At 51.5% G+C, this 57,671-nt stretch carries 56 protein-coding genes; 33 read left to right on the forward strand and 23 right to left on the reverse strand.

What is annotated here, in order from left to right:
- Window positions 1-379: 379 nt before the first annotated feature.
- Window positions 380-916: a gamma carbonic anhydrase family protein gene (locus Q399_RS0108810; protein ID WP_031567902.1), complete on the forward strand. Its 537-nt coding sequence runs from the start codon at window positions 380-382 to the stop codon at window positions 914-916.
- Between the two features lie 68 nt (window positions 917-984).
- On the opposite strand, the gene Q399_RS0108815 is transcribed toward Q399_RS0108810, so the two are convergent.
- Window positions 985-1,233 carry a hypothetical protein gene (locus tag Q399_RS0108815; protein WP_031567906.1) on the reverse strand — a complete coding sequence of 83 codons (249 nt, stop codon included), beginning with the start codon at window positions 1,231-1,233 and terminating at the stop codon, window positions 985-987.
- Window positions 1,230-2,045 (reverse strand): shikimate dehydrogenase, encoded by an 816-nt coding sequence (aroE, locus tag Q399_RS0108820; RefSeq protein WP_031567907.1) that lies wholly within the window; start codon window positions 2,043-2,045, stop codon window positions 1,230-1,232. The genes Q399_RS0108815 and aroE overlap by 4 nt, the downstream gene beginning before the upstream one ends.
- Window positions 2,046-2,060: 15 nt before the next feature.
- Here aroE and Q399_RS0108825 point away from each other — a divergent pair, with 15 nt between their 5' ends.
- Window positions 2,061-2,513, forward strand: a complete 453-nt coding sequence (locus Q399_RS0108825; protein WP_169739308.1) for a group II truncated hemoglobin — start codon at window positions 2,061-2,063, stop codon at window positions 2,511-2,513.
- A 6-nt stretch (window positions 2,514-2,519) separates the two neighbouring features.
- Here the strand turns inward: Q399_RS0108825 and hemF are convergent, their stop codons facing one another.
- On the reverse strand, window positions 2,520-3,437 hold the full coding sequence (gene hemF, locus Q399_RS0108830; protein WP_031567912.1) for an oxygen-dependent coproporphyrinogen oxidase: 918 nt from the start codon (window positions 3,435-3,437) through the stop codon (window positions 2,520-2,522).
- A 119-nt stretch (window positions 3,438-3,556) separates the two neighbouring features.
- Between hemF and purE the strand changes: the two genes are divergently transcribed.
- Together purE and Q399_RS0108840 are read left to right on the forward strand one after the other, a co-directional pair.
- Window positions 3,557-4,045: a 5-(carboxyamino)imidazole ribonucleotide mutase gene (gene purE / locus Q399_RS0108835; RefSeq protein WP_031567914.1), complete on the forward strand. Its 489-nt coding sequence runs from the start codon at window positions 3,557-3,559 to the stop codon at window positions 4,043-4,045.
- Window positions 4,045-5,199 carry a 5-(carboxyamino)imidazole ribonucleotide synthase gene (locus Q399_RS0108840; protein WP_031567916.1) on the forward strand — a complete coding sequence of 385 codons (1,155 nt, stop codon included), beginning with the start codon at window positions 4,045-4,047 and terminating at the stop codon, window positions 5,197-5,199. The genes purE and Q399_RS0108840 overlap by 1 nt, the downstream gene beginning before the upstream one ends.
- Window positions 5,200-5,269: 70 nt before the next feature.
- On the opposite strand, the gene Q399_RS0108845 is transcribed toward Q399_RS0108840, so the two are convergent.
- The 4 genes from Q399_RS0108845 to Q399_RS0108860 all read right to left on the reverse strand — a co-directional run bounded on the left by Q399_RS0108845 (window position 5,270) and on the right by Q399_RS0108860 (window position 8,706).
- Complete coding sequence (locus tag Q399_RS0108845; protein ID WP_031567918.1) at window positions 5,270-5,809, reverse strand: DNA topoisomerase family protein; 540 nt, start codon at window positions 5,807-5,809, stop codon at window positions 5,270-5,272.
- 115 nt (window positions 5,810-5,924) lie between these two features.
- Entirely contained in the window at window positions 5,925-6,398 is a 474-nt protein-coding gene (locus tag Q399_RS0108850) for a DUF494 family protein (protein ID WP_031567919.1), read from the reverse strand.
- A gap of 2 nt (window positions 6,399-6,400) precedes the next feature.
- Window positions 6,401-7,489, reverse strand: a complete 1,089-nt coding sequence (gene dprA, locus Q399_RS0108855) for a DNA-processing protein DprA (RefSeq protein ID WP_031567922.1) — start codon at window positions 7,487-7,489, stop codon at window positions 6,401-6,403.
- Between the two features lie 71 nt (window positions 7,490-7,560).
- Window positions 7,561-8,706, reverse strand: a complete 1,146-nt coding sequence (locus tag Q399_RS0108860; protein WP_031567925.1) for a LysM peptidoglycan-binding domain-containing protein — start codon at window positions 8,704-8,706, stop codon at window positions 7,561-7,563.
- 132 nt (window positions 8,707-8,838) lie between these two features.
- On the opposite strand from Q399_RS0108860, the gene def reads away from it, so the two are divergent.
- Genes def through trkA form a run of 4 tightly spaced genes read left to right on the forward strand, consistent with a single transcriptional unit; the run spans window position 8,839 to window position 12,990 of the window.
- Window positions 8,839-9,345 carry a peptide deformylase gene (gene def / locus Q399_RS0108865; protein WP_031567926.1) on the forward strand — a complete coding sequence of 169 codons (507 nt, stop codon included), beginning with the start codon at window positions 8,839-8,841 and terminating at the stop codon, window positions 9,343-9,345.
- A gap of 11 nt (window positions 9,346-9,356) precedes the next feature.
- Window positions 9,357-10,319, forward strand: a complete 963-nt coding sequence (gene fmt, locus Q399_RS0108870) for a methionyl-tRNA formyltransferase (protein WP_031567928.1) — start codon at window positions 9,357-9,359, stop codon at window positions 10,317-10,319.
- A complete protein-coding gene (rsmB, locus tag Q399_RS0108875; protein WP_031567930.1) occupies window positions 10,316-11,617 on the forward strand; it encodes a 16S rRNA (cytosine(967)-C(5))-methyltransferase RsmB in 1,302 nt (433 codons plus the stop codon). Before fmt ends, rsmB begins: the two co-directional genes overlap by 4 nt.
- Window positions 11,614-12,990 (forward strand): Trk system potassium transporter TrkA, encoded by a 1,377-nt coding sequence (gene trkA / locus Q399_RS0108880; protein ID WP_031567932.1) that lies wholly within the window; start codon window positions 11,614-11,616, stop codon window positions 12,988-12,990. Before rsmB ends, trkA begins: the two co-directional genes overlap by 4 nt.
- 138 nt (window positions 12,991-13,128) lie before the next feature.
- Here the strand turns inward: trkA and pepQ are convergent, their stop codons facing one another.
- Both pepQ and Q399_RS0108890 read right to left on the reverse strand, forming a co-directional pair.
- A complete protein-coding gene (gene pepQ / locus Q399_RS0108885) occupies window positions 13,129-14,451 on the reverse strand; it encodes a Xaa-Pro dipeptidase (RefSeq protein ID WP_031567933.1) in 1,323 nt (440 codons plus the stop codon).
- 49 nt (window positions 14,452-14,500) lie between these two features.
- Entirely contained in the window at window positions 14,501-16,417 is a 1,917-nt protein-coding gene (locus Q399_RS0108890; protein WP_031567936.1) for a transglycosylase SLT domain-containing protein, read from the reverse strand.
- A 176-nt stretch (window positions 16,418-16,593) separates the two neighbouring features.
- On the opposite strand from Q399_RS0108890, the gene fadB reads away from it, so the two are divergent.
- The 4 genes from fadB to Q399_RS0108910 all read left to right on the forward strand — a co-directional run bounded on the left by fadB (window position 16,594) and on the right by Q399_RS0108910 (window position 21,428).
- Window positions 16,594-18,747, forward strand: coding sequence for a fatty acid oxidation complex subunit alpha FadB (gene fadB / locus Q399_RS0108895; RefSeq protein WP_031567938.1), 2,154 nt, complete (start codon window positions 16,594-16,596; stop codon window positions 18,745-18,747).
- 17 nt (window positions 18,748-18,764) lie between these two features.
- On the forward strand, window positions 18,765-19,931 hold the full coding sequence (gene fadA, locus Q399_RS0108900; protein ID WP_031567941.1) for an acetyl-CoA C-acyltransferase FadA: 1,167 nt from the start codon (window positions 18,765-18,767) through the stop codon (window positions 19,929-19,931).
- 127 nt (window positions 19,932-20,058) lie between these two features.
- Window positions 20,059-20,316 carry a sulfurtransferase TusA gene (gene tusA, locus Q399_RS0108905; protein ID WP_031567943.1) on the forward strand — a complete coding sequence of 86 codons (258 nt, stop codon included), beginning with the start codon at window positions 20,059-20,061 and terminating at the stop codon, window positions 20,314-20,316.
- Window positions 20,317-20,375: 59 nt separating this feature from the next.
- On the forward strand, window positions 20,376-21,428 hold the full coding sequence (locus Q399_RS0108910; protein WP_031567945.1) for a GGDEF domain-containing protein: 1,053 nt from the start codon (window positions 20,376-20,378) through the stop codon (window positions 21,426-21,428).
- A 50-nt stretch (window positions 21,429-21,478) separates the two neighbouring features.
- On the opposite strand, the gene Q399_RS0108915 is transcribed toward Q399_RS0108910, so the two are convergent.
- The 7 genes from Q399_RS0108915 to Q399_RS0108945 all read right to left on the reverse strand — a co-directional run bounded on the left by Q399_RS0108915 (window position 21,479) and on the right by Q399_RS0108945 (window position 30,083).
- Entirely contained in the window at window positions 21,479-24,157 is a 2,679-nt protein-coding gene (locus Q399_RS0108915) for a M14 family zinc carboxypeptidase (RefSeq protein WP_031567948.1), read from the reverse strand.
- A gap of 127 nt (window positions 24,158-24,284) precedes the next feature.
- Window positions 24,285-24,659 (reverse strand): DUF6768 family protein, encoded by a 375-nt coding sequence (locus tag Q399_RS0108920; RefSeq protein ID WP_031567951.1) that lies wholly within the window; start codon window positions 24,657-24,659, stop codon window positions 24,285-24,287.
- Window positions 24,652-25,218 (reverse strand): RNA polymerase sigma factor, encoded by a 567-nt coding sequence (locus Q399_RS0108925; protein ID WP_031567954.1) that lies wholly within the window; start codon window positions 25,216-25,218, stop codon window positions 24,652-24,654. The genes Q399_RS0108920 and Q399_RS0108925 overlap by 8 nt, the downstream gene beginning before the upstream one ends.
- A gap of 122 nt (window positions 25,219-25,340) precedes the next feature.
- Window positions 25,341-27,395 (reverse strand): glycine--tRNA ligase subunit beta, encoded by a 2,055-nt coding sequence (gene glyS / locus Q399_RS0108930; protein WP_307690484.1) that lies wholly within the window; start codon window positions 27,393-27,395, stop codon window positions 25,341-25,343.
- A gap of 2 nt (window positions 27,396-27,397) precedes the next feature.
- On the reverse strand, window positions 27,398-28,312 hold the full coding sequence (gene glyQ / locus Q399_RS0108935; RefSeq protein WP_031567959.1) for a glycine--tRNA ligase subunit alpha: 915 nt from the start codon (window positions 28,310-28,312) through the stop codon (window positions 27,398-27,400).
- A gap of 191 nt (window positions 28,313-28,503) precedes the next feature.
- Entirely contained in the window at window positions 28,504-29,709 is a 1,206-nt protein-coding gene (locus Q399_RS0108940; protein ID WP_031567961.1) for a M56 family metallopeptidase, read from the reverse strand.
- Window positions 29,709-30,083, reverse strand: a complete 375-nt coding sequence (locus tag Q399_RS0108945; protein ID WP_031567963.1) for a BlaI/MecI/CopY family transcriptional regulator — start codon at window positions 30,081-30,083, stop codon at window positions 29,709-29,711. Before Q399_RS0108945 ends, Q399_RS0108940 begins: the two co-directional genes overlap by 1 nt.
- Before the next feature lie 253 nt (window positions 30,084-30,336).
- On the opposite strand from Q399_RS0108945, the gene Q399_RS0108950 reads away from it, so the two are divergent.
- Together Q399_RS0108950 and Q399_RS0108955 are read left to right on the forward strand one after the other, a co-directional pair.
- Window positions 30,337-30,678 (forward strand): DMT family transporter, encoded by a 342-nt coding sequence (locus tag Q399_RS0108950; RefSeq protein WP_031567966.1) that lies wholly within the window; start codon window positions 30,337-30,339, stop codon window positions 30,676-30,678.
- Between the two features lie 98 nt (window positions 30,679-30,776).
- Window positions 30,777-31,673: a type 2 periplasmic-binding domain-containing protein gene (locus Q399_RS0108955; protein WP_051685860.1), complete on the forward strand. Its 897-nt coding sequence runs from the start codon at window positions 30,777-30,779 to the stop codon at window positions 31,671-31,673.
- A 66-nt stretch (window positions 31,674-31,739) separates the two neighbouring features.
- Here the strand turns inward: Q399_RS0108955 and gyrB are convergent, their stop codons facing one another.
- From gyrB to dnaA, 4 genes are read right to left on the reverse strand one after another with little or no spacing between them, the layout of a single operon-like run.
- A complete protein-coding gene (gyrB, locus tag Q399_RS0108960; protein WP_031567971.1) occupies window positions 31,740-34,157 on the reverse strand; it encodes a DNA topoisomerase (ATP-hydrolyzing) subunit B in 2,418 nt (805 codons plus the stop codon).
- Window positions 34,141-35,253 carry a DNA replication/repair protein RecF gene (recF, locus tag Q399_RS0108965; protein ID WP_031567973.1) on the reverse strand — a complete coding sequence of 371 codons (1,113 nt, stop codon included), beginning with the start codon at window positions 35,251-35,253 and terminating at the stop codon, window positions 34,141-34,143. The genes gyrB and recF overlap by 17 nt, the downstream gene beginning before the upstream one ends.
- Before the next feature lie 3 nt (window positions 35,254-35,256).
- A complete protein-coding gene (gene dnaN, locus Q399_RS0108970) occupies window positions 35,257-36,360 on the reverse strand; it encodes a DNA polymerase III subunit beta (protein ID WP_031567975.1) in 1,104 nt (367 codons plus the stop codon).
- Between the two features lie 12 nt (window positions 36,361-36,372).
- Window positions 36,373-37,740 carry a chromosomal replication initiator protein DnaA gene (gene dnaA / locus Q399_RS0108975; protein WP_031567977.1) on the reverse strand — a complete coding sequence of 456 codons (1,368 nt, stop codon included), beginning with the start codon at window positions 37,738-37,740 and terminating at the stop codon, window positions 36,373-36,375.
- Between the two features lie 437 nt (window positions 37,741-38,177).
- Here dnaA and rpmH point away from each other — a divergent pair, with 437 nt between their 5' ends.
- The 5 genes from rpmH to mnmE all read left to right on the forward strand — a co-directional run bounded on the left by rpmH (window position 38,178) and on the right by mnmE (window position 42,006).
- Window positions 38,178-38,315, forward strand: a complete 138-nt coding sequence (gene rpmH, locus Q399_RS21880; protein ID WP_084164225.1) for a 50S ribosomal protein L34 — start codon at window positions 38,178-38,180, stop codon at window positions 38,313-38,315.
- Between the two features lie 20 nt (window positions 38,316-38,335).
- Complete coding sequence (gene rnpA, locus Q399_RS0108980) at window positions 38,336-38,707, forward strand: ribonuclease P protein component (RefSeq protein ID WP_031567979.1); 372 nt, start codon at window positions 38,336-38,338, stop codon at window positions 38,705-38,707.
- Window positions 38,659-38,916 (forward strand): membrane protein insertion efficiency factor YidD, encoded by a 258-nt coding sequence (yidD, locus tag Q399_RS21885; RefSeq protein WP_084164226.1) that lies wholly within the window; start codon window positions 38,659-38,661, stop codon window positions 38,914-38,916. Before rnpA ends, yidD begins: the two co-directional genes overlap by 49 nt.
- An 8-nt stretch (window positions 38,917-38,924) precedes the next feature.
- Window positions 38,925-40,565 carry a membrane protein insertase YidC gene (gene yidC, locus Q399_RS0108985; RefSeq protein WP_031567981.1) on the forward strand — a complete coding sequence of 547 codons (1,641 nt, stop codon included), beginning with the start codon at window positions 38,925-38,927 and terminating at the stop codon, window positions 40,563-40,565.
- A gap of 76 nt (window positions 40,566-40,641) precedes the next feature.
- Window positions 40,642-42,006 carry a tRNA uridine-5-carboxymethylaminomethyl(34) synthesis GTPase MnmE gene (gene mnmE / locus Q399_RS0108990; RefSeq protein ID WP_031567984.1) on the forward strand — a complete coding sequence of 455 codons (1,365 nt, stop codon included), beginning with the start codon at window positions 40,642-40,644 and terminating at the stop codon, window positions 42,004-42,006.
- Between the two features lie 49 nt (window positions 42,007-42,055).
- Here mnmE and Q399_RS0108995 read toward each other — a convergent pair whose 3' ends face one another.
- The 3 genes from Q399_RS0108995 to Q399_RS0109005 form a co-directional block, all read right to left on the reverse strand.
- A complete protein-coding gene (locus Q399_RS0108995; RefSeq protein ID WP_031567986.1) occupies window positions 42,056-42,547 on the reverse strand; it encodes a YbhB/YbcL family Raf kinase inhibitor-like protein in 492 nt (163 codons plus the stop codon).
- Between the two features lie 137 nt (window positions 42,548-42,684).
- Entirely contained in the window at window positions 42,685-43,128 is a 444-nt protein-coding gene (gene trxC, locus Q399_RS0109000; RefSeq protein WP_031567988.1) for a thioredoxin TrxC, read from the reverse strand.
- A 133-nt stretch (window positions 43,129-43,261) separates the two neighbouring features.
- Window positions 43,262-45,097 carry a DEAD/DEAH box helicase gene (locus tag Q399_RS0109005; RefSeq protein WP_031567991.1) on the reverse strand — a complete coding sequence of 612 codons (1,836 nt, stop codon included), beginning with the start codon at window positions 45,095-45,097 and terminating at the stop codon, window positions 43,262-43,264.
- A gap of 167 nt (window positions 45,098-45,264) precedes the next feature.
- Here Q399_RS0109005 and mioC point away from each other — a divergent pair, with 167 nt between their 5' ends.
- The 14 genes from mioC to Q399_RS0109075 all read left to right on the forward strand — a co-directional run bounded on the left by mioC (window position 45,265) and on the right by Q399_RS0109075 (window position 57,542).
- Window positions 45,265-45,726, forward strand: a complete 462-nt coding sequence (gene mioC, locus Q399_RS0109010) for an FMN-binding protein MioC (RefSeq protein WP_031567993.1) — start codon at window positions 45,265-45,267, stop codon at window positions 45,724-45,726.
- A 571-nt stretch (window positions 45,727-46,297) separates the two neighbouring features.
- The gene (mnmG, locus tag Q399_RS0109015; protein WP_031567995.1) at window positions 46,298-48,187 is read left to right on the forward strand and encodes a tRNA uridine-5-carboxymethylaminomethyl(34) synthesis enzyme MnmG; all 1,890 of its coding nucleotides are present in this window, start codon (window positions 46,298-46,300) and stop codon (window positions 48,185-48,187) included.
- A 13-nt stretch (window positions 48,188-48,200) separates the two neighbouring features.
- Window positions 48,201-48,818: a 16S rRNA (guanine(527)-N(7))-methyltransferase RsmG gene (rsmG, locus tag Q399_RS0109020; RefSeq protein WP_031567998.1), complete on the forward strand. Its 618-nt coding sequence runs from the start codon at window positions 48,201-48,203 to the stop codon at window positions 48,816-48,818.
- A gap of 19 nt (window positions 48,819-48,837) precedes the next feature.
- Window positions 48,838-49,632 carry a ParA family protein gene (locus Q399_RS0109025; protein WP_031568001.1) on the forward strand — a complete coding sequence of 265 codons (795 nt, stop codon included), beginning with the start codon at window positions 48,838-48,840 and terminating at the stop codon, window positions 49,630-49,632.
- Between the two features lie 20 nt (window positions 49,633-49,652).
- A complete protein-coding gene (locus Q399_RS0109030) occupies window positions 49,653-50,540 on the forward strand; it encodes a ParB/RepB/Spo0J family partition protein (RefSeq protein WP_031568004.1) in 888 nt (295 codons plus the stop codon).
- Between the two features lie 47 nt (window positions 50,541-50,587).
- Window positions 50,588-51,061 (forward strand): ATP synthase subunit I, encoded by a 474-nt coding sequence (locus Q399_RS21055; RefSeq protein ID WP_157836259.1) that lies wholly within the window; start codon window positions 50,588-50,590, stop codon window positions 51,059-51,061.
- 2 nt (window positions 51,062-51,063) lie between these two features.
- Window positions 51,064-51,855 carry a F0F1 ATP synthase subunit A gene (atpB, locus tag Q399_RS0109040; protein WP_031568006.1) on the forward strand — a complete coding sequence of 264 codons (792 nt, stop codon included), beginning with the start codon at window positions 51,064-51,066 and terminating at the stop codon, window positions 51,853-51,855.
- A gap of 51 nt (window positions 51,856-51,906) precedes the next feature.
- Window positions 51,907-52,140 (forward strand): F0F1 ATP synthase subunit C, encoded by a 234-nt coding sequence (gene atpE, locus Q399_RS0109045; protein WP_031568008.1) that lies wholly within the window; start codon window positions 51,907-51,909, stop codon window positions 52,138-52,140.
- A gap of 49 nt (window positions 52,141-52,189) precedes the next feature.
- Window positions 52,190-52,660 carry a F0F1 ATP synthase subunit B gene (gene atpF / locus Q399_RS0109050; RefSeq protein WP_031568011.1) on the forward strand — a complete coding sequence of 157 codons (471 nt, stop codon included), beginning with the start codon at window positions 52,190-52,192 and terminating at the stop codon, window positions 52,658-52,660.
- 12 nt (window positions 52,661-52,672) lie between these two features.
- Window positions 52,673-53,206: a F0F1 ATP synthase subunit delta gene (atpH, locus tag Q399_RS0109055; protein WP_031568013.1), complete on the forward strand. Its 534-nt coding sequence runs from the start codon at window positions 52,673-52,675 to the stop codon at window positions 53,204-53,206.
- A 14-nt stretch (window positions 53,207-53,220) separates the two neighbouring features.
- Window positions 53,221-54,762, forward strand: a complete 1,542-nt coding sequence (gene atpA / locus Q399_RS0109060; RefSeq protein ID WP_031568015.1) for a F0F1 ATP synthase subunit alpha — start codon at window positions 53,221-53,223, stop codon at window positions 54,760-54,762.
- A gap of 55 nt (window positions 54,763-54,817) precedes the next feature.
- Complete coding sequence (gene atpG, locus Q399_RS0109065; protein ID WP_031568017.1) at window positions 54,818-55,678, forward strand: F0F1 ATP synthase subunit gamma; 861 nt, start codon at window positions 54,818-54,820, stop codon at window positions 55,676-55,678.
- 38 nt (window positions 55,679-55,716) lie between these two features.
- Entirely contained in the window at window positions 55,717-57,102 is a 1,386-nt protein-coding gene (gene atpD, locus Q399_RS0109070) for a F0F1 ATP synthase subunit beta (RefSeq protein WP_031568019.1), read from the forward strand.
- A 23-nt stretch (window positions 57,103-57,125) separates the two neighbouring features.
- Window positions 57,126-57,542, forward strand: a complete 417-nt coding sequence (locus tag Q399_RS0109075) for a F0F1 ATP synthase subunit epsilon (protein WP_031568021.1) — start codon at window positions 57,126-57,128, stop codon at window positions 57,540-57,542.
- Window positions 57,543-57,671: the final 129 nt, after the last annotated feature.

Genomic DNA, 57,671 nt, shown 5'->3' on the forward strand with positions numbered 1-57,671 from the left:
GTATCTTACACTTCCCAGATTTTAAGTCAAGCAGAGAAATTTACTATTTAAATAAACTACTCTGCTCAACCTACTCACTTGCCTTGCTTGCAATTTCGAGGCTTTCACCCCAACCTCACTGCGAGGCGGCCATTTTAGTCAGTTTTTATTTCGTGTCAAGCGTCTTTTTATCGACTATTTTTCACTTTTCAAACTCACCCGGCGTTTCGCGTTTCGCTTCACCCCGTCGGCATGGCGCGCATTATAGGCCCTCACGAAACTTACGCAAGCTTAAATTTGAGAAAAGTTGGGGTTTTGCGATCGTTCGGGTGTTTTTTCAGCGAAAGGTGTTTTTTATACACAAATGTCGCATAATTCCGCAGCAGATGAGGAGTTTAGAATGTCGATACGTTCATATAAAGGTGTAATTCCGGTACTCGGTGCCAATGTTTATGTTGATGAATCAGCGGTTTTAGCCGGAGACATCGTCTTAGGTGAAGATGTCAGTATCTGGCCTCTGGTTGCCGCACGGGGGGATGTTAACTATATCCGGATTGGTGCGCGTACAAATGTGCAAGATGGTACCGTGTTACATGTATCCCGCCCTTCCGCCAAAAACGCCGAAGGCTCACCTCTACTAATAGGTGAAGATGTTACTGTCGGCCATAAATGTATGTTGCATGGTTGTCGCCTTGGTAACCGTATTCTGGTTGGTATGGGCGCTATCGTGATGGACGACGCTATTGTGGAAGATGAAGTCATCATCGGTGCCGGCAGTTTAGTCCCCCCGGGCAAAGTTTTGCAGAGCGGCTATTTGTACGTTGGTAGCCCGGTCAAACAGGCGAGACCACTCAATGATGCAGAACGAGCGTTTTTGTCAGCATCGGCACAAAACTATGTTGTACTGAAAAACGAGTATCTTGCGGAAGAAGAATAAGTGACGACCTCTATATAGTGGTGAGTTAACAACTCCACTATATAGAGGTGAAGATTGGACGCCCTTGTTCAGACAGAGCCATCCAGCCATAAGCTTCCATCCGGGTCGAGTTGACCTTTCTTTAGCGCCAGCTCTATCTCGTCTTCCCAAAAGAAGCTGTCTTCGCGTACTTGCGCCAGCCAGGCTTCAGCTGTCCATCCTTCCGGCATACGGATATACACAGTATTGCGCAGCCCACCTTGCAGGATTGAACAGCGCACGGCAACGGCTGAGTCGTCGAATTGATGATCGTGATTAAAAATCAATTGTTGGTTCATCCGCGCAGCAACTCCCTTAATTTTGCCAGTACCGGTTCTACTTCAGGTCGCACACCACGCCAGATATAAAAGCTTTCCGCCGCTTGCGACACGAGCATGCCTAAACCATCGGCGGTTTGTGGCACACCTTGCTGATGACACCATTGTAAAAACGGCGTAGGTGTGGCGCCATACAGCATGTCGTAGGCCAGCTGGCAATATTCGAGGTGTTGTTCATGCAACGGCGGGCGTTCGCCCTGTAAACCGCTGGACGTCGCATTGATCAATAAGTGCCAACGCTGTTTCGGAACTTCTGTATAACTGCCGGCACTGACTCGTGCATCGAAGAGTGCCGCAATCTGTTCAGCCTTACTGACAGTGCGGTTCGCCAAATGAATATGCGCCACACCTGCGTCCAGTAATGGCTGCATCACCCCGCGACTGGCGCCACCGGCGCCCAACAGCAACACATTAGCCCCTTCCAGCAACGCTTCCTGGCGCAGTAAATCGGCCACCAATCCAGCACCGTCTGTATTGTCACCACAGAGCCGTTGTTGCTCATCCAGATATAAAGTATTTACGGCGCCCGCCAGCTGCGCCCGCGCACTCAGCACCTGCGCTAAGACAAAAGCCTGTTCTTTAAAGGGCACTGTTACATTGCCCCCCCGTCCACCCTGTGCAACAAAGTGTTGCCAGCTGTCGGCAAAGCCATCGAGCGGTGCTAAAATCGCCTCATAAGTCAAAACCTGGCCGGTTTGCTCGGCAAACCTGCGATGGATCAGCGGCGATTTGGAATGTCCTATCGGATGACCAAAAACAGCATATCGATCCACAAAGAAGCTCCCATCATGCTTAAGAAGTTAATCCAAATGTTGTCACCAAAAAATCCTGCACACCCGACCCCACAACAAACGCCTTATCAGCTGATTGGTGGTGAGGAGGCAACCCGCCGTCTGGCCAACCGCTTTTACGATATCATGACCACAGCGCCAGAAGCGGCAGAACTCTATGCTATTCACCCACTCCCACTGGATACCATCCGACAAAAATTCTTCGAGTTTTTATCAGGTTGGCTCGGCGGCCCTGGTTTGTTTGAACAGAAATACGGCCATCCCCGCCTGAGGATGCGCCACATGCCTTTTACTGTGAACCCGACGCTGCGCGACCAGTGGATGTTTTGCATGAACCAGGCGCTCTCTGAAGTAGTGGCCGATCCTGTACTCCGCGGCGGTCTGAGCGAAGCCCTGGGACAACTCGCCAGCCACATGATCAATCAGGATGAAAAAGGCCGGCCGCGTTAAACCAGACTAGTTGTTAATACCCAGCCAATCCTGCGGCTGCAGATAACGTTGATACAACAGCGCTTCTGCCGAACCTTCGGCTGGCACAAAACCATATTCCCAGCGCACCAGCGGTGGCATCGACATCAGAATCGATTCGGTGCGACCGCCGCTTTGCAACCCAAATAAAGTCCCGCGGTCAAACACCAGATTAAATTCGACATAACGACCACGACGATACAGCTGGAATTGGCGCTGTGCTTCGGTGTATGGCGTTTGCTTGCGTCGTTCGACAATCGGCTGATACGCTTTGATATAGGCTTCGCCAACCGCACGCATAAACGCGAAACTACGCTCGAATCCCCACTGATTTAAGTCATCAAAAAACAAACCGCCGACACCACGGGTTTCCCCCCGGTGTTTCAGATAAAAGTATTCATCACACCAGGTTTTGTATTTCGGATATACATCTGCACCAAAAGGTGCGCAGCAATCAAAGGCAACCTGATGCCAATGCCGGACATCTTCTTCAAACGGATAAAACGGCGTCAGATCAAATCCGCCGCCAAACCACCAGACCGGCGCTTCACCTTCTTTCTCGGCGATAAAAAACCGCACGTTGGCGTGACTGGTTGGTACATATGGATTGTTCGGGTGAATCACCAGCGACACGCCCATCGCTTCAAAGCGCCGGCCAGCTAATTCCGGCCGGTGCGCCGTCGCCGAAGCAGGCATTTTGTCACCAAACACATGAGAGAAATTGACACCGGCTTGCTCAAACACCGTACCTTTCGTCAACACCCGGCTGCGGCCACCGCCACCTTCAGCCCGCTCCCAGCTATCTTCGACAAAACGGGCGGCGCCATCGGATTGCTCCAGTGCAGCGCAAATCTGCTCCTGCAACTGCAGTAAAAAAGCTTTGACGGCATGTTTATCAACGGACATATCGGCTCCCGTTTAGCGCTTCCGGCAGAAGACACTGGTGAAAAATTTTCCTGGCCACGGCCAGATGGCTATAATAGCGCCCTATTATGCCAGCACCTGGCGGTTTTGAGGAAACAGCAATGAAAGTCGGTATCATTATGGGCTCCAAATCCGATTGGCCTACCATGAAAAACGCAGCAGACATGTTAGACAAATTCGGCATCGTTTATGAAACCACTGTTGTTTCTGCGCATCGTACCCCGCACTTACTGGCTGAATATGCCGGGAATGCCGCCAGCCGCGGTTTAAAAGTGATTATCGCTGGTGCCGGCGGCGCTGCGCACCTGCCAGGCATGGCCGCAGCCTTCACGTCATTACCGGTACTGGGCGTGCCGGTACAATCCAAAGCGTTAAAAGGTCTCGATTCTCTGCTCTCTATTGTACAAATGCCAAAAGGTGTAGCAGTTGGCACTTTGGCCATTGGTGATGCCGGTGCGGCCAATGCCGGTTTATTAGCTGCACAAATTCTGGCGACCAGTGACGATAGCTTAATGGCCAAAATCGATGCATTCCGCAAAGAACAAACTGACTCTGTGCTGGCGCACCCGAACCCGGCCGAGGAAGCGTGATGAATGTTTTAGTCATGGGTGCAGGGCAACTGGCCCGAATGATGGCGCTGGCTGGTGCACCGCTGAATCTGCAAGTCACCGCTTATGATGTGAATTCAGCCAAAGTACAACATCCGGTGACCGGTGAAATCTATCCACTGACGCTGGAGCAAGCCGTCGCAGCTGCGGATGTGGTGACTTCAGAATTCGAACACATCCCATACCCAGTGCAGGCGGTATGTGAAGCCAGTGGCAAATTCAAACCGAACAGCACCGCTATCAAAGCCGGTGGTGACCGGCGGCAGGAAAAAGCCTTACTGGACGCCGCTGGCGTTGCCAATGCCGGTTACCGCATTGTGCAGACCGAAACTGAGTTCATGCTGGCGATTAACGAACTGGGTCTGCCACTGGTGTTAAAAAGCGCGTTGGCCGGTTACGACGGCAAAGGCCAGTGGCGCTTAAAGCATTTGGAAGACGCAGCATTAGTCTGGGCTGATATTGCCGCTTTTATGGCTGGCGCTGATCACAGCCTGCCGCAGGCTATTGTGGCAGAACAGTTTGTCCGGTTTGACCGCGAAGTCAGTCTGGTCGGAGCGCGAAATGAACATGGCGATACCGTGGTCTATCCGCTGACAGAAAATCACCACGTCAATGGCGTATTGTCGGTATCAGTGGCGCTGCCATCAGAGTCCGCTTTGCAGCAACAAGCCAAACAGATGTTCGACGCTGTGGCCAATCAACTGCAATATATTGGCGTGTTGGCGCTGGAGTTTTTCCAGGTTGGTGATCGATTACTAGTCAATGAGATTGCCCCTCGCGTACATAACTCCGGTCATTGGACGCAACAAGGTGCCGACACCTGCCAGTTTGAAAACCACCTGCGCGCTGTCTGTGGCTTGCCACTGGGCAGCACAGCCTTAGTGAGGCCGACGGTGATGGTGAACATTCTCGGCGAAGACTATGTGAATCCGGCCGTGCTGAGCCTGCCATCCTGTCACCTGCACTGGTACGGCAAAGCAAAACGGGCTGGCCGCAAAATGGGGCATATCAATATTTGTGGCGCCACGGGCAAAGAGCTGGCAGAAAGATTCAGTGCTTTAAGCGCTTTGTTACCTGAAAGCAGCTTCCCGGAAGTCGCTGAAATGGCTGCAAAATTACGAGAACGAGCCAGATAAACAAACTGCATAGTTTGCTGATGAAAAAGGCCATGATGGGCCTTTTCTTTTTGTACTGCGCGAGAGGTATTTAGCCCGACTGCACCGCCTGACATTTCCGGCTGGCGCAAATCAGCTTGACCCCATGTGCACCCGGCTTTTCTGCCAACAGACCGAAACCACAACTTTGGCAGGTTCCGGCGGCCGGCTTAAAATTCAGTACAAAATCGCATTTCGGATACTGGTCACAGCCATAAAAGGTTTTGCCGAACTTACTGGTGCGCTCGACCAGTTTACCACTTTGGCATTGCGGGCAATGCACGTCTGCAACCACCACCGGCTCTTCATGCACAATAAAATGGCATTCAGGGAAATTGCTACAACCGATAAACATGCCATAACGGCCATTTTTCACCGCCAGTGCGGAACCGCAGCTTGGACATGGCGTGTCTTCCAGCAACTTGACAATAGTGCTGTCGTGCGGATGAAGATTCTGAATGTAACTACAGGCCGGATAATTGCTGCAGCCTAAAAATGGCCCGTGCTTGCCGGATTTCATCACCAGCTCGTGCTGGCATAATGGGCAGGTTTGTTTGTGTTCTGGAATGGCAAACAGAGGTTGGTCAGTCATAACTCAAACATTTGGCAGTCGAAGATGTGGCATTATCGCACAGACGGCCGCAGAAAAGGCAACGCCGGAAAAACACCGGCGTTGTATCAACATGAATTTTTATGCTGACTGCGGTTTAGTGCAGCGGCCCGGTCGGTTCTTCAAAAATCAAATCTTCCATCTGGGCATAGGCGGTTTCGTGGCCTGGTGCATTAAACAACACCATTAACACCACCCATTTCAGATCTTCCAGGCTCACTTCAGCACTGTCTAAATCCATCACCCGGTCCAACACCATTTCGCGGGTAGGTAAATCTAACACGTTGATTTGTTCCAGAAACATCAGAAAACCACGACATTCAGCATCGAGTTTTCTTAACTCTTCCGGCGTGTAAACCCGTAAAGCGTTGGAGGTTGTTTTGGTTAAGTAGGGTTTTACATGACTCTCTTGCAGCTGGGATAAATTTTCCAGCCAGCGCAGGGCTTTGAAGATGTCATCATCATGAAATCCGGCTTTGACCAGTTCTTTGGTCAAATCAGCCTGGTTGACGTAAATTTCCGATTCGTTGTGGATGTAATTCTCAAACAGGTAGACGAGGATATCAAACATGACTAGGCCCTCCTCACTCGAATGTAGCCACCAGGTACGGCTGCCACTGCGCCAGTTAATTCAAGCTGTTGCAGGGCTATGGTTACGTCGGCTACCGGCATTGCTGCGCGATCTGCAATCAGGTCTATTGCAGTTGCCTCATCTCCTACGTTAGCTAACAAGCCTTCGTCGGACAAGAGTGGCAAACAACTATTTTTTTCAACCGAACGGCTGAATAAATCTGCTGCAAGCAGCGGTGCTAACTCTTCCAGAATATCGGCCACACTGCGGGTTAATTTAGCACCTTGTAAAATAAGCTGATGACAACCCGCCGCTTGCGGATTTCGGATCGATCCCGGAACAGCGAAGACATCGCGGCTATATTCTGCGGCGTAATGAGCACTGATCAGCGAGCCGCTTTTTTCCGCCGCTTCAACCACCAAAGTGCCCAGACTCAGTCCCACCACAATCCGGTTTCGGATGGGGAAAAACTCTGCTTTGGGATGTTGCTGCGGCAAAAACTCCGACACCACGGCGCCCTGTGCGATGATTTGTTGCTGCAGCGCCTGATGCTGCGGCGGATATAGGTGACATAAGCCATGCCCCATCACCGCGATGGTTTCGCCTTTTGCCTTTAAGGCGCCCTGATGCGCGGCACCGTCAATGCCACTTGCCATCCCGCTGGTGATCACAAAACCAAGCGCTGCCAGCTCAGCGGCAAACTCAAGCGCAATTTGCCGCCCGGTCGGCGTTGGTCTGCGACTACCAACAATGGCTATCTGCGGTTTTTGCAGGACAGCCGGATCACCGCAGCCAAATAATCCGACCGGCGGGTGTTTGATTTCACGCAATAACGGCGGATACCGTGGATCAGTAAAAGGGATAAACCAGCGTCCTGCTTCACTTTGTAGCCATTGCAGTGCTTGTTCGGCTTTACGTTGGGATTGCGTTAAATGCAAAGCATGCGCGGCGGAAAAGCCCAGCTGTTGCAATTGGGTGGTGGATGCCTGACACAGCTCGGCGACTGAACAAGCCGGACTGATTTGTTGCAATGCATTGGCATCAAGCCCGGGCACTGCCATCAGTCGCAGCCAGCAGATGAGATCGTCCATGATCTCCCCCTATAGGCCGGATAATGTCCCGGTTGCTGACTGATGCAACCACAGGGACAGACTAAGACATGTTACAGGTCGCCGATGCTATCACCGACCCGAATCGGTTTTTTCGTCCCAGTGACGATAGCAAAACTGGTGCGTTCCGCCACTTTAAATACCATCAACTCGCCGATTTGCTCTTTGGGCATGTCGATGCGCTCACCATCGATACCACCCATAATTTTCTGATACTTCGATGCATCGGACATATACACAGGCCCACGGCTGGAATCGACTACTGCCGGTGACTGCCTGGAAATGGAGAACATATAACCGGCTTTGACCCCATCCTGCTGGCCTTTATTCAGCACCACAATGTCCCAACTGGAAAATTCACGCAGATCTGACGTCGTATCAATAATACTACCTGCTATCGGTTGTTCCGGTTTTCTCATCATGAAAAAAGCTGGCAGGCTCTGACCATCCGCGGCTGGTAACAAACGGTCGCCCTGACGGATCTCTTGTTTTACGTCCAGTACCGCCACTGAGGCCGGTGCGTTCACCTCGGTACCACCGGCACGAAACGCGCGGGCAGTGCCGACCAGGATGGTCTCGTATCCAAGGATCTCTTCTGTTTGTGGGTCTACATAAGCTTTACCTTTGCGGTAAATGCCATATGCCGCGTCCTGCTGCAGCTGGCCACGCACATACAGGATATGGCCCTGACTGGCATTTTTGACGTGGTCGTCCGCGCCCAACACATAAGGTAAACTGTCGATCTGCTCAGCAGACAGTGACTGCTCGTAGGTCAGGAAAGGCCGGATCATCATCAAAGGAATAGTTGTGACGGCTTTGACATTTTTCAGCGATTTGCGCGCTTGTGGTGATAACTTGCGGATACCCTGACCCGGTGCGGCGGCACTGTCTGACGGTGAAACCTTCAGCGCACTGCCATTGACCGTTAACACTGGTTGGCCGTCTTTGTCATAACTTAGGCTCAGTACATCGCCGGGATAGATTAAATGCGGGTTTTCCACCTGCGGATTGAGCTTCCACAACTGTGGCCATAACCAAGGTTGCTGCAGATATAAACCTGAAATATCCCACAGTGTATCGCCTTGTTTGACGGTGTAACTTTTGGGTGCATCAGGTTTTATGGCGAGAATGTCAGCTGACGCAGTTGTCGTCACACAGAACAACAGGGCGGCGATTGAGCTTGTTATTGTTTTCAGCATGCCAGTTTCCTTCGGCCCGGAACTGCAGTAATTATTGCACAGAATGCATAGGGAGCTGTTATTACAGCGATTTAATGGCTAAAATTGAACCATAACACAGATATATTCACAAAGCATAATTTTGTAGGTGCCATGGCAGTTTTAACCGTTTTACATTATCCCGATGAACGTCTGCGGACTATCGCTAAACCCGTTGCGACAGTAAATGACGAGACACGTCAGTTAGTTGCAGACATGCTGGAAACCATGTACGCCGAAAATGGCATTGGTTTGGCCGCCACGCAAGTCAATGTTCATCAACGTGTGGTCGTGATCGATTTATCTGAAGAACGCAATCAGCCACAAATCTTTATCAACCCGGAAATCACCGAAAAAAGCGGCGACACCACCTACGAAGAAGGCTGTTTGTCGGTGCCGCAAAACTACGCCAACGTCGAACGCGCGGCACAAATCACGCTCAAAGCACAGGATTTAGACGGCAACTGGTTTGAAGTCAAAGCTGATGGCTTGCTGGCGATTTGCCTGCAACACGAACTGGACCATCTGGTCGGCAAACTGTTTATCGATTATCTGTCGCCGTTAAAACGCGATCGCATCAAGAAAAAGCTGGAAAAACAAGCCCGCGCCGCCAAAGCCTGACAGGAATCTCCGTGACCACACCGCTTCGTATTATTTTTGCCGGCACGCCGGATTTCGCCGCCCGCCATCTGCAGGCCCTGCTGGATTCTGAACATCAGGTCATCGCCGTCTACACCCAGCCGGACCGCCCGGCTGGCCGTGGTCAGCAGTTACAGGCCAGCCCGGTTAAACAGCTGGCACTTCAGCATGACATTCCGGTGTTTCAGCCCAAATCACTGAAAAAAGCGCCGGCGCAGCAACAACTTGCCGCGTTAGATGCTGACCTGATGGTCGTCGTGGCTTATGGCCTGATCCTGCCGCAAGTGGTGCTGGACACGCCAAAACTTGGCTGTATCAATGTGCATGGTTCTTTATTGCCACGCTGGCGTGGTGCTGCTCCAATCCAACGCGCGCTGTGGGCCGGCGACACGGAAACCGGCGTCACGATCATGCAAATGGATGCAGGCCTCGATACCGGCGCTATGCTCAGCATCGCTTCTTTACCGATTGAAGCCACGGACACCAGTTCGACGCTTTACGACAAGCTTGCAGTGGTAGGCCCACAGGCCTTGGTTGAAGCATTGCAGGATTTACCCGCGTTACAGGCCAAAGCGCAGCCCCAGCAAGACAGTGCCGCCAACTACGCCGAAAAGCTGAGTAAAGAAGAAGCCCAGCTCGATTTCAACAAAGCTGCCGTCGCGCTGGAACGTGAGATCCGTGCTTTTAACCCGTGGCCAGTCAGTTACCTGCAACTCGGCATACATCAGCTGAAAATCTGGCAAGCCCGGGTTGAAGCTGGTAGTGCACAGCCAGGTCAGGTGGTGCGGGTCGATAAAAAAGGCATTGCGATTGGCACGGCAGAAGGTTTGCTGGTGATCGAACAGCTGCAACCACCCGGTAAAAAAGCCATGGCGGTGGTCGATTTCCTGAATGGCCGCGCCGATTGGTTCCAGACCGGTCAGCAACTGCAAGCTGCTGCGGAACAGCCGCAATGACGGCCAACTTACGCGCTACCGCAGCAACCTTGTGTTATCAGGTCGTCGATCAGGGCAAATCGTTGTCAGACGTTTTGCCCAAAGCACAGCTGCTGTTCAGCAATCCGGCCGACAAAGCGCTGCTGCAGGAAATGTGTTTTGGCCTGATGCGCCAGCTACCGCAGCTGGATTTTGTTTGTCAGCAACTGATGAGTAAGCCGCTGGTGAAGCAGCTGCGCCCGCTACAATTTCTAATCTATCTCGGCATTTATCAGCTGAAATTTTTACGCATTCCGGACCATGCCGCCGTCGGTGAAACCGTCGAGGCGGCGCGCTATTTGAAAGGTCAGTCGATGACCAAACTGATCAACGGCGTGTTGCGTTCGGTGCAGCGTCAGCCGGAATTATTTGAGTTCGCCGACGCGCCACTCTCAGTGCAAACCAACCATCCATCTTGGTTAGTGCAGGCGCTGCAACATGCCTATCCGCAGCAGTGGCTGGAGATTATCGCCGCCAATCAGCAAAAAGCGCCACTGTGGCTGCGCGTGAACACCAAAAGCTGTTCAGTGGAGAAATTCACTGCAGATCTTACCGCGATGGAAATTGGCTTCAGCCAGCCCATCCCGGAGATGCCACAGGCAATCCTGCTCGATAAACCTTGTGACGTCACCACTTTACCCGGTTATGTCTGGGGCTTTTTTGCCGTGCAGGATTTAGCCGCGCAATACGCCGCAGTATTTCTGGCACCGGAAAACGGCGAACGGGTATTGGATGCCTGCTGTGCCCCCGGCGGTAAAACCGGTCATTTGCTGGAACTGGCACCGGAGGCGCAGGTACTGGCGTTAGATAAAGACCCGGCTCGACTGGTGCGGGTGCGCGAAAATCTGGCGCGGCTTGGCCATGAAGCAATAGTGAAAGCCGCCGATGCCGCCGAACCCGGCCAATGGTGGGACGGCCAGCAGTTTGACCGCATTTTGCTTGATGTGCCCTGCTCGGCCACCGGCGTCATTCGCCGCCATCCGGATATTCGCTGGTTGCGGAAAAAACCGGATATAGCTGCGCTGGCTGTGTTACAACAACAAATTCTGGCCGCGGTCTGGCCGACTTTAAAGCCGGGTGGAGTGTTGTTGTATGCAACCTGCAGTGTATTACCGGATGAAAACCAGCAGCAGATCCAACGTTTTCTCGAGACTCAGCAGGATGCCGAAGCTGTGCCACTAAGTGCCAGTCAGAGCGCCAGCACATGGCAGTTATTGCCGGGCCAGTCGCAGGCTGACGGCTTCTTCTACGCCAAATTGCAGAAAAAGGCGAATGCATGAAAATCATTATCTTAGGTGCGGGTCAGGTTGGTGCCACTTTGGCGGAAAACCTGGTCGGGGAAGAAAACGACATCACTGTCGTTGATATCAATGCCGAAAAACTGCGTGCGCTGCAGGACAAATTTGACCTGCAGGTAGTACACGGCCACAGCGCGCACCCGGATATCCTGAAAAAAGCCGGCGCTGAAGATGCGGACATGATTATCGCCGTCACCAACAGCGACGAAGTCAATATCGTCGCTTGTCAGGTCGCCTACAGCATTTTTAACACGCCGACCAAAGTCGCCCGCATCCGCACCAATCAATACATCAAATACCGCGACAAGCTGTTTAATAAAGATGATTTACCGGTCGACCACTTTATCGCACCGGAAACCCTGGTCACCGACTATATCCGCCGGCTGATTGATTACCCCGGCGCGCTACAAGTGGTTGAATTTGCTGGTGGCAAAGTCAGTCTGGTTGCAGTCAAAGCCTACTATGGTGGCCTGTTAGTCGGCCACGCGCTGTCGACGCTGAAAGAACACATGCCGCATATCGACGCCCGGGTCGCGACTATTTACCGCCGCGGCCACGCGATTAAACCGATTGGCACCACTATCATCGAAGCCGACGACGAAGTGTTTTTTGTCGCCGCGACCAAACATATCCGCGCCGTGATGAGCGAGCTGCAAAAGCTGGAAAACAGCTACCGCCGTATCATGATAGCCGGCGGCGGCAACGTCGGTTATGGCCTCGCCAAAGCGCTGGAAAAAACCCACAGCGTCAAACTGATTGAGCGCAGTAAAGAGCGCGCCGAGTATCTATCCAGCACGCTGGAAAATACCGTGGTCTATGCCGGCGATGCGTCAGATCCGGAACTGCTGCAGGAAGAAAGCATCGACGAAGTGGATGTGTTCCTCGCCGTCACCAACGACGACGAAGCCAACATCATGTCAGCGATGCTGGCCAAACGGATGGGCGCACAGAAAACCATGGTGCTGATCAAACGCAGCGCTTACGTCGACCTGCTGCAAGGCGGTGAAATCGACATCGCGGTGTCGCCACAACAAGCCACCATTTCAGCACTGCTGACCCACGTCCGGCGCGGCGACATCGTCAACGTCTATTCACTGCGCCGTGGGGCAGCAGAAGCCATTGAAGCCATTGCGCATGGCGACAGCACCACGTCAAAAGTCGTCGGGCAGACTATCGGCAAAGTCAAACTGCCACCAGGCTGTACCATCGGCGCTATTGTGCGCGGCGAAGAAGTGTTAATCGCTCACGACAATATCGTCATTGAAACCGATGACCATGTGATTTTGTTTTTAGTCGACAAAAAGCATATCGGTGAAGTGGAACGGCTGTTCCAGGTGAGTGCGTTTTTCCTGTGACCAGGCGCGGTCAGCGGCACTTTGTTTTTGTCGTTTATGACCTTGAGTTTTGCCTGGTCGGCAAGACCGTCTAAGAAATAACAAATAAGAAATCAACGGTGGCAGGGGCAATGCCCCTGCCACCGCAACAAGCCAGGCTTAAGCCAGCCCTAAATCCCTCGTCATATTCTCATTGCGCTCACGATGCACAATGACGTTGTCTTCGATCCGGATACCACCAAACTGGCGGAACGCATCGACTTTATGCCAGTTGATGTATTTGCCTTGATCTGTTGCTTTCAAGTCCGCCAGCAGTGAATCGATAAAATACAGGCCCGGTTCGATGGTAAAGACCTGACGTGGCTCGATTAACCGGGTGCAGCGCAGGAAAGGATGTTCTGCTGGTGCCGCGACATGAGTGCCGCGTTCGTCGGCCATAAAGCCACCGACGTCGTGCACTTGCAGGCCGAGGTGATGGCCGATGCCGTGCGGGTAAAAAGTCCGGCTGATGCCACTTTCGACGATGGCTTGTGGTGAGAGCTGAACAAAATCAAAGTCCGCCAGCACCTGGGCAATCAGTTCATGCGATTTTAAATGCACTTCAGTGTATTTAATGCCGGGTTTTAACGTATCAACCAGCGCCAGCTGCACCGCATTCATACTGGTGATTAAAGCCTGGAATTCATCATCGCGCGCGCTGTAAGTGCGGGTAATATCAGCAGCGTAACCGTGAAAAGACGCGCCGGCGTCGATTAAAAACGAATGATGCTGTGCCGGCTTTTTCCGCTCCAGCACTGTGTAATGCAAAATCGCCGCGTTTTCATTCAGCGCAATAATATTGCCATACGGCACTTCATTTTCGCCTTGTTGCACAGCAGCTAGATAGGCCAGCTGAATGTCAAATTCGCTGCCACCACTGCGAAAACAGACTTCGGCCGCGCGATGGCCCTGCACCGCGATGCGGTTGGCTTCGCGCATACAGGCGAGCTCATAATCGGTTTTGTAGCCACGGAAATAATGCAGATAACTTAATACCCCTTCCGGATTAAGCTGACTAAAACCGAGCGCCTGCGCCAGTTCCAGTTGTTCACCCAGATAAGCCACATTAGCTTTATCGTACGGCAGCAAAGTTTCCACTTTGGTCGGTTTATCAATCAGCTGAATATCAAAAAAACCGGACCAGAAGTCATGTGGCGCATCCGGCACTTTGTGCCAGAAATCGACCGGCAAATAAAACACCAGCTTGGGTTTGTTGACGCCATCGACAATCAGCCAGCAATGCGGGTTGTCCACCACCGGCAACCAGGCCTTGAACAACGGATTGACCTTAAACGGATAATCCATATCGTCGAGGAACTGCCGTTTGGCCTGACCTGAGTGGATCACCAGCGCGTCCAGACTTTCTCGCGCTAAAACGGCTTTGGTGCGTTGTTGCAGTTCAAACAAATGGGCGGCGTACAGAGCCTGATATGCTGGGCGCATGAGCGTGTCCTGTTCTGATGTCTTTCAGTAGCTTAACATAATTTTGATCTCAGCCGGTCTGGCCGACTTTCATCGTTGCCAGCGGCGCAAACACGTCTCGTTCCTGATTCATCCGGATATTGTAAATCTGGTAATAGGCCAGTACCGCTTTGACGTATTCGCGGGTTTCTTTAAATGGAATAGTCTCAATCCAGACATCAAGTTCCATCTCGCGGTTTTTCGGGATCCAGCGCTGCACATTGCTGTAACCGGCGTTATAGCTCGCCGTCGCAAATACCAGATTATTGTCATTGGCGCGCAGCAGATACCGCAGATAGTCGGTGCCCATATCAATGTTGGTATTGGGATTATACAGCGCTTCCACTTTAACATTGCGCCCGGCGATATGTTTGGCGGTGCGTGGCATGATTTGCATCAGACCATGGGCGCCAACCGGTGACTTGGCCGTGGGGATAAAAGTACTTTCCCGCCGGGTGATCGCCATGGCCCAGGCCGGATCAACATGCGCCGCTTTGGCATGTTTCTGAATTTCTTTGTTGTAAACCATTGGGAAACGCATCTCAACATCGTCCCAATAGCCGGCGTCCGCTAAAGCGAAAATGGCTCGGTCATACCAACCGTTGTCAAAAGCCAGCTTCGCGGCGCTTAATTGTTGCTGTGGAGTGCCGTATTTTTGCAAAAAGGTCAGTTCACGTTTGGCGGCATTCGGCCGGCCTAATTGTTCCCATTCGCGCATCCGCCGCATGCTGTCGCTGTTGCGAAACGCCTGATACTGCTCTTTACTGACCGGCACCGGTTTATGCGCCAGGCTGGGCGGTAACCCCAGCTTGGCAGCCGCCATAAAGCCATAATAACCGCGGGTCGCGGCCAACGCGGTCAGCAGCTGCTTGCTTTGTTCGATGTTGCCGCTTTGCTCGTAAGCACGTGCCAGCCAATACTGCCAGCTGTCGTCTTTACGGGTTTCTTCAGGTAATTCGTTGAGTACTTCGATGACGCGCGACCATTGTTGCTGACGCAGATACCAGGTGATTTGCCATTGCAGGAATAAATCATCTTTTAATTCCACCGGCACCATGGCTAAAAACTTGGCGGCGCGGCTGTCGTCTTTACTGGCGAGTGCTATGGCGAAATTACGCGCCACATCAATGCGTTGCGACTTAGTGAAATGCGGGTCCATTTCATAACGCGCCCAAACCGCCAGTGCTTGGTCTGGTTTTTTCCACACCAGCTTTTTCAGGCCAAAGGTCAGGATCTCGCGCTCCCACGGGTGTTTCAGCGGCAGGAATTTTTGCCGGCTGACCAAGGCAGGTTCTTCCAGCACTTGTTTCCACTTGTCACCAAGATACTGCAATTTGGCCGGCATCAGTGTGCGCAGATACGGGATGATCCGGCTATCGCCGCCATCAGCAGCTTTCACTAAGCGAGCCCACACCACTTCCGGCGTGCGCTGACCGGCTTTTTGCCAGCGCTTAAACAGCGGGTCACATTCTTTCGGTAAGGATTCACCGTCGAGCCATAGATGCGTAACCTCAGGCCAAACCTGTGCCGGTGGTTCATTCAGCAAGCGTAGCTGCAACGCCGTGCAATCGAGCACAGTGTCAGTGCCCATCTGATAATGTTTCAGAAATGGCTGCGTCAGCTGTACGCCAGCCAGATAAAGCAGCCAGCGTTTTTTCAAAGGCCATTCCAGCGGTGTGCCTTTGTATTGTTGCAGGAATTTCTGTACCGCTTCAGTGTTGCCTAAAGTGCGGCTGACATACTCCAGTTCTATATAAGGTTTCAGCGGGTATGCATGTAAATCGCGCAGCATTTTTTCCGCCTGCACCAGCGGCACTTTGTGAATTTTTTTCTCAGCCTGCAGAAAACGTTCGCGCAATACGGCATCTGACGGCGCGGCCAATGCGGGGGCTATCACAGCACCGCACCATAAAACCAACACTGCCAACCCGGACTTCAATTGCCCCATGTTTCGAAAATCCACCTATAGTTAGTTGGTTGTCGCCGGCCGATTCAAACGCTCGTTTAAATAACGGTTGAATTTTTTCCTGAACCGCGACACACTGCTTACGCACAAGACTCATCTGACCTGTTGCGACGATCTCAAAAAAGTATCTGTCACCTACGCGACGAAGGAGAACATCCATGATCTACCAGAGTTCCAGCATTACCGTGCAATACATTGCAGACGGTATTGCCGAGTTTACCTTTAACGCGGCCGGCTCGGTCAATAAATTCGACCAGCAGACGCTGGCGGACTGCCGCGCGGCCCTCGACCTCCTCTATAAAGACAGCGCCTTAAAAGGCCTGATTTACAGCAGCGGCAAAGACGCCTTTATTGTCGGCGCTGATATCACTGAATTCCTGGGCACTTTCCAACAAGCAGAAGAACAATTAGTGCCCTGGATTAAACAAGCATCAGACGTGTTTGACCTGGCCGAAGATTTACCGGTTCCAACCGTTTGCGCTATTAAAGGCTTTGCCCTTGGCGGCGGCTGTGAGTGGACTTTAACCGCAGACTACCGTGTTGCTGACACTACCACCAAAATCGGTTTGCCGGAAGTGAAGCTGGGCCTGATGCCAGGCTTTGGCGGCACAGCCCGTCTGCCGCGCATCGTCGGTGCCGACACCGCGATGGAGTGGATCACCACCGGCAAAGAGCGTGGTGCTGAACAAGCGTTAAAAGAAGGTGCAGTCGACGCCGTCGTCGCGCCGGACAAATTAAAAGCTGCGGCTTTGTCGATGGTACAAGACGCCATCGCCGGCAAACTAAACTGGCGCAAAAAACGTCAGGCCAAATTAGAGCCGCTGAAACTGAACAAAACCGAAGCTATCATGAGCTTCAGTACCGCCAAAGGCATGGTCTTTGCCCAGGCCGGCAAACACTACCCGGCGCCAATGCTGGCGGTAGAAACGATTGAAAAAGCCGCCCGCCTCGACCGCGCCGGCGCTGTGGCGCTGGAAAATGCCGGTTTTGCCAAGCTGGCGAAAACCACAGCAGCGACTGCACAAATCGGTTTATTCCTGAACGACCAGCTGATTAAAGCCAAAGCCAAACAAGCCGCCAAAACAGCGAAAAAAGCTATCAACAAAGCGGCAGTGCTCGGTGCCGGCATTATGGGCGGTGGCATTTGTTATCAAAGCGCGTCCAAAGGCGTACCTGTCGTGATGAAAGACATCAACGACAAAGCGCTGGAACTGGGTATGGGCGAAGCTATTAAGCTGCTCGGCAAACAAGTGGAGCGGAAAAAACTCGACGCCGCCGGCATGGCCAAAGTCGTCGCTTCAATTCAACCGACGCTGTCACTGGAACCGGTGAAAACTGTCGATATCGTGGTTGAAGCTGTGGTGGAAAACCCGAAAGTCAAAGGCGCTGTGCTGAAGGAAATTGAGACTGTGGTCGCGGCGGATGCCATTATCACTTCCAATACCTCGACTATTTCGATTAATGCGCTGGCGGCGAATCTGACCGACCCAAGCCGGTTCTGTGGTATGCACTTCTTTAACCCGGTGCACCAGATGCCGCTGGTCGAAGTCATTCGTGGTAAAGACACTTCTGATGAAACTGTTGCTGCCGTCGTCGCTTACGCCGCCAAAATGGGCAAATCGCCGATTGTGGTCAACGACTGCCCGGGGTTCTACGTCAACCGCGTGTTATTCCCGTATTTTGCCGGTTTCTCTAAATTACTGCTCGATGGCGCCAGCTTCGCGCAAATCGACAAAGTGATGGAAAAACAATTCGGCTGGCCAATGGGCCCGGCTTATTTACTCGACGTGGTGGGCCTCGATACCGCGCATCACTGTACCGACGTGATGGCTGACGGCTTCCCGACCCGGATGGCGAAACTAAACAACGACCCGGTCAGCGTGATGTATGCCGCCAATCGTTATGGTCAGAAAAATGGTGTTGGTTTCTACGCTTACAGCAAAGATGCCAAAGGCAAACCGAAAAAAGATCTGGACCCGGCTGCCTCTGCGCTGCTGGCCGGTGTTGCTGCCGCACCGCGTGAATTTAGTGCCGATGAAATCATCGCCCGTACTATGATCCCGATGATTAACGAAGCTATCCGTTGTCTGGAAGAAGGCATTGTGGCGACTGCAGCCGAAGCCGATATGGGCCTGATTTATGGCTTAGGCTTCCCTCCGTTCCGCGGTGGTCCGCTGCGTTATGCCGACACTATGGGCCTCGCCAACTTCGTGGCACTGGCCGACCAATACGCCGACCTCGGTGAAATTTATCAGGTCACAGACAAAACCCGCGCCATGGCTCAGAGCGGCCAGGTGTTTTATCCGGTTTAATGGCGGAGAACTTAAAAATGAAACAAGCCGTTATTGTTGATTGTATCCGTACGCCGATGGGCCGTTCCAAGGCCGGTATTTTCCGTAACGTACGGGCGGAAGAACTGTCTGCTTATGTAATGCGTGGCATTCTGGAGCGCAATCCGGGCCTGGCGCCGGAAGAAATTGACGACGTGATCTGGGGCTGTGTGCAGCAAACGCTGGAACAGGGTTTTAACGTCGCACGTAATGCCGCGTTATTAGCTGGTATTCCGCATTCGGTGCCTGCGGTCACGGTCAACCGCCTGTGTGGCTCGTCGATGCAGGCGCTGCACGATGCTGTGCGCTCTATTCAATGTGGCATGGGTGAAGTGTATTTAATCGGTGGCGTGGAGCATATGGGTCATGTGCCGATGACACACGGCGTTGATTTCCATCCGGGCCTGGGTGTATCTGTGGCCAAAGCTGCCGGCATGATGGGTTTAACCGCTGAACTCTTGGGTAAAATGCACGGCATCAGCCGGCAGCAACAAGATGAGTTTGGCGCCCGTTCGCATCGCCTGGCGCATGAAGCGACGCTGCAAGGCCGCTTTAAAGCCGAAATTCTGCCAGTGCTTGGCCATGATGCCGACGGCGTGCTGAAGCAGTTTGATTATGACGAAGTGATCCGGCCGGAAACCACAGTCGAAAGTCTGGCCGCACTGCGTCCGGTGTTTGATCCGGCCAACGGCACAGTCACCGCGGGTACTTCTTCGGCGTTATCAGATGGCGCTTCTGCCATGCTGGTAATGAGTGAAGACAAAGCCAAAGCTTTGGGCCTGAAAATCCGCGCCCGCGTCATTGGTATGGGTGTGGCTGGTTGTGACCCGTCGATCATGGGTTATGGCCCGGTGCCGGCGTCGAAAAAAGCCTTAAAAGCGGCCGGTCTCGACATCAGCCAAATCGACTTCTTTGAACTGAACGAAGCTTTTGCCGCCCAGGCGCTGCCGGTGATGAAAGACTTAGGTCTGCTCGAAGTGATGGATACCAAAGTGAACCTCAATGGCGGCGCTATTGCACTGGGTCACCCGCTGGGTTGTTCCGGCTCGCGCATTTCCACCACGCTGATTAACGTGCTGGAAAGCAAAGACGCCCGTTATGGCCTCGCGACTATGTGTATTGGCCTGGGTCAGGGCATCGCGACTGTGTTTGAACGCGTCGAATAAGACGGATTGAACCTGACGAAACCTGATAACAAAGGCAGCTACGGCTGCCTTTGTTTTGTCCGGGATTTGAAATCAGCCTGCCACGCCGTTACGATACCGCTTTTGGACCTGAACCGGAGTTTTGCTGATGTCCCCTGATGCTGATTTGTTTGCCGATGCCGACCAGCAACTCGACGCTTTGGGCCTGCGTTGCCCTGAGCCTGTGATGATGACCCGGCTGACAATCCGTAAAATGCAGGCCGGTGAAACTTTGCTGATCATTGCCGACGACCCGGCCACCACCCGCGATATTCCGGCATTCTGCCGTTTTATGGATCACGAATTAATTGCCAGTGATACCAGTGCCTTGCCTTATCGTTATCTGCTGAAAAAAAACACAGCCTGACATTGTGTTTTTCTGCCGCTTGACTCAATACTGGGGCATTCTCAGCGGAAGGAAACTGCATGGTGCCTATTTCCCGCGCCGGTCTGGCCGAAGCTTTGTCTGTTGAACAGAATCGTCGCCGTTATATTCTGTTGTTTGTCAGCTACATCACCTCAGCAATTATGCTGGTGCTGGGCTTACGCCATTTGTTCAGCGAAGACTATCTGCTGCAATTTATCCTGTTTGGCTGCGCCTTTAGCTTTTTACTCAATGCCGCCTGGTTTCATGCCAGTCAGCAGCTGGAAACGGCTTGTCTGATTGAAGGTATCTTGGTGTCCGCTTTTGTGGTTGGGCTGGTAGTCCATGGCGGGTTTGAACAGACCGCGTTATTTTGGGTGTTTCCGTTTCCGCCGATTTTATATGGTTTATTGGGCCGCAAACGCGGCACTATCCTCAATCTGACCTTGCTGGCGATTTTGGCGCTGGTGCTTTATGGACCGGAGTTGGGCCAGGCGCAATACCGGGTGGCGGAAAGCAGCCGTTTTCTGGCCTCTTTACTGACCCTGATCCTAGCCTGCGGCATTAACGAACATTTTCGCGAACGCAGCCATCACAGTATGGATTTGCTGCAACGCAGCAAAGACAATCAGGCCAATACCGACGCGCTGACCGGCCTCGCCAACCGGCGTTTCCTCGACCAGAGCATGCCGCAATATCTGCAGCAACAACCGGAATTGTTGTTGCCGATGGCGCTGATCCTGGTCGATTTGGACCACTTCAAACATATCAATGACAGCTTTGGCCACGCCGAAGGTGACAAAGTCCTGCAACAAATCGCCCGGTTATTTCGCAGTAAATTACGCCAGCCCGATATCGCCTGCCGTTATGGCGGTGAAGAGTTTTTGTTGCTGTTGCCACACACGCAGTTAACTGACGCGGCCCGGGTCGCGGAAAAGATCCGTCAGGCGGTGGCGCAGCAGCGCTTTTTACCGCAACATCCCGAGCTCGTGATCACTTGTAGTTTTGGCGTGGCCGTGCAAAGCGGCAGCCACGATTTTGACGAAGCCTTGCGTCAGGCCGACCAGCTGCTGTATCAGGCCAAAGCGGACGGCCGTAATCTGGTGCGTTGCTGAAACCGCATAACAGCTTGCAGATGCACCGCCGTTTTCATTGCTCTTCGGTTTCAGCGCAGTGGTGACGCGTTGGCAGCGCCACGAAACACCGCATTGATATACAGCAGATGCATGCCGTCGACCGCAGCACGGAAATTTGGCTCCTGGGTAAAGGCGATGATTTGTCCTCGTCCTAGTTCTTGCACCATTACCACGGCTTTATGGCCGATTTGCTGGCGGTTTTCGTCCCAGACAAAACCACCGGCCAGCACTTTGTCGGCGCTGTCGAAAGTCACGACATTGCGGCCCTGATCAATCGACAGCGGCGTATAGATTTGATTGCCGACATAAATGGTTTTGACCTGCGGCGGCACCGCCGCACTTAACCAGTGATTCTGATCGACGCGGGCATTGGCCAAAAAGCCCGGCACCCAATCCGGGTCCGCCTGCCAGGGTTCCAGTAACTTCTGATAATCGGATTCGGCTTTGAGTACTGTACCAGGCACCTGGGTGTCGTCCTGTGGTTTTTCACGCTTGCTGGTTTTAAATTCCTGTTTGCTGGCCAGTAGCGGCTCTTTACCCTGCAGTAACCACTCGTTGGCGTTACCAAGTGCAATCAGCACGCCGCCGCGCTGGACAAACTGGCGCAGTAACTGCTGACCGCGTTCGCCCAAAGCGTTTTGGTAGCCGCTACGCGTCGACGGCAGAATCAGCACATCATAGCCCTGCAGCGCCGACTGCAGCATTTGCGCCGGCCGCAGCGCCGTCACCGGATAACCAACAAAACGCTCCAGCACAAAACGGGCACTGCCGGCGCTGAGCGGGTCTGTTGGTTCATCCCAGACCATGGCAATCTTCACTTTAGGGATCAGCTTGACCTGATCTGAACCAAAATTCGGCCCCTCTGCGACCCAGCTGCTGTTGATGCCTTCCACCAAAGCACCGGAATTTGCCGCCAGCGCGCCAATTTTGTCGGCTAGGCCAGGGTTATCGGCCTTGCTCAAAATCAGCGTGCCGGCCGGATACTGTTTGCCGTTCTGGTGGGTGAAAGCCAGATCGGTACTTTTGACTTTAAAGCCTTGCTGTAAAGCCGCACTCATCAGCCGCGCTGCGGCCATATCCCCCCAGGGCACCAGATAGCCATAACTGGCTTCGGGTGTAGTGACCTTGCCCGGTAAAATCGTCTCGGGGCCTACCAGCTGGCTTTGCACTTCTACTGCATTGCTGCAGCGGTTGACCTGCAGGTTATACATCTGTGGCAAGGACCAGGCGGTCACATCATAAATCTGGTCCGGCAGATTATTGGCACGGCGTTCCTCCTGCTGTTTGATAAATTTTGCATCCATCGGCACTGTGTCATCCAATACAGCGCGAATGAGCTGATAAGTCGGCTGTGCGGTATTCACCAGATAAGCGCCTTGCTGATACGACTGACCACAGGCACGGAAGTCCTCTGTTGCCTGTTCCACGCGAATACCATGCTGGCTTAACACGCCCATCAGCTTCTGATGACCGGCTTTGTCACGACTGGCCGGGAAAATATAACTGCCGATGCCGTCTCTGGTGCCTTGTTTCAGCGCCTGTTGCCGGTACTGGTAAAAACGCTGCAACAGCTCTTTGCGTTTAGTCGCTGCGGTTTCCAGCGTGGCCGTGTAAGCAATAAAGTTACGCTGCACACCATCAGCAAAAGTCACCACAGAACCATCTTGTTTGCGATAAGCGTGGCCCCGAGCTGAACCCATCTCATAGGTCATGGCAATGCTGCCGTGATATAGCGGCCAGCTGGCGCCATAGCCCGGAAAAAACGCATCAAAGATTTCGCGGGTAAAGTAGTCATAGCCAAGCGCATCAAACTGTTTGGCATTGTTCTGGCCGAACCACTGCAAAGTCTCGCGTTGCGCGGGCAGGATAAATGGATTGTAAGGCTCCGCTTCCGGGCTGAAGTAATAACTCTGGTCTCCACTCATCTCGTGTGAATCGACATACACCAGCGGGAACATCTGCTGCAGCGCCTTCACCCGTTGCTGAATTTCCGGTTGGGTCAGCGCTACCCAGTCGCGGTTCATATCAAACAAATAATGATTGGTGCGGCCATTGGGCCAGGGTTCGTTATGTTCGGCGGAAAAACGGTCGGCGGAATGCTCCAGGCCAGCGGTGGCGTAATACCGGCTGACAAAACGATGATGGCCGTCCGGGTTTTGCAGCGGTTCGATATACACCAGGGTGTTATCGAGAATTTGTGCCGCTTTGCCACTCTGTTCAGCGAGCAGGAAATACGCCAGCGCCATCGCCGCATCCACCGGGCTGATTTCATTGCCATGCAAGGTGCTGGACACCCAGACGCTGGACGGCAGCTGTTGCAGCAGTTGTTCGGCGCTGTCGCCACTTAAGGTCCGCGGATCAGCCAGACGGCGCATATCGGCTTCGATTTGATCTAAAGCGCCAAGATGCGCTGGCTTGCCAATCACCACATAAAACAGCGGCCGGCCCTGCGCACTTTTGCCATATTGCACCAGCTTCAGCCGGTCCGGTGCCGCCTGCTGCAGCTGACGGAAATAATCCAGCACCGCAGCCGGTTCTGTGATGCGGCTGCCGAGCGCATACCCCAGAGCCTGCTGCACCGTCGGCACAGCGCTGTTGTATTGGCTGCCCGGAAAATACGGCAAAGCCGCAGCAGATTCATTGGCAAACGCCTGTGCGGCGAACAACTGGCCAGCGACAAGGCAAAAAACAGGGAGGATCCGGCGCATCAGCAATAACTCAATTTGGTTAAAAAATACCAAGCTAAAGCGTCAGTGCTGCGCCGGCAAGCACCACACAAAGTTTCTGCGACCAGCCGGAGTTTTACTGCGATGGCACCACTGCGGCTATGCCCCGCTATTGCTGCCGAACCTCGCTTTGCAGCTGCTCTATCGCCAGCTGCAGTTTTTTCAGCTCCCGCATGGTGCCTGCCCGCTGTGTCTCCAGCCAAATCCATTGTTTGGTGCCCACCTGCGCCTGAAAACACAACAACAGCAACACACCCCAAAAAACCAAATCGGCAGCTGGCGCAGTGATAAAACGATAACCACAGTAAAACAACGTAATGGCCAGCACCACTGCAACGGCATAGGCAAAGCGCATCAGGCCACTCAGCCCGCCCTTAAAACCGGCCGCAAGAACCGCCGGCAATCCCTGCTCCTCCTGCATCAGTCTGTCTATATCGGCGTTTTGGCGTGCCAGTAACCGTGCAATTTCTTTATCTTCATTCATGTGAATCACCTCGTTGCTCTGTTGCCCCGGCAGATTGATTTTCCTCTGCAACGGGTCTGATTTGTGCCGCCAGCTGCTGGCGGATACGATATAACCGCGACTTCACTGTGCCCGGCGGGATTTGCAGGATTAAGGCAATATCCTGCTGCGCCAGTTCATGCTGATAAAACAACCGGACCAGCAGTTGGTCTTCCGCACAAAACCCGGACAGGCAATCGCCGAAATCATCCTCAGGCAGCAGTGGCGCCTGCAGTAATTCAGGCTGTGCCAATACCTCAGTCAGACGCTGATTCGATTGCTTTTGCCAGTCCAGCACCTCCCAGCGCACCGCGCGGTACAACCAACTGGTAAAGACCGCGGGGTCTTCCAGCCGGTGGACCCGCTTCAGTACTTTGAACCAGACGTTTTGTACCAGATCGGCAGCAACCGGATGCCCATGCACCTGCCAGTGCGCAAAGCGCAGTAAATCGCGGTGAAAATGCTGATAGAGGGCGGTCAGCGCCGCTTTATCACCTTGCTGAAAAGCCAGCACTAACAAATCCAGTTCAGCTTGCAGCATCGTTTCCTCAGTTCTTAGCAATTTCAGAGATAAAGACGACGCCGTGGTCGTGTCAGGTTCACGCCAGCGAAAAAAAAGCCAGCACGAGGCTGGCTTTTAGCTGTCAGAGCAATGTGCTGAGCTTATTGCAGCACTGCAATATCCGCCACTTGCAGGAACAACGCGCGCAATTGCGCCAGCAATGCCTGACGGTTCAGGCGCACTTTAGCGTCATCGGCGTTGACCATGACCTGGTCAAAGAACTGATCAACTACGTCGCGTAGTTGTGCCAGATGGGCAAGGCCTTCGCTGTAGCTATTCACGCTTTGCTGATAAGCCTGCTCGGCCACAATAGCCGTGTGCAGCGCTTTTTCGGCCGCTTCTGTCAGTAAACCGGCATCCACAGTGGCCGGAATGTCTTCGGTCACTTTGGCCAGAATATTGGCTACGCGTTTGTTCGCGGCAGCCAGCGCCAGCGCGGCGTCCAGCTTGCGGAACTCTGCGACAGCTTTGACGCGGCGGTCAAAGTCGGCCGGATTGGTTGGCCGGCGCGCTAACACCGCCTGGATCACGTCGATGCCATAACCTTCGCCTTCATACCAGGCGCGGAAGCGGCCCAGCATAAAGTCCAGCACTTCGTCAGCGACTTGCGCATTAGAAAGCTTGTCGCCAAAGGTAGTTTGGGCAAAACCAATCACGTCGAGTAAATCCAGCGGCAGCTGCTTCTCCACCATAATGCGCAGTGCACCAATGGCGGCACGGCGCAGCGCAAATGGGTCTTTGTCACCCTTTGGCGCCTGACCGATGCCAAAGATACCGACTAACGAGTCAAGCTTGTCGGCAATAGCCACAGCACAGCTGACTAACTGGCCCGGCAATGCGTCACCGGCAAAGCGTGGCATATATTGCTCGTTCAGCGCCAGCGCGACAGCTTCGGCTTCGCCGTCAATGCGCGCATAGTGCATGCCCATAATGCCCTGCGTTTCCGGGAATTCACCGACCATATTGCTCATCAGGTCAGTTTTCGACAGTAAACCAGCGCGTTTGGCGTGTTCGACATCAGCACCGATTTTGCCGGCGATATAACCTGCCAGTTCGCTGATACGCTGTGATTTCTCCAGCAGCGTGCCGAGTTTTTGCTGGAACAACACAGTGCCCAGACTTTCCAGCCGGTCGGCCAGTTTGGTCTTTTTATCCACACCAAAGAAGAACTGGGCGTCGGTTAAACGTGGCCGTACTACTTTCTCGTTACCCGAAATGATTTGCTGCGGGTCTTTGCTGGCGATGTTGGCGACAAAAATGAATTTATTCAAAAGCTTGCCGGCTGCATCTTTCAGCGGGAAATACTTCTGGTTGTCTTTCATTGTCGACATCAGCGGCTCAGGCGGCACTTCAAGAAAGCGTTCTTCAAAAGAACCGACCAGCACCACAGGCCATTCCACCAAAGACGACACTTCTTCCAACAGAGCATCGTCCATCTGGGCGATACCCTTTAAGCTTTCAGCAGTTTTTTCCACTTCAGCTTTGATAAAGGCTTTGCGTTTGTCGTAATCCGCCACCACATAAGCCTGCTCCAGCGTGCTTAAGTACGCATCTGCATTGGCGATTTCGACTTTGGCTAGCGCATGGAAACGGTGACCATGAGTGACACGGCCAGCCGCTTTACCCAGGATAGTCGCCGGTACGACGTCGTTGCCGTACAGCATGATGATGGTGTGAACAGGACGGATAAACTCAGCGTCATTAGCGCCCCAGCGCATTGGCTTGGCGATCGGCAGTTTTGCCAGCGCAGTAGCCACTACTTGCTCCAGCAGCGCGACTGTCGCTACACCTGTGACTTTGGCTTTGTGGATCAGCCAGGCGCCTTTATCTGTTTCCAGCCGTTCAGCTTCTGCCACTGTGATGCCATTGGAAGCCGCCCAGGCTTGCGCGGCTTTGGTTGGCTCGCCATTGGCATCAAAAGCACCGGCGAGCGCCGGGCCGCGTTTTTCGACGACTTTATCGGCTTGCTGCGCAGCCAGTGCGTTGACACGTACCGCCAGACGGCGTGGCGCGGCGTACCATTGGCTGTCAGTGAAACCCAGACCCAGTTTGCTCAGCTCATCCAGGATGTTTTGCTGCAACGCCGTTGCTAAGGTTTTTAACGACTTCGGTGGCAGCTCTTCAGTGCCAATCTCGACAAAAAAATCTTGTGCCACGATCAGGCCTCCTGCTTAGTGTTGCGGCATAACGGGAAGCCCAGCTTTTCCCGTGCGGCGTAATAAGCTTCCGCACAGGCCTTGGCCAGCGTGCGGACCCGCAGAATGTAACGCTGACGCTCAGTCACCGAAATGGCGTGACGGGCATCCAGCAGGTTAAAGGCGTGTGAGGCTTTCATCACTTTTTCATAGGCTGGCAGCGGCAGGCCCAGCTCAATCAGCTTGTGGCTCTCGGCTTCATGCTGATCAAAAGCAGCAAACAGCGCCGGCACATCAGCATGTTCGAAGTTATAAGTCGATTGCTCAACTTCATTCTGGTGGAACACGTCGCCGTAAGTGACGCGGCCCATAGGGCCATCAGTCCAGACCAGGTCAAAAATGCTGTCAACGCCCTGAATGTACATAGCGAGGCGCTCTAAACCGTAGGTGATTTCGCCAGTGACCGGGCGACATTCCAGACCACCGACTTGCTGGAAGTAAGTGAACTGCGTTACTTCCATGCCGTTCAGCCAGACTTCCCAGCCTAAACCCCAGGCGCCTAAAGTTGGCGATTCCCAGTTGTCTTCAACAAAACGAATGTCGTGTACCAGCGTATCGATACCCAGTTCACGCAAAGAGCCTAAATACAGCTCCTGAATATCAGATGGTGACGGCTTCAGAATGACCTGGAATTGATAATAGTGCTGCAACCGGTTTGGGTTTTCGCCGTAACGACCATCGGTCGGGCGACGGCATGGCTGCACGTAAGCGACGTTGCTTGGCTCAGGCCCCAGCGAACGTAAGAATGTCATCGGGTGGAAAGTACCGGCACCCACTTCCATATCCAGCGGCTGCACAATGACGCAGCCCTGACGCGCCCAATAATCCTGCAATGCCAGGATCAGGCCCTGAAAGGTTTTAATATCGTATTTGTGCATAGAAAGCGCACCTGCTCAGCTATTTCGGCAATAAAGACCGGAAAGTATACCGATTTGTGCGGCTTTTCTGTAGCGCAATGGCGCGGTTTTTCCGCGCTTTTTCTGATCAGGCACCACTCAAACGTCGGCTCCAGACAAAACAGCAAAAGAGCCGGTGGCCCCTTTGCTATTTTGACTGTTCATCGCAGGTTTTAATGCGTCGGTGAAACCTCCAGCCGCTCAATGTCGCTGGACACCGGGTCCATCAGAAAATCGAGTTGTACTTTGGCTTGTTTCATCCCGGTCGCGGATGGGCTATAGGCCCATTGCTGTAACGCAGTGACGGCTACTTTATCAAACACCTGCGCCGGTACGGATTTGATAATTTGCACATTCTGCACAGTGCCGTCCGGCTGAATATCAAACTCAGCCACGATATAGCCTTCAGTTTTTGCTTGTGCTGCGGCAACAGGATACCTTGGCTCCACACGCATAATTGGTTTGATGTTGTCTGCCCCGTCCGCTGCCTGTACTGGCTGCTGCAGCCATAAAGTGGTGCCGATTAGGGCTATCAGGGTCAGCGCCAGCGCCGCTTTGCTAAAACCATGCTGGCGTTGTAACAATTGCAGTCGTTGTTTCATCATTTTTTTATCTCCATAGTGGTTGCTAAGCAGTTGCCAGTGGGCGGTGCTGCTTTGAGCATGGCTTTGTACATTGCTCAGCAGCGCATAGCTGTAAGCAATCTTTTGCTGAGAACTGGCAGACGCTAATACCAACGCATCACAAGCCAGCTCTTGGTCTTGCCGGTAAGCGCGATACGCCAGCCAGCATAAGGGGTGAAACCAAAATAACGTCAACACCAGCAACGCAACCAGATTGGCGTGCAAGTCACCACGGCGCCAATGCGTCACTTCATGCTGCAGGATTAACTGTTGTTGTTCGGGGTCAAAACGTTGATGAAAATCGACGGGAAGTAATACTGTGGGCCGCAGCAGTCCGGTCACATAAGGACCCTGCATTCCCTGACTTTGTTTGCAGTGCAGTGTGAAGCCGGGAGTCCTGACCACCGTAGCGATTTTAAGCGCCTGTGTGATATCTCGCTGTTGCCGCCATACGCCAAACACCATCAATGCGGCGCCCAATAGCCAGACAACCAGCAGTCCTGTCCCCCAAAAGCTGTCTGTGGGTAATTCAGCACTGATTTGCTGAAAATGCTGTTTCACCCGATGCACGGCCAAGCCTGTCTCAGACATCCACTTCGGCGGCAACAGGGACCACAACAGCAGTAACGGCACCGCCAACCATAAACTGTATTGCAAGCGTGATCCCAGGTACTGCAACAGCAGCGGCCTCAGGCTCAGCAACACCATCAGCAGCAGTGTTAACGGCAGCGTTTGTGTCAGTAGCCAGCTCAGCATTATTTCTGCTCCTGTTCCCATTTTGCGATAAGCTGTTTCAGCTCGGCCACGTCTTCAGCTTTTAGTTGCTGCTGCTCGGCAAAACCTGCCAGCAAAGGCGCCAGACGGCCGGATAACACCCGCTGGATAAAACTCTGACTTTCCCGCAGCTGATACTCGGGTTGTTGCAGGACCGGACTGTATAAATAAGCGCGGCCATCCTTTTCAAAACTGACCGCGCCTTTGCCGACCAAGCGGTTCAGCAGGGTTTTGACGGTTTTTTCGTGCCATTGGCTAGCATCGGCCAATTGCTCCACCACCTGATTGGCAGTTTGTGGCGCTTGCCGCCATAGCACTTTCATCACTTCCAGTTCTGCCTGACTGATTTCTTTCATTGTATTGCTCCCGATAGTCTTGACCTTCGCCAGATTCTGCAGCATCGATTACGATTGTAATACATTCACTATTACAGATGTAATCTTTGATAACAAGGCAAAGTTTGGCTTTTTTTCAGAGTTTTTTTCTGAGGCTTGGATCTGGTTTTTGCTTTGTGCTATCTTGCGCCGGTCATTAAAGCTGCCGGGGACGACCCCGGTCAGTCCATTCATTCAGGGACGGCCCTGCAAACCTGTATCAGGAGCCGTACTTATGTCAGTCCCCTATTTTGCTTATCTGTGTTTAATTGCCGCTGCAGCCTTTGAAGTGCTGTGGGTGTTGTGTGTGCGTTTGTCCGATGGATTTACTAAGTTGCTGCCAGCCGGCCTTGCCGCGCTGTCGATGTTACTTAGTGTGCTGTTATTGGCGAAAGCCAGCCAGCAGCTACCCGTCGCGTTAGCCTATTGCGGCTGGGTCGGACTCGGTGCCATCGGAAGTGCTTTGTTGCAACAGTTCTACTTCCAACAACCCTTATCTCTCGCTGCCTGGTTCAGTCTGCTGCTGCTGTTGCTGGGCATCATTGGTCTGCAGCTAACCTTAGCGCCGCAGCACTAGTGTATTGTCTCCGCTAGCACTGGTTTATTTGGCGCCGTAGCAAGACAAGCGACTACTTCTGAGCAATGCTTAGCAAGCCATTGATTAGAGGCTAAATAATGAACGCGGCGATGTTCCGGTATTATCTGCGATGGACCTTTTGCTGGCTGCTGCTAGTGCAGCCGGCACTTTACCTGTCGTCTTCCTGCGAGGCTGCAACTACAAAACCCGTGACTCTTGTCTATGCCAAGCCTATCCAACAGGGCGATAGCAGTAAGTTATATCAGGTCAGATTGTTATCTGCCGCACTGCATCATGCTGGTGTTGAGCATCAGCTGGTGGAAGCCGATGTGCCGATGGTTCAAGACCGTTCTTTACGCACCGTCGCAGTTGAAAATGGGATTGACGTATTTTGGAGTGTCACCACTATTGAACGCGAGCAGCTATTGACCCCAGTGCGATTTCCTATCGACAAGGGGTTATTCGGCTGGCGTTTATTACTGTTGTCACCGCAGACCGCCGCAAAAGTACCAGACTTAAGCTCACTGCCTAACCTGAAAAAGCTGGTATTCACGCAGGGCCATGACTGGCCTGATACTGAGATTTTACGATCCAACAAACTCAAAGTTTTGGTATCAAACCATTATCACTCGATGTTTGAAATGCTGGCATCAGGTCGGGTCGATGCTTTCCCCAGATCCGTGCTGGAGATCTGGCGCGAGCTTAGTGAAGTCTCACGACCATTGCCGGTTGAAGCGGACATTGTGCTGCACTATCCGACGGCTCTGTATTATTTTTTCTCGCCTCGCCAGCAACAACTCGCACATCAGGTCGAACTTGGGTTGGAACTGATGCTAAAAAATGGCGAGTTTGAACGGATGTTTCAACAAGAGTTCGCTGAAGCCTTGGCTTTGTCAAAACTTGATAAACGCCTGGTAATTGAGTTAAGAAACCCGCTGCTACCAGCAGCCACCCCGCTGCATCGCCCAGAGTTATGGTTTCAACTAGCTGAATAGTTGATTCCGCTTGCCATCAGGCATAAAAAAAGCAGACCGAAGTCTGCTTTTTAATTCTGGAGCAATTTACACGTCCAGGTTTGCCACCCGTAAGGCGTTCTCTTCAATGAAAGCGCGACGTGGTTCTACCTCATCGCCCATTAATGTGTTAAACAGCTGGTCGGCTCCAATGGCGTCTTCGATAGTAACCCGTAGCATGCGGCGGGTATTCGGATCCATTGTCGTTTCCCACAACTGCTCTGGGTTCATCTCGCCCAGACCTTTATAGCGTTGGATATATAGGCCTTTTTTCGATTCAGTGATCAACCATTCCAGTGCATCAGAGAATTTCTCGACTGGCTTCACTTTTTCACCACGACGCACAAAACCACCTTCCTCGATTAGATCGCGGATAGCATCACCAAGCGCGGCAATTCTGGTGTAATCGACCGAATTGATAAAGTCATAATGCAGCACATATTCGTTATCGATACCATGCTGACGAATGGTGATTTTTGGCAGTGTCAGATGACGTTCACGGTCTTCGGCCACACCAAAAATGTAGCTGGAGCCATCGCCTTCCTGATCTTGCAGGCGCTTCGCTAACTGGGCAACCCAAGACTCTACAGCAGCAGCGTCTTTACACAGTTCAGCAGTAATGCCAGGCACGTAAATTAATTGGGTCAGTAGATTCTGCGGGATCTTGCGGCTCAGACGCTCAATAGTCGCCATACCTTTGTGGTATTGGTTCACCAGCGCTTCTAACCCCGCACCGCTAATTCCTGGCGCTTGGGCATTGACGTGCAAAGATGCTTCATCAAGCGCTAACGTCGTCAGGTATTCAGTCATCGCCGAATCGTCTTTAATGTACTGCTCTTGCTTGCCTTTTTTCACTTTATATAGTGGTGGCTGGGCAATATAGATATAACCGCGCTCGATCAATTCTGGCATTTGACGATAGAAGAAGGTCAACAGCAAGGTACGAATGTGGGAGCCGTCGACGTCGGCATCTGTCATCAGGATGATGCTGTGATAACGTGTTTTGTCCGGGTTGTATTCTTCGCGACCAATACCACAACCTAAAGCGGTGATCAGCGTGCCAACTTCCTGTGAGGAAATCATCTTGTCAAAACGGGCTTTTTCAACGTTGAGGATTTTACCTTTCAACGGCAGAATTGCCTGATTTTTGCGGTTGCGGCCCTGTTTAGCAGAACCGCCCGCTGAGTCACCCTCGACCAGGTAGAGTTCAGATAACGCCGGGTCTTTTTCCTGACAATCCGCTAATTTACCTGGTAAACCGGCGATATCTAATGCGCCTTTGCGGCGTGTCATTTCACGGGCTTTACGCGCCGCTTCACGAGCACGGGCGGCATCGACAATTTTTGTCACGATGATTTTCGCATCGTTCGGGCTTTCCAGCAGGTACTCATTCAGTTTTTCATGCATGGTACTTTCAACTGCCGATTTCACTTCACTAGACACTAACTTGTCCTTGGTCTGTGAACTGAATTTCGGGTCCGGTACTTTGACCGAAATGACTGCAGTTAAACCTTCGCGGGCATCGTCACCGGTCGCCTGCACTTTCATCTTTTTAGCGTAACCTTCCGCATCGATGTAAGTATTCAACACCCGGGTCAATGCCGAACGGAAGCCCGCTAAGTGTGTACCACCATCGCGCTGTGGAATATTGTTGGTAAAGCAATAAATGCTTTCCTGAAATGAATCGTTCCACTGCATTGCGACTTCAACCGAAATGCCATCTTCGCGCGTGCTGCTGAAATAAAACGCTTTCGGGTGGATAGCTGTTTTCGTACGGTTCAGGTACTGAACAAAGGCTTCGATACCGCCTTCATACTTGAAATGATCAGACTTATCCGTTCGCTCATCAGTCAGGATAATACTGACACCGGAGTTGAGGAATGACAGTTCACGCAGGCGCTTAGCCAGAATGTCGTAATGAAAATTGATGTCGGTGAAAATAGTATCGCTTGGCCAGAAACGAATTTCTGTACCTGTACTGTCAGTTTCGCCAATCACCTTTAATGGCTCATCTGGTACACCCAAACGATAGATTTGGTTGTGCACCTGATTCTTCCGGCGAATCGTCAGCTCCAGCTTGTCTGACAGCGCGTTCACGACTGAGACACCGACACCGTGCAGACCGCCAGAAACCTTGTACGAATTATCGTCGAACTTACCACCGGCGTGTAACACTGTCATGATAACTTCGGCGGCAGAAACGCCTTCTTCGTGCATGTCGGTTGGAATGCCACGGCCGTTGTCGCGGACCGAAACCGAGTTATCACTGTGGATCGTGACAAAAACGTCACTACAATAACCCGCTAACGCTTCGTCGATTGAGTTGTCGACGACTTCAAATACCATGTGGTGCAAACCTGAACCATCGTCAGTGTCCCCGATGTACATACCTGGTCTTTTGCGTACAGCATCCAAACCTTTCAGTACTTTAATACTCGAGGAATCGTAGTTATGTTCTTCGGCCATCTTTATCCGTCCGTTTAATCTGACCATGTTCCACGTGGAACATTGCCGCAGGCTGATTCAGCTGCGGCAATATTTGATCAGGTTCAATTGCAGTGACAAACACCTGCGATTGAAGTTGAGCTAAAAAATTGAAAATCTGGCGTTTGGATTGGTCATCCAACTCAGACGCCAGATCATCGATTAACAACAAAGGCTGCTTATGGCCTCGTTTGGCAATAACGTTGCTTTGAGCTACCTTCAGCGCAAACAACAATACTTTCAACTGGCCGCGGGATAACATTTCATCCACGAACTCACCATCTATTTTGAGCCGCAGATCAGCCTTTTGCGGCCCAAGTTGGCTATAACCAAATTTTAAATCAGTGGCAAAACTGTCTTGCAGTTGTTGTGACAACTCAGCAGCGTCCTGACGCCGATATAGCCAGCCGGCTGTTAATTCCAGCTGCAAATTTTGCAAGCTCGGAACAGCACTGGTTAAATGAGTTACCTCAGCAGCCAAACTACTTAGATAACTTTGTCTCAGTTGCTGCAGCTGCAGCGCCAGATCAACAAACTGCTGATCCCAAAACTGATATTGTGGCCCATACGCCTGCCTGCTCTTTAATAAAGCGTTGCGCTGTTTCAACACCTTATGAAAACGCAGCCATACATCATAAAAAGAAGGTTCCACGTGGAACAATCCCAAATCAAAAAACTGCCTGCGCTCTTTTGGACCGCCGAAAAATAACCGAAAGCTCTCCGGTTGTAACAGCTGCACAGGTAACAAACTGGCGCAATCCGCTAAACGCTGCACGCTTTCACCGTTGAGCCGAACTTGCCATTCGCCTTGCCGGTCGCGCTGCATGCCAAGGCCAACTTGTTGCAGCGACCAATCCACCCGGGCAAACAAGGTATATTGATTCTGCTCATGCCGAATCACTTTATGTGGCTTGGTCGTGCGAAAAGAACGCCCGTGAGCCAACAAATAAATCGCCTCAAGCAAACTGGTTTTGCCACTACCATTGGCACCGTAAATCAGGTTCCATTGCGGATCAAAATCCAACTGCGCCTGCTGGATATTGCGAAACTCCAGCAGTTGCAATGACGTCAGCGCCATCGCTTACAACCGCATCGGCATCACAACGTACAAAGCACCGGCGTTGCCAACACCTTCGACCAAAGAACTGGAGTTGGCGTCACTTAAATGCATGACCACTAAGTCAGTATTTAAAGTATTCAGCACATCCAACACATAACCCACGTTGAAGCCGATCTCCAGAGTGTCGCCGTTATACTCAACTTCGATGACTTCTTCGGCCTGCTCATGTTCAGGATTATTCGCCACAATCTGCAGCTCTTGCGGATTCAGTGTAAAGCGCACACCACGATATTTTTCGTTGGACAAAATCGACGCGCGTACACAAGCATCTTTCAAAACGGCACGATGCGCTGTCAACTGACGCGAGCTGTTACGTGGTAACACCCTGCGGTAATCCGGGAAACGACCGTCGATTAATTTGCTACTGAAACTAAACTGACTGTCGATCAGGCGAATATGATTCTGGCCGATACTGAGACGGATCAACTGATCGTCGGCGACCAATAAACGCATCAATTCAAGTACGCCCTTACGCGGGATAATCACTTGTTTCTGTTGGTTAGCCGTTACAGGCAGTTCCATCGAACTTAATGCCAGGCGGTGACCATCGGTCGCAACAGTACGTAAGGTGCCATTATCAACTTCAAACAGCAGACCATTCAGATAATAACGCACGTCTTGATTGGCCATCGAAAACGCTGTGTCGTCCAACAATTTACGCAGTTGTAAACGGCTTAATTCGAACTCAACTTCACCTTGCCAACTCTCCAGATTTGGATAGTCATTGGCACTCAAAGTCGCCAGGGTGAACTTACTTTTACCAGTGCTGACCACACAGTTTTCGCCCTGCAAATGCAGAGTCAGTACAGAGGACTCCGGCAGAGAACGACAAATATCCAATAACTTTTTGGCAGGGATTGTAACGCGTCCCGGCGTAATGACCTGCTGTGGAAACGCGTGCGCAACTAATTCAATTTCCAGATCTGTACCGGTCAGCGCTATTTGATCCGCGGTCACATCCAGCAGCACGTTCGACAGGATAGGCAAGGTATGCCGGCGTTCAATGGCACCTGAAACCATTTGCAGCGGTTTTAATAAAGCGTCACGCTCGATAATAAAATGCATAACAAGTCCCTATTAAGACGACAAAGTACGGATCAAATTCTGGAAATCTTCTTTGATTTCGTGTGTTTCTTCTTTTAACGATTCAATTTTGCGGCACGCATGCAACACAGTAGTGTGGTCCCGGCCGCCGAATGCATCACCAATCTCCGGTAAACTGTGATTGGTCAGCTCTTTGGACAAGGCCATCGCCATTTGCCGTGGCCTGGCGACAGAACGCGAACGCCGTTTGGATAAGAGATCAGCCACACGGATTTTGTAGTATTCCGCAACGGTTTTCTGAATATTCTCAATGGTGACTAATTTATCCTGCAACGCCAGCAAATCACGCAGTGATTCACGCACAAAATCGATAGTAATAGGCCGGCCGGTGAAGTTCGCGTTCGCGGTGATGCGGTTCAATGCACCTTCAAGCTCACGCACGTTGGAGCGCAGACGTTTTGCGACGAAAAATGCAACTTCTTCCGGCAGGCGGATATTATTTTCCTGTGCTTTGCGCATCAGAATGGCAACCCGCGTTTCAAGCTCAGGCGGCTCAATGGCAATGGTCAGACCCCAGCCAAACCGGCTTTTCAGCCGCTCTTCCACGCCGTCTATCTCTTTCGGATAACGGTCTGAAGTCAATATGATTTGCTGATTACCCTCAAGTAAGGCATTGAAAGTATGGAAAAACTCTTCCTGAGAGCGGTCTTTTTTCGCAAAAAACTGAATGTCATCGATAAGTAATGCATCGACTGAGCGGTAATAGCGTTTGAACTCTTCAATCGCATTATTTTGCAGTGCCTTGACCATATCCTGTACAAAACGCTCGGAATGCATGTAAATCACTTTAGCGTCGGGCTTTTTCGCCAGAATGCCATTGCCAACCGCATGCAACAGGTGAGTTTTACCCAGGCCAGTCCCGCCGTAGAGAAACAATGGGTTATAAGCGGAGCCAGGGTTGTCCGCGACCTGGCTGGCAGCAGCTCGGGCTAACTGATTCGATTTACCTTCAACAAAATTATCAAAGGTATAATTCGCCCGGACATTACTGCGCACAATAGTTTTTGGCGCCGGCTCGGCCACAACAGCCGGCGCGGCGGCAACAGCAACCGGCGCAGTACGGCTGGGCACTGCAGCCACCGTTTTTGCTACTTTTTGACTGCTGCCGACTTCAAAGCGCAAACGCGGTGAATGATCACCACAATAATCATGGATCAGTTCATTGATCCGATTCAGATATTTATCGCGAACCCAATCCAGCACAAAGCGGTTTGGCGCGTACAGTGTTAAAGCATCATGTGAACTATCAGCCTGCAGCGGACGGATCCACATACTGAATTGTTGTGCCGGCAGCTCGGACTGCAGCGCTTCCAGGCAATTTTGCCAAACAGACTGATACACCATATCTCCAGCAGCCCCGAATAATTGGTATTTGACAAGGCAGGTGTTGAGGAAAGACCCGCATTATGGGCTGATCTTATCCACAACTGCAATATTGACTTTCTGAAAAAGCCTCCCACCGGCAACAATTCAGCATATGCTACTGTTTTTTATATATTTTTATCTTTTATACAATTTCATAATACCGCTAAAACTGCTAGGCATTTTCTGGCATATAGCCGGGCTAAATTTAGATTCATGCACATTTTATCCCATATTTTCGGTCTGCCTGTGGACAACTGCAAAAGATCTGGGATCTGAACGGGAAATAACCAAGGATCAGATTGACAAGTAGTGGCAGAGTACTTAAAATTCGCGCTCTTTTTTAAATCGCTGCGTTTTGGTACTTACTAAAACTCAGATTCAGTTAGTAATTATCGACCGGACGGACGAAGAAAATGAGCAAAAGAACCTTTCAACCAAGCGTTTTAAAACAGAAACGCAACCACGGCTTCCGTGCACGTATGGCGGACAAAAACGGTCGTGCAGTATTAGCACGTCGTCGCGCTAAAGGCCGTAAGCGCTTAACTGTCTAGTCAGTTATTTAAAGCGCTGCGTGGTCAGCTATACCTTCAGCAGGGAGTTACGTCTGTTAACTCCCGGCGAATTCGACAATGTGTTCCAGAACCCGTTCCGGGTCGCTTCCCCACTCTTCACTATCCTTTGTAAAGCCAATCAGTCCGAACATCCTCGGATAGGTCTGACGATCGCTAAAAAACGTGCTAAATTGGCCGTCCATCGGAATCGCATCAAACGTTGTGCCCGTGACAGTTTTCGTCTGCATCAGCACGAGCTGCCGCCGGTTGATATGGTGCTGATGGTGAAAGGCGATATCAGTAATACTGACAACGCCGAATTACACCAGCAACTGGAGCGCTTATGGAGCAAAATCGCCCGCCAGTACAAAGCTATCCAGCCAAAATCCTGATCACAGCGATTTATGGCTATCAGCGTTGTATCAGCCCGCTGTTTCCGCCAAGCTGCCGCTTTACCCCCAGTTGTTCGCAATATGCCGTTGAAGCACTGCGACGTTTTGGTGCGATAAAAGGCAGTTGGTTAACCACCCAACGTCTATTAAAATGTCACCCTTTACACCCGGGTGGTGAAGACCCCGTTCCCGAAAAGCAAAAGAGATAAGCGCACACATGGAATCCCAACGCAGTTTATTAGTAATTGCCTTTTTGTTTGTCAGTTTTCTGCTGTGGCAAGACTGGCAAAAAGACTATGGCCCAAAACCTGTTGTTCCGGCAGCAACTGAAGTCAGCACTGCTACCGGCAATGCTGAACCGCAATTATCTGCATCAGGCCCGTTAAGCAGTGCAGCACCTGCGGCCACTGCAGTCGCCACTGGCAAAGTTATCGAAGTCAAAACTGACGTACTTGACGTCAAAATTGACACCCGCGGTGGTGATATCGTTGGCCTAACGTTGCCAAAATACACACTGAGCCTGGAAGACAGCACACCTTACCCGTTAATGCGCCAGTTAAACGGCTTTAACTACACAGCGCAGAGCGGATTACTCGGTGACGGCCCGGACGAAAAACGCACCACCAAGCCGGTTTACAGCGTGACGCAGGATAAATTCAGCCTGACAGATGGCCAGACCGAACTGCAGGTCAGCCTGAAACTGGAACACAATGGTCTGCAAATTGAGAAGCGCTATACCTTCAGCGCCGGCAAATACGATGTCCGGGTTGATTATATCGTCACCAATAGCAGCAGCGGCAGCAAAGTCATTCAGCCTTACCATTATCTGGCACAGACTATCGATAACGGTAAAGAAGGCAATATGATGATGCCGATTTATCGCGGTGGTGCTTATTCAACAACTGAACAACGCTACGAAAAATTCGCCTTTGAAGATATGCAAGACCAGAACCTGGATCAGTCTACTAAAGGCGGCTGGGTCAGTATGCTGGAACACTACTTCGTTTCAGCCTGGGTGCCTCAAGCAGAGGAACAAAACCAGCTGTTTAGCCTGGTGAATAATAACGAAGGCATTATCGGTGTCCGTGGTCCGCAAAGCAGTATTGCCGCTGGCGAAAACAAAACTTTGACTGCCACTTTTTATGCCGGCCCCAAAGATCAGGCCCGTCTGGCAGAAATTGCCCCAGGTCTGGATCTGACCGTGGACTACGGCTGGTTGTGGTTTATCTCTCAGCCACTGTTCTGGTTACTACAACAAATTCAAAGCCTGGTCAGTAACTGGGGTGTCGCAATTATCGCCATCACTCTGCTGATCAAACTGGCGATGTTCCCGCTGACCAAAGCACAGTACGAAGGCATGGCGAAGATGCGTAATCTGAAGCCGAAGATTGATGAACTGCAGGCTCGCTACAAAGACGACCGTCAAAAAATGGGCCCGGCGATGATGGAGCTATACCGCAAAGAAAAAGTTAACCCTATGGGTGGCTGTTTACCAATGCTGATCCAAATGCCTATTTTCCTTGCGCTGTACTTTGTGTTTGTTGAGAGTATTGAGTTACGCCAGGCTCCTTTCATCTTCTGGATCAAAGATTTATCTGTGATGGACCCGTATCTGGTGCTGCCAATCCTTTACATCATCAGTATGTATGCAATGCAGAAACTGACGCCAGTGACAGTGACAGACCCGATGCAGCAAAAGATTATGCTGTGGATGCCGGTCGTGTTTGGTCTGTTCTTTATCATCTTCCCAAGTGGCCTAGTGCTGTATTGGGTAGTCAGCAACCTGATTTCGCTGGCGCAGATGCTATATATCTACAAAGGCATGGAGAAAAAAGGCTTACACGTCCGTAACGCCTGATTGCTCTGACTGACCTTCTAATGGCCGTTACACTTGTAATGGCCATTTTTTTATATAAAAAATCGAGGACTTTGGTATGTACGTTAACGATACGATTGCTGCGCAGGCAACAGCGCCGGGACGTGCCGGCGTGGGCATCATCCGGGTATCAGGCCCACAGGCCGCTGCTATTGCACAAGCCGTGCTGGGGCGTGTACCAAAGGCCCGTGTTGCTGAATATCTGCCGTTTCGCGCAGCCGACCAATCAGTACTGGACCAGGGCATTGCGCTGTATTTCCCTGGCCCTAACTCCTTTACCGGTGAAGACGTATTGGAGCTGCAAGGTCATGGCGGGCCAGTACTGCTGGATATGCTGTTACGGCGCATCCTGCAGGAAGCCAATGTCCGTATCGCCCGCCCCGGTGAGTTCTCAGAGCGGGCATTTTTGAACGATAAACTGGACTTGACCCAAGCCGAAGCCATCGCCGACCTGATTGACGCCAGCAGTGAACAGGCTGCCCGTAGCGCTATGCAATCGCTGCAAGGCGAGTTTTCCCGGCAAATTCATGCACTGGTAGAGAAAGTCATCTACCTGCGGATGTACGTCGAAGCAGCGATTGATTTTCCCGACGAAGAAATCGACTTTTTATCCGACGGTAAAGTCGCCGGTGATCTTGCTGAAATTCGTGCTGATTTAACCCAAATTCAGAAGCAGGCCACCCAGGGCAGTATCCTGCGTGAAGGCATGAAAGTCGTGATCGCCGGACGGCCAAATGCCGGTAAATCGAGTTTACTCAATGCATTAGCCGGACGCGAAGCCGCTATTGTCACTGAAATCGCTGGCACCACCCGTGACGTGCTGCGTGAACATATCCACATCGATGGCATGCCACTGCATATCATCGACACTGCAGGCCTGCGTGAGGCTACTGATAAAGTTGAACAAATTGGTATCGAGCGCGCCTGGCAAGAAATTCTGCAGGCTGATCGGGTACTGTTTATGGTCGACAGCACAACCACCACTGCGACAGATCCTGCAGAGATCTGGCCAGACTTTATCGCACAGATCCCAGCTGAACTGGGGATCACAGTGATCCGCAATAAGGCCGATTTAACCGGTGAAACCGTCGGTTCTGACCAAAGCGGAAAGTATCCGTTGTTCCGGCTTTCCGCCAAAGATAAAACTGGTCTTGATGCATTACGCGAACATTTAAAAGCCTGCATGGGTTTTGAAGCCAATAATGAGGGCAGCTTTATCGCCAGACGCCGGCATTTAGACGCTCTGGCACGGGCATCAGAACATTTGAGTATTGGTGAACAACAACTGCACGATCATTTAGCCGGCGAGTTACTGGCCGAAGAACTACGGCTGACACAACAGCAACTGAATGAAATCACTGGTGAATTCAGCTCTGACGACTTGTTGGGCAGGATTTTCTCCAGCTTCTGTATCGGAAAATAATAAAAAGCCGGCGTATCAGCCGGCTTATAATCTTACGCCATCTCAGCCATCAACGTGCATAAGTCGCCGTCAGGGTCGCCTTTGCCAGCGCGTTGGCATTCAGCATAAAACCAACTACAGCAGCACTGGCGCCATCAGGAACGCCTAATGTCGGCGTAGGTAATGCCCAGACCGTAAACTGATAACGATGCATACCATGGCCTTCTGGTGGACAGGCACCGCCAAACTCTTTAATACCGTAGTCATTCAGAAAGGAACGGCATCCAGCCGGTAAAGTGCCATTACCGGCACCTTGCGCTAACTCGTTCACTTCGGCCGGAATATCCAATACCAGCCAATGCCAGAAACCAGAGCCGGTTGGTGCATCGGGGTCGTAAACCGTTACCGCAAAGCTTTGCGTACCGGCTGGCGCATTTTGCCAGCGCAGTGTTGGTGATAAGTTCGGGCCATCACATCCAAAACCATTGAATTCAAAGGTTTTCGCCATGAAGTGGCCTTCCTGAATATCTGGACTGGAAACAGTAAATTTGCGATTTTCCATAAATTCTCCGTCAGCTTTTAAGTTGCATTATGCGTTGATAGGGCATGCAGCTGAATTACCTGGTCATAACCTGTCTGGGGTAAAAATCAGCACAAATGAAACCCGGGCATCGTTATTAGACTACCCGGCTGTGTTTCTCACTCAGTCTGCTGTAACTGAGCACTGTGTTGCTGCAGCCACTGATAAAACTGTGCTTTTGGCAAGGCACCTGATAACTGGGCTATGACCTTACCGCGCTGGATTAACAGCAAAGTCGGAATGGACCTGATTTGAAACTGTGCTGCCAATTGCTGCTCAGATTCTGTATTAACTTTACCGAAGCGAAAACCGGGTTCCAGCTCAGCTGCGGCCTGGGCAAAGGTTGGCGCAAAACTTTGGCAGGGCCCACACCAGCTGGCCCAAAAATCTAATACCAGTGGTAAATCAGACTTTTGACTCAAATTGGCAAAATTCGCCATGGTTACATCAACCGGCTTACCAGTGAACAGACTTTGTTTACATGAACCGCATTTCGGCTGCTGAGTTAAGCGCTGCTGCGGCAGCCGGTTTAAACCGGCACAGTGTGGGCACGCAATGATCATCACAGGATCCTCTGGCTGTTTCAGCATGATTTGTGGGTCCACAGATGAAACATCAAGACCGTAAATTGAATTTAGCGTAATAAAAAACCCGCCGGAATGCGGCGGGTTTACTTAAATAAACACTAACGGGCTATTACGAGCCTTCGCGAGTGCGTGGTTTTTTCGGTGCAGCACCTGGACGTGGGCCTGTGCCACGCTCAGGACGGTCGGCACGATCAGCACCGCTGCGCTGGTAACGCTCTGGTCGATCAGCACGTTCTGGGCCGGGACCACCCGTATCAACACTGATATTCAGTTTCTGTTTGCGCACATACACTTTTTTCAGGTGCTGGAACACTTCTGTCGGCATATCACCCGGCAGCTCAACAGTAGAGAAATGATCAAACAGTTTGATATTGCCGATGAACTGGCTGTCGATGTTGGCTTCATTGGCGATGGCACCAACGATGTCACCCGCGCGGACGCCATGCTCTTTACCCACTTCAATCCGGTAATTGATGTAGTTGCCTTGCAATTCGCGACGTGGTGGACGTGGACCACGCTCTGGGCGATCACCTGAACGCTCCGGACGGTCACCGCGTTCAAAACGCGCTGGACGATCACCACGCTCCGGCCGTTCACCACGGGCATGTGGCTCACGGATCTCCGGGAATTGGCTGGCAACGTTTAACGGCTGGTCTTTTTGCGCCATAAACAGCAACGCCGCGGCCAGATCTGCATCTGTCGTTTCCAGCTTTTCGCGCCAGTCATTAATCAGATCCTGGAAGAAACTCAGGTTTTTCGCTTCTATGGTATTGGCCAGCGTTTCGCGGAACGACTCAATACGACGCTGCTCAATCACTTCACCGGTTGGCAGCGACATTTTTTCGATCGGTTGACGGGTGGCGTGCTCAATAGTGCGCAACAGACGGCGTTCGCGTGGCGACACGAACAAAATAGCTTTGCCTTCGCGACCGGCACGACCAGTCCGGCCAATACGGTGTACATAGGCTTCGCTGTCGTATGGAATGTCATAGTTAATCACCAGACTAATCCGTTCCACATCCAGACCACGGGCAGCAACGTCTGTCGCAACAATCACGTCAATCTGGCTGGCTTTTAAGCGGCGAATAGTTTGTTCGCGGTTGGCCTGGTTCATATCGCCATTGAGGCAAGCGACTGCATAACCGCGAGCACCTAATTTTTCGGCAATTTCCTCAGTGGCACTTTTGGTCCGGACGAAAATGATGCTGGCATCATATTCTTCACCTTCCAGTACACGGGTCAGAGCGTCCAACTTCTGATTCCCATCCAGCATCACATAACGCTGGGTGATCCGCTCCACAGTGCTGGTTTTTGATTCAATTTTGATTTCCTGTGCATTGTTCAGGTGTTTCTGAGCAATAGCACGGATTTGTGACGGCATCGTTGCCGAGAACATGGCAACCTGACGGCCTGGCGGAGTCGCATCCATGATCGTTTGAACGTCATCGATAAAACCCATCCGCAGCATTTCGTCAGCTTCGTCCAGCACAATGGCACGTAACTTATCTAACACCAGAGTACCGCGATCCAGGTGATCCATGATACGACCAGGCGTACCAACGATGACCTGAGAGCCACGTTTTAAAGAACGTAATTGTGTGGTGTAGTTCTGACCGCCGTATAAAGGCAGAACATGGAAAGTTGGCATAAAGCGGGCATAAGCCTGAAAAGCTTCTGCGACTTGGATCGCCAGTTCACGCGTAGGTGCAAGGACCAGGATTTGTGGTTCATTTTGCGCCGGATCTAACCGCGCTAACAATGGCAGGGCGAAAGCGGCAGTTTTACCGGTACCGGTTTGCGCCTGGCCTAATAAGTCCTCACCAGCTAACAGTTTTGGGATTGCGGCCGCCTGGATAGGAGACGGAGTTTCGTAGCCCAATTCTGTGACCGCGCGCAGTATTGGTTCTGGCAGATCAAGCTGGGAAAAAGTCAGGGACTCGGACATAAGTTGTATTAACCTCAATAACACGCAGGCGCTTTAAAGGTATGTGCTATTGTAGTTTTACTGAGCCTGCATTGCAGTAAAAATACCCGGTGCCTGTTAAGAGCAATGCTCAACAGCCACAAATTCCAGTAGTATAGCCAATCATTTAACTGACCAGAGACGTACAGATGATTGAGATCCTCGTGGGCAGCCAAATGGGCGCTGCTGAATACACAGCAGAACAAGTGGCTGAAACACTGGTACAAGCGGGATTTCCTGTCAGACTGCATCTGACGCCCGTATTAGAACAACTGACCAGAAACTCAACCTGGTTAGTGATCACCTCGACCTACGGTGCGGGTGACCTGCCCGATAATATCCAACCCTTTGCGGATCAATTAGCACAAGATCAAACAGATCTTACCACAGTTTCTTATGCGGTGATCACTTTAGGTGACTCCAGCTACGATACTTTTTGTCTGGCCGGCGCGAAGATCGCTGATTTGCTGGCTAAAAATTCAGCAAAAGATTTAGACTTAAGGCTAAATATAGATGCGCAATGTGCCGAATTACCGGAAGATCTCGCCTTAGCCTGGTTACCACAATTTGTCGCAGTGCTTGCACCAACTCTCAAAACTCACCCGATTTGAAATAAAAAAAGGGGGAATTTTGGTTCCCCCACAAATACACAAGTCACTGTCCAGAAACTGGATATCTAACGGTAATGTCGGCGGATTAAGCCAACAGGTTCAGCATCTGCTTATATCAGTTAAATTACTTAATAACCTTTTGATAAATCCCTGATAAAACGTCGATCAAGCTATACAGGGTTGTCCACAAGCAGATCCCAACTTGATCACATCTGTGGATAAGATACGAATAACCACGTGCATAAGCTGATGTTATCCTCTGCACGAATTTAATTGATATTTGGCCTGTGGATAAACAAGCAAGTTGATCACAGGTTGATCCGTTGAAGATCCATCACAGATCACAGTTTAGATCTTTTGTAAGATCTTGATCTTCAGATGGAAAAAGCAGTTATCAACCCAAAAACTGTTGCTTAGTAGTAAGAATAATAAAAAAGATCTCTTTAAAGATCTTCTTTATATATATGGATCGCTTTGGATCCTGAACGATTTTAAAACATTCCGTTTCGGACAGGATCTGAGGTACAATACGTGCCCTTTTTTAGGCTGTTGCAAAGGCAATGAGGCAGATATGTTGTTTCAACAAAACTACGATGTGATTGTGGTCGGCGGTGGACATGCCGGCACTGAAGCCGCGCTGGCTGCTGCACGGATGGGTATGCAAACGCTGTTGTTGACCCATAATGTTGAAACACTGGGCATGATGTCATGTAACCCTGCGATCGGCGGTATCGGCAAAGGCCACCTGGTCAAAGAAATCGATGCACTGGGTGGTGCCATGGCGGTGGCCACAGATCACGCCGGGATCCAGTTTCGCACGCTGAACAGCTCAAAAGGACCAGCAGTACGTGCCACCCGTGCTCAGGCTGACCGTCAGTTATACCGTGCAGCGATCCGGACTATTCTGGAAAACCAGCCAAACCTGCAGATCTTCCAACAAGCCTGTGATGATCTGATCGTTGAAAATGATCAGGTCGTTGGTGCGGTCACCCAGATGGGTCTGCAATTTCGGGCAAAAGCAGTTGTACTGACTGTTGGTACTTTCCTGGCTGGTCAGATTCATATTGGTTTACAAAATTACAGCGGTGGCCGTGCTGGCGATCCACCGTCAGTTGCCTTGGCCCGTCGTTTACGCGAATTGCCGTTTCGGGTTGGCCGGCTGAAAACCGGCACTCCGCCACGCATTGATGCGCGTAGTGTCGATTTCAGCAAGATGCAGCCACAGCCCGGTGATACACCTTTGCCGGTGATGTCATTTATTGGTAAACAAAGCGACCATCCGCGTCAGGTGCCCTGTTACATCACATACACCAACGAACAAACACACGATATTATCCGCAACGGCCTGGACCGCTCACCAATGTATACCGGCGTGATTGAGGGTGTGGGCCCGCGTTATTGCCCGTCTATTGAAGACAAAATCAACCGCTTTGCTGACAAAGACAAACATCAGATTTTTATTGAGCCTGAGGGCTTAACCACCCACGAACTCTATCCAAACGGCATTTCAACCAGCTTGCCTTTTGATGTGCAGCTCGCTTTGGTGCACTCGATCCCAGGATTGGAGAACGCACATATCACCCGACCAGGTTATGCCATCGAATATGATTTCTTTGATCCGCGGGATCTGAAAACCTCGCTCGAAACTAAATTTATCAAAGGCCTGTTTTTTGCCGGTCAGATCAATGGGACTACCGGCTACGAAGAAGCGGGTGCACAAGGTTTATTGGCTGGCCTGAATGCGGCTTTGCTGGTCAAAGAACAGGACGCTTTTGTGCCGAGTCGGGACCAGGCTTATGTTGGCGTGCTGGTTGACGATCTAACCACTTTAGGTACCAAAGAACCCTACCGTATGTTTACCAGCCGCGCCGAATATCGTCTCATGCTGCGTGAAGACAATGCGGATCTTCGTTTAACGGCAAAAGGTCGCGAATTAGGCTTGGTCGATGACGTGCGCTGGGCGGCGTTTAACGAAAAGATCGAGCAGATTGAATTGGAACGTCAACGGCTGAAACAAAGCTGGATCCACCCGCAACATGCTGCACTGGCGTCAGTGAACGCGTTATTGAAAACACCATTGAGCCGTGAAGCCAGTCTGGAGGATCTGATCCGCCGGCCTGAAGTGACCTACAAGGACTTAATGCAGATCGAAGGCGTTGGTCCTGGTCTTGCGATGCAGGATGCGGCAGAGCAGGTTGAGATCCAGATTAAATACGAAGGTTATATCAACCGGCAACAGGACGAGATAGCCAAGCAGGAACGCAATGAAAACACGCGTTTGCCAGCCGGTTTTGATTATTCTGTGGTGAAAGGTCTCTCAAACGAAGTCGTGCTTAAACTGAATCAGGCACAACCTGAAACTATGGGGCAAGCGTCCAGGATCTCGGGCATCACACCTGCGGCTATTTCGTTGCTGTTGGTTTATCTGAAAAAACAGGGTCTGTTAAGAAAATCGGCCTGAGCCAGGATGCAACATGTTAGATAAATTAAGAAAGCTGGTCGCGCAGACCAGCCTGCAACTGTCAGATCTGCAATTGCAGCAGCTGGTGCAATACGTGCAGTTACTGGACAAGTGGAACAGTGCTTACAATCTGACGTCTGTGCGCGACCCTAACGAAATGCTGGTTAAGCACATCATGGACAGCCTGGTTGTCGCGCCCCATTTGCATGGTCAACGCATCATTGATGTTGGCACTGGGCCTGGTTTGCCGGGCGTCCCGTTGGCTATTTGCTGCCCGGATAAAGAATTTACCTTGCTGGATAGTCTCGGCAAACGCGTGCGTTTTTTAAATCAGGTCAAATTGCAGCTGGGGCTGAAGAATATCCAGCCAGTGCAAAGCCGGGTCGAAGATCACCACGAAAAATACGACAGTGTGATCAGTCGTGCTTTTGCGTCTTTAAACGATATGCTGCACTGGTGTCAGCATTTGCCGGTCTCGAATGGCCAGTTTCTCGCCATGAAGGGTGCGCAAGCGCAGGAAGAAATTGCAGCTTTGCCTGATTTTGTTAAAGTTGTCGGCAATGTCGAACTGACAGTGCCAGAGTTGGTCGGCCAACGTTATCTGCTGGTGCTGGAAAAAACAGCAGTCTGAACACGGACTAGGGATTTTTGTGGGAAAAATCATCGCGATAGCCAATCAGAAAGGTGGCGTTGGCAAGACAACAACCGCAGTGAATCTGGCGGCGTCTATGGCCGCGACTAAACGCAAAGTCCTGCTCATCGATTTGGACCCGCAGGGCAATGCCACTATGGGCAGCGGTGTCGACAAATATGAAGTGCACGCCACGGCGTATGAATTGTTGGTCGACGAAAAGCCGTTGCCGGAAGTAGTAGTCAAAGAAACTGCCGGTGGCTATCACCTGATTGCAGGGAACTCCGATGTTACAGCAGCCGAAGTACGGCTGCTCGACGTGTTCGCCCGTGAACTGCGGTTGCGCAACGCACTGAAGAATTACCGCGATCAGTATGATTTCATTTTTATCGATTGCCCGCCTTCGCTGAACATGCTGACGGTCAATGCGATGGCCGCTGCCGATTCTGTGCTGGTGCCGATGCAATGCGAATATTACGCGTTGGAAGGGCTGACGGCGCTGGTGGATACCATCAATAAACTGGCGGCTGTGGTGAACGCTGACCTGAAAATTGAAGGCATTCTGCGCACCATGTATGACCCGCGCAACCGGCTGGCCAACGACGTTTCCGAGCAGCTCAAACGTCACTTTGGCGAGAAAGTCTATCGCGCTGTGATCCCACGTAACGTGCGTCTGGCCGAAGCGCCCAGTTTTGGTACGCCGGTGATGTATTACGATAAAAGCTCGACTGGCGCCAAGGCGTATCTGGCGCTGGCCGGTGAAATTCTGCGCCGCGCCGACAAAAAACAACCCAAAACCACCCCTGCGGTGTGACGTGAAGGAATAAGCTGCGAATGTCTTTGAAAAAAAGAGGTCTGGGCCGGGGTTTAGATGCATTGCTGACCACGGGCAAGCCAGCCGCGCCGGCTGAAAGTCAGACTGAAAGTCGTCAAACCGAATTACAAAAGCTGCCAGTCGAATGGTTGCAGCCTGGCAAGTATCAGCCCCGCAAAGATATGTCGCAGGATGCGTTAGAAGAACTGGCAAGCTCCATCCGCGCCCAAGGCGTGATCCAGCCGATTGTGGTGCGGCCGGTTGGTACTGATCGCTATGAAATCATTGCCGGTGAACGGCGTTGGCGCGCGTCACAACTGGCGGGCCTGGCCGAGGTACCTTGCATTTTAAAAGACGTACCGGACGAAGCTGCTGTGGCCATCGCGCTGATCGAGAACATTCAGCGCGAAGATCTGAATGCGATGGAAGAAGCAGTGGCTTTGCAGCGCCTGCTCAGTGAATTTGAATTAACGCATCAGCAAGTCGCTGATGCAGTTGGCAAATCGCGTGCAACAGTGACCAATTTATTGCGGTTAAATCAGCTGGCGGATGAAGTCAAAACTCTGCTGGAACATGGTGACATCGAGATGGGCCATGCCCGCGCCATTTTGGCCTTGCCGGCTGAGCAACAACCGGATACCGGCCGTATTATCGCTGCCAAGCAACTGACTGTGCGCGAAGCGGAAACTTTGATCCGGCGTTTGCTGGAGCCTGCCCCGGTGAAAGAAACCAAAGCAAAAGACCCGGATGTAGCCGCATTAGAGTCACGATTAAGTGAACGATTTGGTGCGCCGGTCAGTATTAGTTACAACCGTAAAGGCAAAGGCGAATTAGTCATCAATTACAGCAGTTTGCCGGAATTAGATGGTATCTTGCATAAATTGGGCCTGTCTGAGTCTGAAAATTAACCGGTCAGGTTTCAGAAAGTTCGACATTCGTAGTATTGGCGCGGCTTTTGGTTGCAAAAATAAGGCAGATAAGTATACTTGCGCGAGCTTTTTATCCCGTTGTTTTGCGTATTTCCGGGTGGTATTCAGTGCCTTTAACCACAACAAAACAACGCTATAAATTGATTTTACAGACTTTTTTGTGGCAGTCGCTGGCAGGAATTGCTTTGGCGGCGCTGTGTCTGGCAGCTTGGGATAAGCTGGCCGCAAAATCTGTATTGCTTGGTATTTATTGTGTTGTTGTGCCGCACAGTCTTTTTACGTGGTATGTGTTTCGCTTTCGGGCAGACCTGCAGCCAGAACTGGTGTTGAAATCGGTCTACCGCGGTGAATCACTAAAATTTTTATTGTTGGCGTTGTTGGTGGCAACAGCGCTGAAACACGCACTGTTGATCCCTTGGCTGTTTTTTGGCGGACTGGTGTTCGCCCTGATCTTACAGGCGTTGTTACCGATTTTGATTAACTACGATAATTGGGACTAACGATGGCATCTGGTGAGCTTACGAGCAAAGACTATATTACCCACCACCTGACCAACTGGAGCGTCGGCGAAGGTTTTTGGACCGTTCACGTTGACACCTTAGGCTGGTCAATCTTTATGGGATTGATTTTCCTGTTCTCTTTCCGCGCTGTGGCAAAAACTGCCAACGCCGGTGTCCCCACGAAATGGCAATGTGCCGTTGAAATGGTGGTTGAATTCATTGACAGCACAGTCAAAAGCACTTTCCACGGCAAAAACCCGCTCATTGCCCCACTGGCACTGACAATTTTTGTCTGGGTTCTGCTGATGAACCTGCTGGACTTAGTACCGGTTGATTTTATTCCATGGACTGCCCAACAGATTGGTGCTGCCATGGGTTATGACCCGCATAGCGTCTACATGAAGGCTGTGCCAACCACAGACCTGAACATGACCATCGCGCTGGCGCTGGGTGTGTTTATCCTGATGATTTATTACTCAATCAAAATGAAAGGCATCGGCGGTTTTATCAAAGAACTGACCACCCAGCCATTCAACACGCCTTGGTTATACTGGTTCAACTTCATTCTGGAAGTTGTAGCCCTGCTGGCCAAGCCTCTGTCACTGGCGCTGCGGTTATTCGGTAACCTGTACGCTGGCGAGCTGATCTTCATCCTGATCGCGATGACAGGTTTATATCAGCTGCCAATGCACTTCGTCTGGGCTGTGTTCCACTTGCTGGTTATTCCGCTGCAGGCGTTTATTTTCACCATCCTGACGGTGGTGTATCTGAGCATGGCGCACGAGCATCATTAATAACGGTTTCTTTTTAACTTTAACTTTAACATTAGTAACTTGGAGAACATCATGGAAATGGTATTAGGTTTAAAACTGATCGCAGTTGCCCTGTTAATCGGTTTAGGTGCATTAGGCACTGCAATCGGCTTCGGTACTCTGGGCGGTAAATTCCTCGAGTCTGCAGCTCGTCAGCCAGAGCTGGCTCCTAGCCTGCAAGGTAAAATGTTCGTTGTAGCAGGTCTGATCGACGCCATCGCGATGATCGGTGTTGCTATCGCGCTGTACATGCTGTTCGCAATGTAATTGGACGCGAACCAGAACATTTACTCAGGTTATTTAAGGAGAAGCGGTCGTGAATATTAACGCCACTCTCATTGGTGAGTTAATCGCGTTCGTGGTGTTCGTACTCTTCTGTATGAAGTACGTATGGCCACCAATTATCGGTGCGATTGAAACTCGTCAGCAAAAAATCGCAGATGGTCTGGCCGCGAGTGATCGCGCCGAACAAGACCTGCGGTTGGCGCAAGAGAAAGCAAAACAACAGCTAGTCGATGCAAAAGCGCAAGCTTCTGCGGTGATTGACCAGGCGAAAAAACGCGAAGCGCAGATCATCGAAGAAGCTGCGGTCAAAGCGCAGGCAGAGCGGGATAAAATCCTGGCTCAGGCTAAAGCCGAAGTCGAAGCTGAACGCATCCGGGCGAAAGAAGAACTGCGTAAGCAGGTCGCTGCCCTCGCCGTTGCCGGCGCAGAGCGGATCCTTCAACGTTCAATTGATGAAGCTGCTCACAGCGACATCCTGGATAAACTGGTTGCAGAACTGTAAAGAGGAAGAGCCATGTCTGAACTGACGAATGTCGCTCGTCCTTATGCCAAAGCGGCGTTTGACTTTGCTGTCGAACAAAACGCTTTGGCGGCCTGGGCTGATATGCTGTTTTTCGCTGCTGAAGTAGTGAAAAATCCAGTAGTCGCCGAGCGCCTGCAAAGCAACAGTGCTGCCGACGCACAGGCAGCCTTTTTTATCCAGGTTTGTGGTGAACAGCTGAATAGCCACGGTCAGAACCTGATTAAGGTCATGGCAGAAAACCAGCGTCTGGCGGCATTACCTGCCGTGTTAGACGGTTATCTGGTGTTAAAAGCTGAGTACGAAAAAGAAGCCACTGTTGATGTGGTTTCTGCAACTGTACTGAGCTCTGCTCAGCAGGACAAACTGATCGCGGCGTTATCACAGCGTTTAGCCCGCAAAGTTAAGTTGAACTGTAGCGTAGACCCGGCGGTTGTCGGGGGTATGTTAATCAAAGCCGGTGATATGGTTATTGATGGCTCAGTTCGCGGTAAATTAGACCGTTTAGCCACTGCGCTGCAGTCATAATTGGGGATTAGAGCATGCAACTGAATTCCACTGAAATCTCTGAACTGATCAAACAACGTATTGCTCAGTTTGAAGTTGTCAGTGAAGCTCGCAACGAAGGTACTATCGTCTCTGTAACAGACGGTATCATCCGCATCAACGGTCTGGCTGACTGTATGCAGGGTGAGATGATCGAGCTTCCTGGTAACCGTTACGCTATCGCACTGAACTTAGAGCGCAGCTCAGTTGGTGCGGTAGTGATGGGTCCATATGCGGACCTGCGCGAAGGTATCAAAGTAAAAGCCACTGGCCGTATTCTGGAAGTTCCGGTCGGTCCTGGTCTGTTAGGTCGTGTGGTGAACACTCTGGGTGAACCAATCGATGGTAAAGGCCCGGTGGATGCTGCTGGTTTTGCACCAGTAGAAAAAATCGCACCAGGCGTTATCGACCGTCAATCGGTTGATCAGCCGCTGCAAACTGGCTATAAGTCAGTCGACGCGATGATCCCAATCGGTCGTGGTCAGCGTGAGCTGATCATCGGTGACCGTCAGACTGGTAAAACAGCGCTGGCCATCGACGCCATCATCAACCAGAAAACTACTGGCGTGAAATGTATTTATGTTTGCGTGGGTCAGAAAGCTTCGACCATCGCCAACGTGGTACGTAAGCTGGAAGAGCACAATGCCCTCGCCCACACTATCGTGGTAGTGGCTTCTGCTTCTGAAGCAGCTGCACTGCAGTTCCTGGCGCCATACTCTGGCTGTACCATGGGTGAATACTTCCGTGACCGCGGTGAAGATGCGCTGATCGTATACGATGACCTGTCAAAACAGGCTGTTGCTTACCGTCAAATCTCCCTGCTGCTGCGCCGTCCACCAGGACGTGAAGCTTACCCAGGCGACGTATTCTATCTGCACAGCCGTCTGCTGGAGCGTGCATCACGCGTCAACGAACACTATGTAGAGCGTCTGACCAATGGCGAAGTGAAAGGCAAAACCGGTTCTCTGACCGCCCTGCCAATCATCGAAACTCAGGCTGGTGACGTTTCAGCATTCGTTCCGACCAACGTGATTTCAATCACTGACGGTCAGATCTTCCTGGAATCAGGCCTGTTCAACGCCGGTATCCGTCCAGCCGTTAACGCTGGTATCTCGGTATCGCGGGTTGGTGGTGCTGCTCAGACCAAGATCATCAAAAAGCTCGGCGGTGGTATCCGTCTGGCGTTGGCACAATACTCAGAACTGGCTGCGTTCGCGCAGTTCGCTTCAGACCTGGACGATGCGACCCGTGCGCAGCTGGACCACGGTCAGAAAGTAACAGAACTGATGAAACAGCTGCAGTACGCGCCAATGGGCGTGGCTGATATGGGTGTTTCCATTTTTGCCATCGAAAAAGGTTTCATGAAAGACGTCGAAGTTGCCAAGATCCTGGACTTCGAAGCGGCCCTGCTGGCTTATATGCACGCAGAGCACGGCGCGTTCATGGCTGATCTGAACAAAACCGGTAACTACAACGACCAGATCGAAGCGACCATCAAAGGCGCTATTGAGAAGTTTAAAGCGACTCAGACCTGGTAACCAATTCGGGTGGTGGCAACATCACCCGGTTCGTTGAAATTTTCGGAGATTAGTCATGGCCGGCGCAAAAGAGATAAAAAGTAAGATCGGGAGTATTAACAATACTCGTAAGATCACCAGCGCTATGGAAAAAGTGGCAGTCAGCAAAATGCGCAGAGCGCAGGAGCGGGTTGCCCACAGTCGTCCATACGCTGAAGCTATGCGCAAAGTGATCGGTAATATCGCCAATGGCACCATCGAATACCGTCATCCGTTCTTAACTGAGCGTGACGTGAAAACGGTGGGTTACATTGTGATATCTACAGACCGTGGTCTTTGCGGCGGCCTGAATACCAACGAATTTAAGCGTGTATCACAAGACCTCAAAGCGTGGAAAGACAAAGGCGTTAAAGCGGAGTTTGCCGTCATTGGTAACAAAGCAACGGCTTTCTTCAAACGTTTTGGTGGCAAGGTGCTGGCGCAGCAATCGGGTTCAGGCGATAACCCACGTTTGGCTGATGTCATTGGTTCGGTCCGGGTCATGCTGAATGCATATTCAGAAGGCAAGATTGACCGTTTATATGTGGTTTACAACAAGTTTGTGAACACCATGAAACAAGAACCAGTGATCGAGCAACTCTTACCTTTGCCAAAAGCAGAGCTTTCAGCCAGAAAACACAGCTGGGACTACATTTACGAACCAGATCCGAAGGTCATCCTGGATAAATTACTGGATCGTTTTATTGAGTCTCAGGTCTATCAGGGCGTTGTAGAAAACGCAGCGAGCGAGCAGGCAGCGCGGATGGTGGCAATGAAGGCCGCTACCGACAACGCCGGCAGCCTGATGGACGAACTGAAACTGGTTTACAACAAGGCACGACAGGCAGCCATTACGCAGGAACTGAGCGAAATCGTCGGCGGTGCTGCAGCTGTTTAATGCTTGGTTAACAGGTTTGAGAAATTAGAGGAATTAACATGAGTCAAGGTAAGGTAGTCCAAATCATTGGCGCCGTTGTGGATATCGACTTTCCACAAGATGCGGTACCTGGTATCTATGACGCGTTAAACGTAACAAGCGGCGATCTGGCTGGTCTGGTACTTGAAGTACAACAACAGCTGGGTGGCGGTACTGTACGTGCCATCGCGTTAGGCTCCACCGACGGTCTGCGTCGTGGTGCTGAAGTTGCCAACACTGGCAAAGCTATTCACGTGCCTGTGGGTAAAGCCACACTGGGCCGTATCATGAACGTACTGGGCGAGCCAATCGACGAAGCCGGCCCAATCGGTGAAGAAGAGCGTATGCCAATTCACCGCGCAGCACCAAGCTACGAAGACCAGGCTGCTTCTAACGCTCTGTTAGAAACAGGTATCAAGGTTATCGACTTAGTCTGCCCGTTCGCAAAAGGCGGTAAAGTAGGTCTGTTCGGTGGTGCCGGTGTAGGTAAAACCGTTAACATGATGGAACTGATCCGGAACATCGCAATCGAGCACAGCGGTTACTCAGTATTCGCCGGTGTTGGTGAGCGTACCCGTGAAGGTAACGACTTCTACCACGAAATGAACGACTCAAACGTTCTGGACAAAGTATCACTGGTTTATGGCCAGATGAACGAGCCGCCAGGAAACCGTCTGCGCGTGGCACTGACCGGTCTGACGATGGCCGAGAAGTTCCGTGACGAAGGTCGTGACGTACTGTTCTTCGTTGACAACATCTACCGTTACACCCTGGCCGGTACTGAAGTATCTGCACTGTTAGGCCGTATGCCTTCAGCGGTAGGTTACCAGCCAACACTGGCGGAAGAGATGGGCGTTCTGCAGGAACGTATCACTTCAACCAAAACTGGTTCTATCACTTCTATCCAGGCCGTTTACGTACCTGCGGACGACTTAACTGACCCGTCACCAGCCACTACGTTCTCTCACCTGGACGCAACAGTCGTACTGAGCCGTAACATCGCGTCTCTGGGTATTTACCCGGCGATCGACCCACTGGACTCAACTTCACGTCAGCTGGACCCTCTGGTGATCGGTAAAGAACACTATGAAGTGGCCCGTGGCGTACAGTCAGTGCTGCAGCGTTACAAAGAGCTGAAAGACATCATCGCGATCCTCGGTATGGACGAACTGTCAGATGCAGACCGCACTACAGTATTCCGTGCTCGTAAGATCCAGCGTTTCCTGTCACAGCCATTCTTCGTTGCTGAAGTATTCACTGGCTCTCCAGGTAAATACGTTTCTCTGAAAGACACTATCCGTGGCTTCAAAGGCATCCTGGAAGGTGAATTCGATCACATGCCAGAACAAGCCTTCTACATGGTTGGTTCTATCGACGAAGCGATCGAAAAAGCGAAGAAGCTGTAATTTTACAGCTTTAGGAGAGCGAAATGGCGATGACAGTACAGTTGGACGTGGTAAGTGCTGAAGAGCGTATCTTCTCCGGCCTTGTTGAGTCCATTCAGGTTACTGGTAGCGAAGGTGAGCTGGGTATTTTACCTGGCCACATTCCACTGCTGACTGGCATCAAGCCAGGCATGGTGCGGATCGTAAAACAGTTCGGTGAAGAGCATCTGATTTATGTGGCAGGTGGTGTACTTGAAGTACAACCGCACACCGTGACAGTGCTGGCCGATGTGGCGATCCGTGCGGAAGACCTGGACGAGCAGGCAGCATTGGCGGCTCAGAAAAAAGCCGAAGAAGCGATGCAACATGCCGGCGCTGACTTCAACTATGCAGAAGCTGCGGCCCAGCTGGCCGAAGCGATTGCTCAGTTGCGTCTGATCCAGAAACTGCGCAAAAAGTAAGTTGTTTCTTGCTGAAAAAGCCACCTGCGGGTGGCTTTTTTTTTTGCCATTTATCTATGTTAATCTGAGGTTTCACAAACTAAGACGGTGACAAGAAACACAGCTGCTGTTTCTCGTACCAAACAAAAA

Source organism: Rheinheimera texasensis DSM 17496 (assembly GCF_000711985.1).
Classification (GTDB): Bacteria; Pseudomonadota; Gammaproteobacteria; order Enterobacterales; family Alteromonadaceae; genus Pararheinheimera; species Pararheinheimera texasensis.

Coding starts and splice junctions, on each gene's coding strand:
- yidC (WP_031567981.1), top strand. CDS start 38,925: ATGGAATCCCAACGCAGTTTATTAGTAATTGCCTTTTTGTTTGTCAGT.
- Q399_RS0109030 (WP_031568004.1), top strand. CDS start 49,653: ATGTCTTTGAAAAAAAGAGGTCTGGGCCGGGGTTTAGATGCATTGCTG.
- Q399_RS0108860 (WP_031567925.1), bottom strand. CDS start 8,706: ATGCTGAAAACAATAACAAGCTCAATCGCCGCCCTGTTGTTCTGTGTG.
- mnmE (WP_031567984.1), top strand. CDS start 40,642: ATGTACGTTAACGATACGATTGCTGCGCAGGCAACAGCGCCGGGACGT.
- Q399_RS0108825 (WP_169739308.1), top strand. CDS start 2,061: ATGCTTAAGAAGTTAATCCAAATGTTGTCACCAAAAAATCCTGCACAC.
- atpB (WP_031568006.1), top strand. CDS start 51,064: ATGGCATCTGGTGAGCTTACGAGCAAAGACTATATTACCCACCACCTG.
- trxC (WP_031567988.1), bottom strand. CDS start 43,128: ATGATCATTGCGTGCCCACACTGTGCCGGTTTAAACCGGCTGCCGCAG.
- Q399_RS0108910 (WP_031567945.1), top strand. CDS start 20,376: ATGGTGCCTATTTCCCGCGCCGGTCTGGCCGAAGCTTTGTCTGTTGAA.
- Q399_RS0108915 (WP_031567948.1), bottom strand. CDS start 24,157: ATGCGCCGGATCCTCCCTGTTTTTTGCCTTGTCGCTGGCCAGTTGTTC.
- purE (WP_031567914.1), top strand. CDS start 3,557: ATGAAAGTCGGTATCATTATGGGCTCCAAATCCGATTGGCCTACCATG.
- mioC (WP_031567993.1), top strand. CDS start 45,265: ATGATTGAGATCCTCGTGGGCAGCCAAATGGGCGCTGCTGAATACACA.
- Q399_RS0108815 (WP_031567906.1), bottom strand. CDS start 1,233: ATGAACCAACAATTGATTTTTAATCACGATCATCAATTCGACGACTCA.
- atpA (WP_031568015.1), top strand. CDS start 53,221: ATGCAACTGAATTCCACTGAAATCTCTGAACTGATCAAACAACGTATT.
- Q399_RS0108920 (WP_031567951.1), bottom strand. CDS start 24,659: ATGAATGAAGATAAAGAAATTGCACGGTTACTGGCACGCCAAAACGCC.
- gyrB (WP_031567971.1), bottom strand. CDS start 34,157: ATGGCCGAAGAACATAACTACGATTCCTCGAGTATTAAAGTACTGAAA.
- rsmG (WP_031567998.1), top strand. CDS start 48,201: ATGTTAGATAAATTAAGAAAGCTGGTCGCGCAGACCAGCCTGCAACTG.
- trkA (WP_031567932.1), top strand. CDS start 11,614: ATGAAAATCATTATCTTAGGTGCGGGTCAGGTTGGTGCCACTTTGGCG.
- mnmG (WP_031567995.1), top strand. CDS start 46,298: ATGTTGTTTCAACAAAACTACGATGTGATTGTGGTCGGCGGTGGACAT.
- rpmH (WP_084164225.1), top strand. CDS start 38,178: ATGAGCAAAAGAACCTTTCAACCAAGCGTTTTAAAACAGAAACGCAAC.
- fadA (WP_031567941.1), top strand. CDS start 18,765: ATGAAACAAGCCGTTATTGTTGATTGTATCCGTACGCCGATGGGCCGT.
- tusA (WP_031567943.1), top strand. CDS start 20,059: ATGTCCCCTGATGCTGATTTGTTTGCCGATGCCGACCAGCAACTCGAC.
- Q399_RS0108890 (WP_031567936.1), bottom strand. CDS start 16,417: ATGGGGCAATTGAAGTCCGGGTTGGCAGTGTTGGTTTTATGGTGCGGT.
- Q399_RS0108925 (WP_031567954.1), bottom strand. CDS start 25,218: ATGCTGCAAGCTGAACTGGATTTGTTAGTGCTGGCTTTTCAGCAAGGT.
- atpG (WP_031568017.1), top strand. CDS start 54,818: ATGGCCGGCGCAAAAGAGATAAAAAGTAAGATCGGGAGTATTAACAAT.
- rsmB (WP_031567930.1), top strand. CDS start 10,316: ATGACGGCCAACTTACGCGCTACCGCAGCAACCTTGTGTTATCAGGTC.
- Q399_RS0108950 (WP_031567966.1), top strand. CDS start 30,337: ATGTCAGTCCCCTATTTTGCTTATCTGTGTTTAATTGCCGCTGCAGCC.
- Q399_RS0109005 (WP_031567991.1), bottom strand. CDS start 45,097: ATGTCCGAGTCCCTGACTTTTTCCCAGCTTGATCTGCCAGAACCAATA.
- def (WP_031567926.1), top strand. CDS start 8,839: ATGGCAGTTTTAACCGTTTTACATTATCCCGATGAACGTCTGCGGACT.
- Q399_RS0108845 (WP_031567918.1), bottom strand. CDS start 5,809: ATGACTGACCAACCTCTGTTTGCCATTCCAGAACACAAACAAACCTGC.
- Q399_RS0108945 (WP_031567963.1), bottom strand. CDS start 30,083: ATGAAAGAAATCAGTCAGGCAGAACTGGAAGTGATGAAAGTGCTATGG.
- Q399_RS0108940 (WP_031567961.1), bottom strand. CDS start 29,709: ATGCTGAGCTGGCTACTGACACAAACGCTGCCGTTAACACTGCTGCTG.
- glyQ (WP_031567959.1), bottom strand. CDS start 28,312: ATGCACAAATACGATATTAAAACCTTTCAGGGCCTGATCCTGGCATTG.
- Q399_RS0109075 (WP_031568021.1), top strand. CDS start 57,126: ATGGCGATGACAGTACAGTTGGACGTGGTAAGTGCTGAAGAGCGTATC.
- atpE (WP_031568008.1), top strand. CDS start 51,907: ATGGAAATGGTATTAGGTTTAAAACTGATCGCAGTTGCCCTGTTAATC.
- Q399_RS0108840 (WP_031567916.1), top strand. CDS start 4,045: ATGAATGTTTTAGTCATGGGTGCAGGGCAACTGGCCCGAATGATGGCG.
- Q399_RS0108850 (WP_031567919.1), bottom strand. CDS start 6,398: ATGTTTGATATCCTCGTCTACCTGTTTGAGAATTACATCCACAACGAA.
- dnaN (WP_031567975.1), bottom strand. CDS start 36,360: ATGCATTTTATTATCGAGCGTGACGCTTTATTAAAACCGCTGCAAATG.
- atpH (WP_031568013.1), top strand. CDS start 52,673: ATGTCTGAACTGACGAATGTCGCTCGTCCTTATGCCAAAGCGGCGTTT.
- hemF (WP_031567912.1), bottom strand. CDS start 3,437: ATGTCCGTTGATAAACATGCCGTCAAAGCTTTTTTACTGCAGTTGCAG.
- dprA (WP_031567922.1), bottom strand. CDS start 7,489: ATGGACGATCTCATCTGCTGGCTGCGACTGATGGCAGTGCCCGGGCTT.
- recF (WP_031567973.1), bottom strand. CDS start 35,253: ATGGCGCTGACGTCATTGCAACTGCTGGAGTTTCGCAATATCCAGCAG.
- atpD (WP_031568019.1), top strand. CDS start 55,717: ATGAGTCAAGGTAAGGTAGTCCAAATCATTGGCGCCGTTGTGGATATC.
- yidD (WP_084164226.1), top strand. CDS start 38,659: ATGGAGCAAAATCGCCCGCCAGTACAAAGCTATCCAGCCAAAATCCTG.
- Q399_RS0108995 (WP_031567986.1), bottom strand. CDS start 42,547: ATGGAAAATCGCAAATTTACTGTTTCCAGTCCAGATATTCAGGAAGGC.
- pepQ (WP_031567933.1), bottom strand. CDS start 14,451: ATGCGCCCAGCATATCAGGCTCTGTACGCCGCCCATTTGTTTGAACTG.
- Q399_RS0108810 (WP_031567902.1), top strand. CDS start 380: ATGTCGATACGTTCATATAAAGGTGTAATTCCGGTACTCGGTGCCAAT.
- Q399_RS0108955 (WP_051685860.1), top strand. CDS start 30,777: ATGAACGCGGCGATGTTCCGGTATTATCTGCGATGGACCTTTTGCTGG.
- fadB (WP_031567938.1), top strand. CDS start 16,594: ATGATCTACCAGAGTTCCAGCATTACCGTGCAATACATTGCAGACGGT.